The following is a 56,009-nucleotide window of genomic DNA, read 5'->3' as shown; positions in this document are numbered from 1 at the left end:
GCGAAATCGGCGTGGTCACCCCGGTCGACGGCCGGGTGCGGATCGCACCCGCATGGACCGCGGACACCCGTCCGACCCCGGGCGCTGTGCTCCTCAGGAAACTCCTCGACGAAAGGACTCCAGATGATCCCCGCGAGTGAAGACTGCCCGGGCTCGTGCGGTTGTCCTCGGCCCCGGTCGAATTCGCCGTTCCGCGGTTCGACTCCGCCCTCCAACGCCGACTCGGATAGCTTGTGCTGCGCTACGTTCGGGATACGTGGCTCGCGGTTCGCGGGATTGCGGTTGGCGCGGCGCGATGGCGGTTGCCAGCCGAGTATCGCCGATTCGATTGGCGCCGAGGATGATCCGGGCTCGAAGCAGTCCGGGAGCGACTGATGGGATCCGGCTTCGGCCCGCACGCGCTCGCCTCGGTCTGCCTCGCGCTGGCGCTGCTCGTGGTGCCTCCGCCGATCGCTCGGCGGCGCATGTCTCGGCTGTTCAAGCTTCGCGAGTGCGGGCGAAAGGCCGGGCGCGGCTGGATGATTCGCATTGCGCCGTTGTCGGCGGTGCCCCTGATGCTCCTCATCGGCCCCGGGCCGGTGGTGGCCGCGGCACTGCTGGCGACCACCGTCCTGATTCGATGCCGCCGCACGAGGCGAGAACGGCAGCGGGGCATCGAGATCACGCAGTTGCTCGAGGGGCTGGAGGCGGTGATCGGGGAGCTGCGGATCGGCGCACATCCGAGCGCCGCGGCCCAGGTGGCGGCCCGTGAGACCGCGGGCGACGTGGCACGGGCCTTCGCGGTCAGCGCGGCGCGGAGCCGGTTGGGCGGGTCCGGCGCGGAGGGCCTGCGGCGTCCCGGCTCGGTGGTGGCGCGGGAATTGTGCCGAGTGGCCGGGGCCTGGCGGGTGGCCGAGCGGCACGGGCTCGCCCTGGCCGAGCTGCTGGCCGCCGCACGTTCGGATCTGCTGGGCCGCAAGCGCTTCCGCGACCGCACGTCCGCGGCGCTGGCCGGGGCCCGGGCGACCGCGGTGGTGCTGGCCCTGCTGCCCCTGCTCGGCCTCGGCCTGGGCGAGCTGATGGGTGCGTCCCCGTTGCGTGTGCTGTTGCTGTCCTCGGCGGGCACGTTGCTGCTGCCTCTGGGGTCCGCCCTGACCTGCGCCGGTCTGCTGTGGGCCGATGCCATCACCGGCAAGGTGCTGCGATGACTCCGTCCGTGGCCGCGGTGCTGGCGGCTATCGCGGTGCTCATGATGCCGGGCCGGACCGGTGCGGTCCGGCGGCTGCGCCGACTGCGGGACCCGGTGCGCGGTAATCCATTGCCGCAACCGGAGTTCCGGGCCGAGCCGGATCCGCTCGGGGTCGCCTCCGCCCTCGATCTGCTGGCGGCGTGCCTGCGCGCCGGGCTGCCCACCGCCGCCGCTGCCGCGGCCGTCGCGGCCGAGGCTCCCGATCCACTGGCCTCGGTGCTGCGCCGGGTTGCCGACCTACTGGCGCTGGGCGCGGATCCGGCCGCCGCGTGGGAGCAGGCCACGGCCGGCTCCGCCGAGGAGATGGTGACAGCACTGGCGCGGCTGGCCCGCCGCTCGGCGCGCTCGGGAACCGGATTGGCCACGGCCGTGGCCGAATTGGCGGAGCGCCGCCGGGGCGAGCTCGAGGATGTGGCCGCGGCCCGGGCCGAGCGGGCCGGGGTGCTGATGGGCGGCCCGCTCGGTCTCTGCTTCCTGCCCGCCTTCCTGTGCCTGGGAATCGTCCCGGTGGTGATCGGCCTGGCGGGCCGGGTGCTGGAAGGCGGTCTGCTGTGACCGTCGGCGGCCGCGAGGTTCACGACTGTGCCGGTGCGGATCGGCCGTGCCGGAGCGAGGGAAGGAGCGACCATGGGAACGACCGTCCGAAACCTGCTCTGGAAACTGCGGACCCGGCTGCTGCACGCCGTGACCGCGGACCACGGGATGAGCACCGCCGAATACGCGATCGGGACGATCGCGGCCGCCGCCTTCGGGGCGGTGCTGTACACCGTCGTGACCGGCGACAGCATTGTGAGCGCCCTGACCAACATCATCGACAAGGCGCTGAAGACTCCCGTCAAGTGACGTATGCCACACCACCTCATCATGCCGAGGCGGGCATGGCGACCGTGGAGGCGGCCATAGCGCTGGCCGCCCTCGTCGCGGTCCTGGTCCTGGGCGTCGGCGCCCTGCTGGCGGTGTCGGCGCAGGTGCGTTGTGTCGATGCCGCCCGCGAGGCGGCCCGTCTCGCCGCTCGCGGTGACACCGACGTCGGCGTCGCCACCGCCCGCCGGGTCGCACCGACCGGTGCCCGGGTCGTCGTCCGTACCGAGGGCGATCTGGTCGTGGCCGAGGTGCGTGTCCGCGCCACCCTTGTTCCGGTCACCCTGCACGCGGCGGCGGTGGCGGCGCGGGAACCCGAGGCATTCCGATGAAGCGCACGACCATGGATCGGGCCGGGAGCGAGGCGGGTGGCGCGACCGTCACCGCATGCCTGGCCCTGGTCGGCCTGCTGGCGGTCGCGGTCCTGATTGCCCAGGTCGGAGTGGCGGTGGCGGCCCGGCACCGGGTGCAGGCCGCAGCCGATCTGAGTGCGCTGGCCGCCGCCGGTGCCCTGGATGGCGGCGTCTCCGTCGCGTGCGGCCGGGCTGCGGCCATCGCGGGCCGGATGGGCGTGCGACCGGCCGGATGCGTGGTGCTGGGCTGGGACGTGACGGTGACGGTTGCCGGGCGGGTATCGCTGGGCCCACTGGGGGAGCGGGACGTGCGCGCGGTCGCGCGGGCGGGCCCGGCGGACGAGCCGAGGTAGCGAGGCAATATCTCGTACCGAGCGGTTGGTTAAAAATGTGATGGCGCGGGCCACATCAGTGGTCGATCAATGTCGAAATTCGATGAATGCGAGAGGCGAATAGATTGGGTATCGATTGCTTTCCAATTCGTTCCCGGAGACTCATTCGAATGAATGCACAGGTAAATCCGGGAGCGGCATTATCGAACAGAGCAATCCCTCAGTTAACAGGATAGCATCCCTTTTTAATCGACTTGGGTGTCCGGCGTGTCGCGGCCACCCCTCAGCATCCGGATTTCGCCCGATATCAGCCAGCTGACAAGGCCGACCGGTTGGTCGTGTGGCGCTCCGGTCTCGCGGCGGAGACGGCCGTGTCACGGTTCGGGAGAGCGGTCGTCATCTTCCCCGAGTTCGGCCAGCACGGCCCGCAGTAGCCGGGCCGCACCGGCCTTGTCCAGCGGGTTGTTGCCGTTGCCGCACTTGGGTGACTGCACGCAGGACGGGCACCCGTGCACGCACGCGCAGGACTCGATGGCGCCCAGCGTGGCCGTCAGCCAGTGCCGCAACCGGACGAAACCGCGCTCGGCGAAGCCCGCCCCGCCGGGATGCCCGTCGTAGACGAAGACCGTGGGCAGCCCGGTGCCGGCGTGTTCGGCGGTAGACACGCCGCCGATATCCCACCGATCGCAGGTCGCCACCAGCGGCAGCATGCCGATCGCGGCGTGTTCGGCCGCGTGCAGCGCGCCTGCGGCGTGCCGGGCGTCGATCCCGGCCCGGGCCAGCAGATCCGGCGTGACCGTGTAGTACACGGCCCGGGTGGGCAGCGTCTGCGCCGACAGGTCCAGCGGCACCAGGTCCAGCACCTCGCCGCTGGGCAGCCGGCGCAGGTACGCGACCACCTGGCGGGTCACCAGCACCTGCGCCAAAGCCGTTGTGACCGAGCCGTATCGGCGCTCCTCGGTCACCGCCTCGATCTCCAGCGAGGTGACCACCCGCGCACTGGTGCTCCACCCCGGCGTGTCGGCGTGCACCAGCGCGACGCCCTCCTCGAGGTCCAGCTCGTCGACCACATAGCTCTCGCCCTGATGCAGATGCACCGCGCCCGGATGCAGGGTGGCCGGAGCACGCCCGGCGTCGGTGGTGCCCAGCATGCGGCCCGACTCGCCGTCCACCACCGCCACCGCCGTGCCGATGCCGCCGCGCACGTCCACCGCGTCGTGCGGATGCGCGTCGGCGGTCACGAACCAGCGCGCCGACCCGTCCCGCGCCACCCCCGCACGCCGCCGGATCAAACCCTGTTCGGCCAGGTCGGACAGCAGTTCCCAGGCCTGGAAGGCATGCACTTCCGCGTCGCTGAGCGGCTGTTCCATGGCCGCGCACAGCAGATGCGGCCCGAGCACGTACGGGTTGTGCGGGTCGGTGATGGTGGCTTCCAGGGGCCGCCCGAGCAGCGCCTGCGGGTGGTGCACGAGGTAGGTGTCCAGCGGGTCGTCCCGCGCGATGAGCAGCACCAGCGACCCCTGGGTGCGCCGCCCGGCGCGCCCGGCCTGCTGCCAGAACGAGGCGACCGTCCCCGGATATCCCGCCACCACGACGGCATCCAGCCCGGCGATGTCCACGCCCAGTTCCAGGGCATTCGTGGTGGCCGCACCCAGCAGCGAGCCGTCCGAGAGCGCCGCCTCCAGCGCCCGCCGGTCCTCGGCCAGGTACCCGGCCCGATAGGCTGCGACACGCCCGGGGAGCTCGGCATCCACCTCCGCCAGCAGCCGTCGCGTGTCCATGGCGACCAGTTCGGCGCTGCGCCGCGACCGCACGAAGGTCAGCGTGCGCGCCCCCTCGACCACCAGATCCGCCATCACGGTGGCGGCCTCGGCCCCGGCCGAACGTCGCACAGCCGCACCGTTTTCCCCGGTCACGCCGCTGCCGAGCAGCGGCGGTTCCCACAGCGCCACGGTCCGCGCGCCCTGCGGCGACCCGTCGTCGGTGACCGCGACACACGGTGCGCCGATCAGCTTTTCGGCGGTGGCCGCCGGATCGGCCGTGGTCGCCGAGCACAGCACGAAAACCGGATCCGCTCCGTAGCGCTCGGCGAGCCGCCGTAACCGGCGCAGCACCAGCGCCACGTGCGAGCCGAAAACCCCGCGATAGATGTGACATTCGTCGACCACGATGTATGTGAGCTGACGCAACAATCGTGCCCACCGCTGATGAGACCGCAGCATTCCGACGTGCAGCATGTCCGGATTGGTGAACACCCATCGCGCGTGCGCCCGCACCCACTGCCGGATTTCCGCCGGCGTATCGCCGTCATACGGCGCGGGATGAATGGTCCGCAGCGGATCTTCGCTGGTCAGCTCGTTGACCATGCGCAGCTGATCGGCCCCCAGCGCTTTGGTCGGCGACAGATAGAGCGCCGTGGCCCGCGGATCCTGTTGCAGCGCGGTCAAAACCGGCAGCTGATACGCCAGCGATTTCCCGGACGCCGTCCCGGTCGACACCACCACGTGCCGCCCCGCCGCGGCCAGTTCCGCGGCCCGGCTCTGGTGGCTCCACGGCTCTGCGACTCCGGCCGCCTGAACTGCGGCGATGACATCCGGAGATGTCCATTCGGGCCATTTCGTGATCTGCGCCGTGCGCGGCGGTAGCTCGCTGACATGGGTGAGTCGGGGGTCACCCGAAAGCGGGCTGTCAAGGACACGATTCAGCAACGATCTCCCGTAGCTGATGTCGCTGTTGTCTCCGGATCGACGCATTGGATCCCCGCCATTCATCGAAGCGTCACCGCGACACGCCCAACGGGTGCGAAACGTGTGTGCGCCCGCCGCCTCACCTGCCATTTCACTGCAGAGTAGCGACCTGCCTCACACCCCGTTTGCCAGATGCTCGCTCTGTTATCCGGAAGCAAACCAACTTCAAGTACGGATTTGGGCATTATGCCCCTCACCTGCGCATTCGCAAGATCAACTTTTTTGCAAATTGTGGGTAACTCCGCTGTTGAATTCCGGGAAGACATGGTTCACTGGTTCCTGGTCGCAAGCTTCTGTGTTCGAGGGAACGGATCGAAAGTCCAAACCATCAGCAGGATCGATGTTGCGAACGGTGTACTAGGTGCTTTCCTGCAGGGGGAACAGAGTACAGCGGTCTCAACGGACCCGGTGGATGAACCCAGTTGTCCGCCGTTCCGGTATGGAAAGAGAAGGAACAGAATGGCACAGGGAACTGTGAAGTGGTTCAACGCGGAGAAGGGGTTCGGCTTCATCGCGCCCGAGGACGGCTCAGCTGACGTCTTCGTCCACTACTCCGAGATCCAGGGGTCGGGCTTCCGCACCCTCGAGGAGAACCAGAAGGTCGAGTTCGAGGTTGGTCAAGGCACCAAGGGCCCGCAGGCCACCGGTGTTCGCGCGCTCTCCTGAGCGAGCCAACCCCTCAGGTTCCGTCCCCCATCGCCCCCGGCGGTGGGGGACGACCCATATCTGGACCCATTACACTCGATCACGATCAGGGGCTACATCGTCGCCGTGCACCAGCCACGGCCTTCGAACACGGTATAAACGTTGCTGGCAGCGATATCGGACATCGCAGCCGTTTGCCCCAGCCGCGTAGAGCGCGTACACCAGCGCCGACGCGGATCGAGATGAAAGGTGTGTTCGCCGGTGGCAACACGAGACCGCGGTGCAGCGCCGAACCCCCAGGCAGCGCCCGACCAGGGCCGTTCCCTGCGTCGTCTCGTGATTGTCGAGTCGCCGACGAAGGCCAAGAAGATCGCCCCCTACCTGGGCCGCGGCTATGTCGTGGAGGCCTCGGTCGGTCATATTCGGGACCTGCCGCGGGGTGCGGCGGATGTGCCCGCCAAATACAAAGGACAGCAGTGGGCTCGGCTCGGCGTGGATGTCGATCACGATTTCGAGCCCATTTATGTGGTCAGCCCCGATAAGAAGGGGAAGGTCAGCGAGCTGAAGAGCCTGCTGGCCGACGCCGACGAGCTCTACCTCGCCACCGACCCCGACCGCGAGGGCGAGGCGATCGCCTGGCACCTGCTGGAGACGCTCAAGCCCAAGGTGCCGGTGCGTCGCATGGTGTTCCACGAGATCACCGAGCCCGCCATCCAGGCCGCCGCGGCCGATACCCGTGAGCTGGACCAGGATCTGGTCGACGCGCAGGAGACGCGGCGCATCCTGGACCGGCTCTACGGCTACGAGGTCTCGCCGGTGCTGTGGAAGAAGGTCATGCCGCGGCTGTCGGCGGGCCGGGTGCAGTCGGTGGCGACGCGCGTCATCGTGCAGCGCGAGCGGGAGCGCATGGCGTTCCGGTCCGCGGAGTACTGGGATATCGCGGCCAAGCTCGACGCCGGCGGGCGCGGGCAGGAGGACGGCGGGAATCCGCGGGTCTTCGGTGCGCGGCTGGTCAGTGTCGAGGGCGCTCGCGTGGCGACCGGTCGCGATTTCGGATCCGACGGGCAGCTGAAATCGCAGGGTGTCGTCGTACTCGATGCCGGCTATGCGCAGCGGCTTGCGGAATCGCTGCACGGCGTGGATTTCACGGTTTCCTCGGTGGAATCCAAGCCGTACACGCGAAAGCCGTACGCGCCGTTCATGACCTCGACGCTGCAGCAGGAGGCCGCGCGCAAGCTGCGTTTCACCTCCGAGCGCACCATGCGGGTGGCGCAGCGGCTGTACGAGAACGGTTACATCACTTATATGCGTACCGACTCGACGACTTTGTCGGAGTCGGCGATTCAGGCGGCCCGGGCGCAGGCCACGCAGTTGTACGGTGCGGAATACGTGAGTCCCACGCCGCGGCAGTACACCCGCAAGGTCAAGAATGCGCAGGAGGCGCACGAGGCCATTCGGCCCGCGGGCGACACCTTTGCCACGCCGGGACAGTTGCATGCCAAGCTCGACGGCGACGAATTCCGTTTGTACGAGCTGATCTGGCAGCGCACGGTGGCCTCACAGATGCAGGACGCGCGCGGCACCACGCTGACGGTGCGCATTACCGGCATCGCGAACAGCGGTGAGGAGTGCGTGTTTTCGGCGTCCGGCCGGACGATCACCTTCCCGGGATTCCTCAAGGCGTATGTGGAGAGTGTCGACGAGGAGGCGGGCGGCCAGTCCGACGACGCCGAATCGCGGCTGCCGGCGCTGACCGAGGGCCAGCGCGTGACGGCCATCGAGCTCGAGCCGGACGGGCACACCACCAATCCGCCCGCACGCTTCACCGAAGCTTCGCTGATCAAGGCGCTGGAAGATCTCGGCATCGGCCGTCCTTCCACCTACTCCTCGATCATCAAGACGATTCTCGACCGCGGCTACGTGTACAAGCGCGGCAGCGCGCTGGTGCCGTCGTGGGTGGCGTTCGCGGTGATCGGACTGCTGGAGGACCACTTCGGGCGGCTGGTGGATTTCGACTTCACCGCGGCCATGGAGGACGATCTCGACGCCATCGCCGGCGGCCGCGAGCAGCGCGGAAACTGGTTGTCCTCCTTCTATTTCGGTGGCGATCACGGTGCCGAGGGTTCGGTGGCGCGGTCGGGCGGCCTGAAAAGGATGGTGGGCGAACGACTCGACGGCATCGACGCGCGAGAAGTCAACTCCATCAAGCTCTTCAGCGATGACGAGGGCCGCGATGTGGTGGTCCGGGTCGGCAAGTTCGGGCCGTACCTGGAGCGCATGGTCGTCAATCCCGATGACCCGGACGGGAATCCGGTGTCGCAGCGGGCCAATCTGCCCGACGATCTGCCGCCGGACGAGCTGTCGCCCGAGGTCGCGGAGAAGCTGTTCGCGACTCCGCAGGAAGGTCGCTCGCTGGGTACCGATCCGGCGACCGGGCACGAAATCGTCGCCAAGGAAGGACGTTTCGGCCCCTACGTCACCGAGATCCTGCCGGAGTCCGCGGAGGATCTGGACACCACGGCGAAGAAGCCCGCCAAGAAGGCGGCCGACAAGCCGAAGCCGCGTACCGGGTCGCTGTTCAAGTCCATGAGCGTGGAGTCGGTGACCCTGGACGACGCGCTCAAGCTGCTGTCGCTGCCGCGCGTGGTGGGTGTGGACCCGGACTCCGGGGACGAGATCACCGCGCAGAACGGGCGGTACGGGCCGTACCTGAAGAAGGGCACGGATTCGCGCTCGCTCACCGGTGAGGATCAGATCTTCACGGTGACGCTGGAGGACGCGCTCAAGATCTACGCCGAGCCCAAGCGGCGCGGCGGGCAGTCGGCCAGTGCGCCGCCGCTGCGTGAGCTGGGTGTGGACCCGGTGTCGGAGAAGCCGATGGTGATCAAGGACGGGCGGTTCGGCCCGTATGTCACCGACGGTGAGACCAATGCCAGCCTGCGCAAGGGCGACGAGGTCGAATCCATCACCGACGCACGGGCTTCGGAGCTGCTGGCGGACCGGCGGGCGCGCGGGCCGGTGAAGAAGGCCGCGAAGAAGACCGCCAAGAAGGCGGCCGCGAAGAAGACCTCGGTGGCCAAGACCGTGGTCAAGAAGGCGGCGGCGAAGAAGGCGGCGGCCAAGACGGCCGACGGCGTCACCACCAAGAAGGCAGCGGCGGCCAAGAAGACCCCGGCCAAGAAGGCGGCGGCGAAGAAGACCGCGGCCTCGCAGTCCTGACCTGATCGAAGCGCCCCCGTCACGACGGGGGCGCTTCGCTTTTCGGCCGCTGTGCCTGTCGGTGGCCTGCCGTAGCGTGTTATCCGGAACACGCACCAGCGGAAGGACATTCGATGACCGTCGACCACGAGCGTGAAGAACTGATCAAGATCCTGGACAGCCAGCGCGAGCTCTTCCGGATCACCGTCCGCGGAATCGACGACGAGCAGGCGCGCCAGCGCACCACGGTCAGTGAACTCACCCTCGGCGGTCTGCTCAGCCACGCGGTGAATATCGAGCGGCACTGGACCACCATCCTCGTCGAGCGCGACCCGAACTCCGAATTCGATGTCTCCCGAATGGATTCCGAGTATCGGCTGGACCCGGAACAGACGGTCGCCGGCCTGCTGGCCGAGTGGGAGGTGGTGGCCGAGCACACCGGTAAGCTGATCCGCGAGCTACCCAACCTCGAGGATTCGGTGCCGACGCCGACCGCGCCCTGGGCGCCGGAGCGGCAGTGGCTCACCGTGCGCTACATCCTGCTGCACATCTTCCGGGAGATCGCGCACCACTCCGGGCACGCGGACATCATCCGCGAGGCCCTGGACGGCGCGAACACGACATATCAGCGCGCGAACTGACTCCCGGCCGGGCTGTCGGGGATGGCGGCTAAGGTGGTCGGCGTGGCGGGTGTCTTCGATCGGCTGGTCGGCCAGGGTGCGGTCGAGTCCGAGTTGACGGCCGCGGCGGTGGCGGCGCGGGACGGGGCCGGATCGTCGTCGGCCATGACGCATTCGTGGTTGTTCACCGGGCCGCCCGGATCGGGGCGGTCGGTCGCGGCACTGTGCTTCGCGGCGGCGCTGCAGTGCACGGACGAGGGGACGCCCGGATGCGGGCGGTGCCACGCGTGCACGACCACCATGGCCGGGACCCACGGCGATGTGCGGCGGGTGGTGCCGGAGGGCTTGAGCATCGGCACCAAGGAGATGCGCGAGATCGTGCAGGTGGCGTCGCGGCGGCCGAGCACCGGGCGCTGGCAGGTGGTCGTGGTCGAGGACGCCGACCGGTTGACCGAGGCGGCGGGCAATGTGCTGTTGAAGGTGGTGGAGGAGCCGCCGGAACGCACGGTGTTCCTGCTGTGCGCGCCGTCGGTGGATCCCGAGGACATTTCGGTGACGCTGCGATCCCGGTGCAGGCACGTGCATTTGGCGACCCCGTCGGTGGATTCGATCGCGCGGGTGCTGCACGAGCGGGACGGTCTGGACCAGAAGACCGCGGGCTGGGCGGCCTCGATCAGCGGTGGACATGTCGGGCGCGCCCGGCGGCTGGCCACCGACGACCAGGCCCGGGCCCGGCGCAAACGAGCCCTGGCGCTGGTGACGGCGACCGCCCGGCCCGCAGCGGCGTATGCGGCCGCCGACGAACTGGTGAAGTCGGCCGATGACGAGGCCAAACAGGTCAGTGCCGAGCGCGACGGGAAGGAACGCGAGGAACTGGCCACCGCGCTGGGCGCGGGCGGCACCGGTAAGGGCACCGCCTCGGCCACCCGCGGTTCCGCCGGCGCGCTGAAAGACCTGGAGAAACGCCAGAAGTCGCGGGCCACCCGCACCGGGCGCGATGCCCTGGACCGGGCCCTGATCGATGTCGCGGGCCTGTACCGGGACGCGCTCGCGGTCCGATTCGGCGCGGCCACCGCGGACTCCTCCTCCGGAGTCACCCTCACCCACCCGGACATGGCCGACCAGATCCGGGAACTCGCGACCGATGTCCGCCCCGAGGGCCTGCTGCTCTCCATCCAGGCGGTGCTCGATTGCCGCGAGGCCCTCGAAACCAATGTGAAGCCGCGCTTCGCCCTCGCCGCCATGGCCGCGGCCCTGATCGCGGCCCGTTCCACCTGACCCGGGTGTGTCCCCGATCTCGCGAGCTCCCGTTTTCGCGATTCGGGCGCGAGACGATAGACTCGCACCGCCGGAAGGCACGCCGCCTTAGCTCAGTCGGTAGAGCGCTTCACTCGTAATGAAAAGGTCGGGGGTTCGATTCCCCCAGGCGGCTCCAAACAAGCAGGTGGAGAGCGAATCCCGCTCTCCACCTGTTGTCGTTTCGGGGTCCGGATCCGGTGCCGGTGGCACCGGGGAACCGCGCGGATCGAAATCGTCTGCCTGGCATGCGAACTCATTGCATGCGTGTGGAGGCTTGCCCTGTGTGATCATGACGCGCGCCGACCGTGGAACCCGGCGGCCGGTTGCGAAATACCGATCCGAATCCGGTCTGGCCGATGCGTCAGCTCCACGAAAGATCCAGGTCAACCCCGCCGTCTGCGCGTATCGTTGCGCGGCGGAGGTCGCCTGGTGGTCAACATCCACGGATATTGACAGTATCTCCCGCTCAATGTCAGTCTGGGGAAAACGTGATCATGATTCGTTGCGGACACATCACCCCGTGAACCCGGTGTGAGAAATATTCCCAGAATCGACCCGGAACTCTACGGTCAGTCTGTTCAGCAGCGCCTGACGGCGTGTCGACGGAGGGCTCGTATGGATCTGAACACCGTCGTCGACGTTCTCCGCCCGCCTTCCGGCCGGCCGGGTGCGGATTGGCACACCGGAGACGCGTGGCTGGCCGGCGGCACGTGGTTGTTCTCCGAGCCACAGCCGAATGTCCACCGACTGGTCGACCTCACCGAACTCGGCTGGCCTCACCTGGTGGCCGACAGCGAGGGCCTCGAGATCGGCGCGACGTGCACGATCAGGGAGCTGCACGAGTTCGCACCGCCGGATGGCTGGCCGGCGGGCAGTCTGCTGCGCAGCAGCTGTGAGGCCCTCCTGGCGTCGTTCAAGATCTGGAATGCCGCGACGGTGGGCGGCAATATCTGCATGTCCCTGCCGGCCGGGCCGATGATCACCCTGACCGTGGCGCTCGAGGCGACCTATCGCGTGTGGGCCGCGGACGGAACCGAGAGAACGATCGCGGCGAAGGATTTCGTCCTCGGCAACCATCGAAATGCGCTGTGGCCCGGGGAAATCCTGCGTAGTGTGCACATTCCCGGTGACGCTCTGCGCAAGCGCCACACGCACCGGCGATTCACACTGACCAAGCTCGGCCGTTCCACAATATTCATGGTCGCGACCCAGACGCCGGGCACCCGTGATCTGCTGCTCACCATCACGGCGGGTACCACGCACCCGGTTGTGCTGCGGTTCGACACCGTGCCCGACGCCGACACCCTGCAGGGCCACATCGACGCGATACATGCCGATGTCTGGTTCGCCGACCCCAACGGCACCCCGGGTCACCGTAAGCACCTGGCGAAGCACTATGCCGAGGAGATCCGGGTCGAACTTGGCGGCCTGCGGTGACATCCGGAGGCTTGCGATGAGCTATATCGTCAACGGGAAGACGTTCTCCCAGGAGCCGCGACCCGGTCAGTGCCTGCGGACCTTTCTGCGGCACCTGGGCTGGTTCGGGGTGAAGAAGGGGTGCGACGCCGGTGACTGCGGCGCATGCACGGTCTGGCTCGACGGTCGTCCGGTGCACAGTTGTCTCACGCCGGCGTTCCGTGCCGACGGGCATGAGATCACGACGATCGAGGGGCTCGGTTCACCCGAGGACATGCACCCGATGCAGCGGCAGTTCCTCGAGGCCCCGGGATTCCAGTGCGGCTTCTGCACAGCCGGGATGATCATGACGGCATCCGCCCTCACCGACGCGCAGAAGCAGGACCTGCCGCACGCGTTGAAGGGAAACCTGTGCCGCTGCACCGGCTATCGGGCAATCGAGGACGCGATCAACGGCGTGGCCGGTATCGAAGTCGCCGCACCGGGCCGGGCGATCGGCACCAGTGTCGGCACGCCGGCCGGGGCCGACGTGGTGACCGGGCGCGCCGAGTACACGATGGACACCGAACTGCCCGGGATGCTCCATCTGAAGGTGCTGCACTCACCCCATGCCCATGCGCGCATCGTCTCCATCGACAAGTCCGCGGCGCTGGCCGTGCCCGGAGTGCACCGCGTGTACACGTGGGAAGACGTGCCCCGGAGGCTGTTCTCCACCGCGATCCACACCGATCATCTCGTCGACCCCGACGACACCTACATCCTGGACAATGTGGTGCGCTTCGTCGGCCAACGGGTGGTCGCGGTGCTGGCCGAATCGATCGGCGCCGCGGAGGAGGGCTGTCGCAAGGTCGCCGTCGAGTACGAGGTGCTGCCGGCGGTATTCGATCCCGAGCAGGCGATGCAATCCGGTGCGCCGCAGCTGCACGGATCCCACGATCCGTTCGTGCAGGACCCCGTGCACAACATCCTCGTCGAGTTACACGGCGAAATCGGTGATGTCGCACAGGGATTCGCCGAAGCCGATGTCATTCACGAAGGCACGTACTTCTCACCGCGGGTGCAGCATGCCCATCTGGAGACGCACGGTTCGATCGCCTGGATGGAAGCGGGCCGGCTGCATGTGCGGACCAGTTCGCAATCGCCGTGGATCGCGAAAGGGAAGCTGGCCCATCTGTTCGGCCTGCGACCCGATCGGATTCGGGTGTTCTGCAAGCGCGTCGGCGGCGCCTTCGGCGGCAAGCAGGAAGTGATCAGTGAAGATCTGGTGGCGCTGGCGACGCTGGACACCGGCCGGCCGACGTGTCTGGAATACACGCGCGAGGAGGAGTTCACCACTGCCTCACCGCGACATCCGATGAAGATCACGGTGAAGCTGGGGGCGCGGTCCGACGGAACACTGACCGCTGTCGAGTTCCGCAATGTCTCCAATACCGGCGCCTACGGCAACCACGCCGGGGAGACGTTGTTCGCCGGAGGCGGCGCGATCGCGCTGTACCGCTGTCCCAACAAGAAATTCGACGGCTACTCGGTCTACACCAACACCGTGCCCAGCGGCGCACTGCGCGGCTACGGCATGACCCAGCCGGTCTTCGCGGTGGAGTCGGCGATGCACGAGCTGGCCGTCGCCCTCGGCATGGATCCGCTGGAGCTGCGCCGCCGCAATATCGTGCGGCCCGGTGACGCGTTGCTGTCGATCGAGGACGAGGCCAATGACGTAGCGTTCACGGAGGATGGACTGGCCGCGTGCATCGACCGGGTCGACGCCGCGCTGCGTGCCCACCCCGACGGGCAGGCGCCGGGGGAGGACTGGCAGATCGGCACCGGCACAGCCACATCGATGCACGAAACCGCACCACCGACCGAACATGTCTCGGTCGGGCTGGCCACCCTCGGCGACGACGGCATCTATGAGATCGCCGTGGGCACTGTGGAATTCGGTGAGGGGACACCGACGGCGCACGTTCAGATCGCCGCGGCCGAGCTGGGCACCACGCCGGCCCGGATCAGGCTCGTCCAGGCCGACACCGACCGCACGGGTTTCGACACCGGCGCATTCGCGAGCGCGGGTCTGTCCGTGGCCGGCAATGCGGTGCAGCGGACGGCCGCGGCATTGCGCGACCGGATTCTGCGCTTCGCCGCCACGCATACCGGGGTCGACTTGGCCTCGTGCGCCATGGATGACGATGCCGTGCGCTGTGGCGACACCCGCATCGGATTGACCGAATTGGCGGCGGCCGCCCGCCGCCGGGGTACGCGGTTGACCGAATCGCGCAAGGCATACGGGTCGCCGCGCAGCCTCGCCTGCAACACGCAGGCCTTCCGAGTCGCGGTGCATCGCGTGACCGGTGAGATCCGGGTCCTCTACAGCGTGCAGGCCACCGACGCCGGGGTGATCATCAATCCCGCACAGGTGCGCGGTCAGATCGAAGGCGGTGTGGCCCAGGGCCTCGGCTTCGTGTTGACCGAGAACTATCTCGTCGACGAAAACGGCGTCATGACCAATCCGACGCTGCGCAACTACCGCATACCGACCTACGCCGACACTCCCCGCACCGAGGTGATCCTGGTCGGCTCGACCGACTCGGTGGGTCCGGCGCGGTCCAAAGGGATTGCCGAGTGCTGCATCAACCCGGTCGCACCGGCACTCGCGAACGCGGTATATGACGCGACCGGAGTCCGATATCGCGAGCTGCCGCTCACTCCCGACCGCATCTTCGGGTCCCTGCGACCGGTCCGGTTGACCTCGACCGGCTGAGTGCCGGAGACATCGATGACCCACGAGCAGTCGGCCATCAACGCCGCCACCGTCATCATCGGAGAAACGGTGCGGCCCGGCTGCGAAAAAGCTTTCCTGTCCTGGCAGCACGGGCTGAACAGCATGGCGTCGCGCTATCCGGGATTCATCGCCGCCGAGGTCAACCCGCCGACAGCCGTGCAGCCGCACTGGTCGGTGATCTACCGCTTCGACTCGATCCCGAATCTGCGCGCGTGGATCAACAGCACCACGCGTCAGGACCGGCTCGCCGAAGGACGGCGCTACCTCGAGGGCGCGCCCACGCAGCAGATCGTGACGGGCGGGGCCGCACCCCCGGACACCCTCGTCACGGCCGTGGTGACCCATCGGGTCCCGCCCGAGCACATCGACGAGTTCCTGGCCTGGCAGGAGCGACTTCGGTTGGCGGAAAACAAGTTTCCGGGCTTCCGCGGTGCCGAGATCTTCCGGCCGATCGAGGGCGTGCAGGACGAGTGGACCATGCTCTACCGCTACGACACCGCCGCTGACCTGGACGGGTGGCTGACCTCGGCCGAGCGCCGGCAGTTGCTCGACGAAGGAAAGCGGTTCGGCGACTTTCGATTACGCACGATCGACAACTCGTTCGGCAGCTGGTTCGCGTTCGATGAACCCGGGGGCCGGGCGCGGACGCCGTCGCGGACGAAGACGTCGATCGCGGTGTGGGTCGGCCTGTATCCGACGGTCGTGCTGCTCACCTTGGCGCTGGCGTGGGCGCGGCTCCCGCTGTGGCTGGGCATGGCGATCGGCAACCTGTTGTCCAGCTTCGTCATGACCTTCGTGACGATGCCTCGCTATGTGAATCCATTGCTCGAACGGTGGCTGCACCCGGACCCTGAAGCGCCGACCACGGCAACCAACGTGCGGGGCGCCCTGTTGATCGCCGCGGTGATGGTCTTCTGGGCGGTCGTGTTCTGGCTGGTGACCGTCGTGTTCTGGAAATTGCCGTGAGAAGGAGGAGTGATCGTCATGGCCGAATCCAATGGCCACACAGTCCCGGAATTCATGCGCCCGGTCGTCGCCGACGAGCCGCCCGCGAGTGCGCGCACCGTCGCCGAGCACGCGGTCCTCGCGCTGAACGAGTCGATGTTGCAGCTCTACGAAACATCCCTGGTGAAATTCAAACAGAACATGCGCGACCAGGTGCCCATCATCCTGGCGCTGTTCACCGGCGAAGGCGGGCAGATGATCCTCTACCGGCCCGGGCGGGAGCCCGAATACGCACCGCCGGTGCCGATCGTGTACCAGCTGGCCAAGTCGGTGGGGCACAGCACCATGGCCGTCTACGAGATCGTCTCACCGTACCTGTTCGACGCGTACGCGAATCAGCTGTGGCGAGCCCCGCTCGAGATGTATCGGGCGCAGCATCGGCCGGCCCTCGAAGGCCTTGACGCCCTGGATATCTCCGAGGACGATCGCTCCCTCCTCCGCACCATTCTGCAGCGCAATCTGACGTTCATGGACGAGTGTCTCGCGCAGGGTGGTTACAGCTACGACGAGGTCGAGAAGTACATCCGCGGCGTCGTACCGTATTCGGCCAAGTCGATCGGCATCGGCTCGAGCGCCCAGGTGGGCCATTGGATGAACGTCATCGAAGGGTGGAAGGAGCAACTCGGCACGGCCTGGGAGCGCACCTACGCGGTCAGCAATTCGCTGTACATCGCACGGCAGAACAACATCCTGTACAGCATTCTCGTCCAATTCATGGGCACCGAGACGATGGGTGACCGGTTGCTGCTCGTCGAGACACCGGAATTCGAGACCACACCCGAGAAGATGCTCGACGTGCTCGGCCGCATCGTCGCCGACCGTTCACTCGGCATGGTCTTCTTCCGCGACTACTTCCTGATGGACGTCGAATTGCTCGGCGGTGGCGGCCGGGCGGCCATCGAGCGGGAGATGGCCAAACGGGGCAGGAAGGCATTGCTGCCGACTCTGGCGCCGTTCCATTCCAACGATTGGCCGTGGAAGACGGACCCGGCCAAGGGAACCGGCCCGGCGCGGATGGAAGACGTTGCCGCGGGCGCGGTGATCCGCCCGGAATCGGTCGGCTGATGACGGATTCGACCAGGGATTTCGTGCAGCGCGCCATCGAGATCGCGCGTGCCAGCGTCGCCGAGGGCGGACTGCCGTTCGGGACCGTCGTCGTCAAGGACGGTGAAATCCTCGCCGAAGGCCGGAATTGCGTCCCGGCGACTCACGACCCGACCGACCACGCGGAGATTCGCGCCATCCGCGAGGCGTGCCGGAAGCTGGGTACGGAGTACCTGACCGGATGCACGGTGTACGCCATCGCCCATCCGTGCCCGATGTGTCTGGCGGCGCTGTATCACTGCGCGCCCGATCAGGTCGTTTTTCTGGCCACCCGCGAGGATTGCGCGCCATATATGGCAGGCGGAAACGACAAGTACTTCGAACCTGGCACCTTCTATGACGAGATTGCCAAGCCCTGGGACCAGCGGCGTCTGCCCATGCGCTACCAGCCGCGCGATGACGCCATCGCGGTGTACAAGCTCTATCTGGAACGACAACGGTGAGGACCGTTGTCGATCCTCACCCTTGTCGTCGGGGGATCAGGAGACCAGGCCGCGGCCGGTGGTCAGGGGGAGATCCATGGCGGTCAGCAGGCCGGGGCGGGCTTGGACCACCGCGGGGATGGCGCTGACCAGGCGGGCCGCGGTGCCGACGACGCCGGCTTCGGCGTGGTCGCCGTTGCTGTAGAGCTGGAGGTCGAGGAGGTAGTCGGGTTCGCCCTTGACTTCGACTCGGTAGCAACCCTTTCCGGCCGGTTGGGGCCAGTCGGGGGCGAGGTCGGGGTGCAGGCGGGTGGTGTGTTCCAGGGTGAGGACCTCGCGGCCCTTGCTGATGCCGTGCACCTGGAAGCGGAGGGCGGCGGCGGTGCCGGCGGCGATGGTGCGACTGCCCACCTTCAGCTCTTCGCTCGCGGGCAGGCGCTCGAAATGCTGTGTGACGGAGTCGAGTTCGATGTCGAGGGCGGCGGCCAGCTGGCGGATGACACTGCCCCAGGCGAGGGTGAGGACGCCGGGCTGGAGCAGCAGCGGCAAGTCGTCGAGGGCGCTGCCGAAGCCCATGATGTCGAACAGGACCTTCGGATTGTCGTAGGTGGAGTAGTCCATCACCTCCGAGCAGATGATCTTGTCGATGCGCTCGGAGCCGCTCGACAGCAGCAGCGGCAGCCAGTCATTGGCCCAGCCGGGGTCGATGCCGTTCACCCACAGGGAGGCGCCGCCCTCGTTGGCCGCCTCCACGATCGGGGCGATGGCCTCGTCGGGGAGGGTGCCGTAGGGGAACTGCAGGAAGACGGGGCTGCTGGAGACGACATTGATGCCGGCGCGGAGGAAGGTCTTCAGATCCTCCACCGCCTCCATCAGGCGGTCGTCGGCCATGGCGGTGTGGACGATGCAGTCGGGCTTCAGGGCCAGGAGCGCCTCGGCGTCCTGGGTTGCGGTGACGCCGATCTCGCGGTCGAGACCGGCCAGCTCGCCCGCGTCCTTGCCGGCCTTGGCGGCGCTGGAGACCCAGACGCCGACCAGGTCGAGCTCGGGGCGGGCGATGATGGAGCGCAGGGTGCGGCGGCCGACATTGCCGGTGCTCCACTGGACTACGCGGTACTTCATGGGAAAACTCCTGCGGCGCGGCGGATTACAGGTCGGGAATGGGAAGGTCCAGGTTGGGTGCGGCGATGCCGCCGTCCACCTCGAGCACCTTGCCGGTGATGTAGCCGCCCGCGCGTGAGCTCAGGTAGACGATCGCGGCGGCGATCTCCCAGGGCTCGCCGAGCCGGTGCAGCGGGGTGGCGTCCTCCATTTGCTGCTTGATCTCCGGTTGCTGCGCAACGACTTCCAGCGCGGAGGTGAGCACCGAGCCGACCGCGATGGCGTTCACCCGGATGCGGGGGGACAGGTCGGCGGCGGCCAGCCGGGTCCAGTGCGCGAGGGCGGCCTTGGCGGTGCCGTAGGCGAGGAAGCCGCGGCCGGGGGAGCGGCCCATCATCGAGGAGATATTGACGACCGAGCCGCCGTCGTTCTTCAGCATGTGCGGCACCGCGGCCTGGGTGAGGGCGTGCGCGGTGGAGACATTGAAACGGAATGCTTCCTCGAGGAATTCGGGGGTGGTGGTGAGGAAGGTGTTGGGCATGGTGCCGCCGACATTGTTGACCACGATGTCGATGCGGCCGAGTTCGGCGGCGGTGGTTTCGGCCAGCGCGGTGACGGCGGAAAGATCCGACAGGTCCGCGGGGACCGTGATGGCGCGGCGGCCGAGCGCGTGGATCTTGCCCGCCACCTCGTCGAGCTGAGCGGCGGTGCGGGCCGAGATGGCCACGTCGGCACCGGCTTCGGCGAGGGCGAGCGCGGTGGCGGCGCCGATGCCGCGGCCCGCGCCGGTCACGACGGCGACGCGGCCGTCCAGTCGGAAGGTGTCCAGGATCATCGCGAATTCAGTCCTTCTGGGAGTGACGACAGTCACAAGCAGCTTTAAGCATTTATTCTTAATCGTCAAGGAGAAGTTCTTTATCCGCTGGTGAGCACTACAGTGCAGACTGTGGCAAGGATCGACAGGTAGCAGTGACGGTGTCCGAATGGCAGTGACAGAAGCGCGCGAGCGCATCATTCTCGCGGCGGAGCAGCTGATCGCCGAGCGGGGGCAGGCGGTGCCGCTGCGCGATATCGCGGCAGCCGCGGGACAGCGGAACAACTCGGCGATCCAGTACCACTTCGGTTCCCGCGACGGGCTCATCGAGGCCGTGGTCGAACACCGGCTCGCCACCCTCGAGGTGCGGCGGCTGGAACTGCTGGCCGAACAGGCCGGAACGGGTGCGACCGGCGTGCACGACCTGCTGGAGGCGCTGGTCATTCCCATGCTCGAGCTGAGCGACCGGCACGGGATCAATCACTACGCGCGGTTCCTCGAACAGATCCACACCCATCGGGCCGTCACCGACGCGGCCAATCTGGAATCCGCGCGGCGCACCTCGGTACGGGTGATCATGCAGCAGCTGGAGCGGGAACTCACCGACCTGCCGAAACGGTTGCGGCTGCGGCGGTTACGCGCCCTGCCGACCGTGCTGTTCGCCTTGCTGGCCGACCACGAGCGGGCCGTGGAGGCCGGGCGGGTGGCCGCGGGGGACGTGACGGCGTGGGGGGAGATCGTGGACATGCTCGCGGGGGTGCTGACCGCGCCGGTGGTGGAGCGCGCGCCGATTCGCTGACGCCGGAACGCGAACGGGCCCGCCCCGGATCGAATCCGGTTCGGGCCGTTCGGAAACCGAGCGCGGTGGACTACCCGCCGGTGTGTGCACGGGTGCGGCGGTCCGCTCGTTCTCCCGCCTCTTCTCGAGCGCGAACCAGAGGCCGCCGCTGACGAGATGTCGGCCGGCAGGCCGATGAGGCCGAAAGCCCGGTCGACGACTTGTGGTGGTACGGCTACCGTTGATGGTCGTGGACACCACGGCAGCAGCAGTCATGGAAACGCCCGCCCGGCCGCGGCGGCTCGGCGTCGGGCTACCGCTGCTGACCGGTGGGGCGGTGGCCGGCGGGCTGGCGTTGCTGCACTTCCGGGATCCGCATGTGCAGGGGGCGTACGGAGTGTGCCCGTTCTACGAACTGACCGGATACTGGTGCCCCGGCTGCGGCGGGTTGCGCGGGCTGCACAACCTCACCGATGGCCGGATCCTCGACGCCATCCACAGCAATGTGCTGCTGCTCCCGCTGGCTCTGGGCTTCATCGCCTGGTGGGGCGCCTGGGTGGTGCGCGGATGGCGGGGCAATCCGGTGCCGCCGCGACTACCGCAGGTGCTGCCCAGGTACGCGGTGTGGGTGGCCCTGGCATTTCTCCTGGTCTTCACGGTTGTGCGGAACACACCGTGGGGTAGTTGGATCGCGCCGGTTTAGGCGGGGCATGCTCTGTTTATGAGCGATTCGCTGAAGGAACGCGTGCGGCAGAAGCTGATCCGGCAGCTCGAAGAGGATGGGCCGCCGGACCCCGATCAGGAGGACACCCGGCAGCTCGCCGTCCAGGTCGACCTCGATGCGCTCGACGCGGTGACCGACGACGATCCACTCGTCGAGGTGCTCGCGGCCCGCTACATGGTGCCCTGACCGGTTCCCGGCCGGTTCAGAAACCGCAGGCAGCCCCACCCTCGGCCGAACTGCCGAAGGGACGGGTCTCGGGGACCGGGTTCCAATGTCCTTCGGTGCGGGCGTAATTCCACGCCGGGCCGCGCGCCACCAGGGTCGCGATGGCCTCGACGAGGCGGTCGACATCGGCGGCGGTGGTGCCCAGGCCGATGCTGGCGCGCAGGGCGGCATCGACACCGAGACGGGACAACAGCGGGTGGGCGCAGAAGCGGCCGTCGCGCACCCCGATGCCGTGCTCGGCGGAGAGGTAGGCGGCCACCTGGCCGGGCTCGAAGCCGTCGACGGTGAACGCGACAATGCCGACCGCGTCGGTGCTGTCGCGCCAGATCCGCAGGAAGTTCACGCCCGGAACGGTTTTCAGGCCGTAGCGGAGGCGGTGGGTGAGGTACTGCTCGTGCTCGATCACGGTGGTCTCGTCCAGCTCGGCGAGGGCATCGCAGGCCGCGGCCAGGGCGGCGACGCCCAGCACGTTCGGGGAACCGGCCTCGTGGCGCTGCGGGGCGGGAGCCCATTCGACGCTCTCGGTGCTCACCGCGCGCACCGCGCCGCCGCCGGCCAGGTAGGGCTGGGCCGCGTCCAGCCAGTCCCGGCGGCCGACCAGCACGCCCGCGCCGAACGGGGCGTAGGTCTTGTGGCCGGAGAAGGCCAGGTAGTCGATGCCGGTGGTGCGCAGGTCGATTCGGCGATGCGGGGCCAGCTGGGCGGCGTCCACCAGGATGCGGGTGCCGCACTGGTGGGCGATCCAGGCCAGCCGCTCCAGCGGCAGCAGTTCGCCGGTCACATTGGAGGCGCCCGTAACCGCCAGCAGCGCAGCGGGTTTCGAGCACAGCTCGGCGACCAGGCGCTGGATGGTCTCCTCGATGGTGTCCGCGACCGGAACCACCCGGCGGCCGCGCCGGGTCCAGGGCAGCAGGTTGGCGTGGTGCTCGACGTCCAGCACCACGGTGTCACCGGGCACGCAGGCGGCGAGCAGGTTCAGTGAGTCGGTGGTGTTGCGGGTGAAGACCACCACCTGGTCCTCGGCCGCGTTCAGGAAGCGGGCGACCGAACCGCGGGCCGACTCGTAGCAGTCGGTGGAGACCCGGGAGGCGTACCCCGCGCCGCGGTGCACGCTGGCGTAGTAGGGCAGCAGGTCCGCGACCCGGTCGGTGACCTGCCGCAATGCGGGTGCGCTGGCGGCGTAGTCGAAGTTGGCGTAGCCGGCCGTCCCGCCCTGGACCAGTGGGACCCGCAGGTCACAGCCGGAGACATCGGCGAGGGCGGCACAGGTCTGGTCGGCGATAGCAGTCATCACGAAATCCCGTCGGGTTCATGGACACGCGATCGGGAAAATAGAAATCGATCGAGAGTCCGCGCTTGCCGCGCCCGGTCGGGCGTCGGCCCGGTCGTCACCCGGAGCACCCCACCGCGGAGGAGGGTTGCCGACCAGCAAGCCGGGGCTTCGCGCTGGTACTCATGACCTGATTGCAGAGATTGGCAGACGGCTCGCGGGCTTGTCAACCCCGCCGGGTCGTGGCGCCGCCGTCACGATTTGCGAGCCGCCACGCAGCGTTCGAGGTCGGGCACCCGGACGTCGCGCCCGATCGGGTCGAGATAGCTGGCGGTGTACTCCGGTCCGCCCGCTTGCTCGACCTCGTACCAACCGTAGTCGGCCAGCAGTGCCGGGACCTGGTCCGGATGCAAACCGAAGGTCCAGAGTCGTTGCCGTGCTACGAATCTGCGGTAGGTGGCGGCGCAGCCCTGAAGGTTGGTGCCGTCCAGAAAGTCCTGCCGGATGTAGCTGAAGATGAGCTCGCTGCCGGTCGGAGCCTCGGCGAGAGCTGAAAATGTCGCGCGCACAGCGGGTTCGGTCAGGTACTGCGTGACGCCCTCCCAGGGGAAGAGGGTCCTCGCGTCCGCGCGGTAGCCGTGCTCGGCCAGCGCGGTGGCGAGTGTGCCGGATGTCGCGGATCGCCGGAAGGTGGTGGTCGAGCCGATCCCGGATTCGGAGGGGCGGATCGAGGCGGTGGTGGCCCCGCCGCGGGATCGGATCGCGGCGGTACTCGCCGAGTACCGCCCGGAGGAGCTCGAGGTGCTCTTCGATTACTTCACGCGGGCCACGGTCGCGCTGCGGGAGGCTGCGCACGACATGCTGGAGCGCCGCGGGTCGGTGTGACGAACGGCACGACCGTATCGGAAAAATCGTCCGAAAGTTGGATCGGGTGGGCCGCAAAGTTCGAATCGCGCGAACGTTGCTGGGGCGTAGGGTCGGAGTCGAAGTTAGGGTAGCCAAAGTGGTGCCCCCCGAGCTGACCACGAGGAGCCCGATCATGCTGGAGACCAGCACCCCGTTCTCGACGCTCATTCGCACCGCGACCGAGCAGCAGCACAACGAGGCCGAACACTCCACGTTCATGCGCGACATGCTCGGCGGACAGCTCGGGGTGGAGGCCTTCTATCGGTACACCGCGCAGCTCTGGTTCGTCTACGCCGCTCTCGAAAAGCACTCCGCCGCACTGGCTTCCGACCCCGTCGCCGGTCCGTTCGTCAAGCCGGAACTGGCGCGGCTGGCCGCACTGGAGGCCGACCTGGCCCACCTCGGCGGCGCGAACTGGCGCGATGAACTGGCCGCGCTGCCCGCCACCGCCGCCTACGCCGCCCGCATCGAGGAGTGCGCGGGCGACTGGCCGGCCGGCTATGTCGTCCACCACTACACCCGCTACCTGGGCGATCTCTCCGGCGGCCAGGTCATTCGCGGTACCGCCGAGAAACTGTGGAACCTGCCCAAGAAGGGCGACGGCGTGCGGTTCTACGTCTTCGAGCACATCGCCAACCCGGCCGCGTTCAAGCGCGACTACCGTGAGGCCCTCGACCAGCTTCCCCTCGACGGCCCCGAGGTCGATCGCGTACTCGACGAGGCGCGACTGGCGTTCACGATGAACACTGATCTGTTCCGTGAGCTGGGTGCGGAATTCAGCGCGCGGAACTGAAACTCGCAACCCCGAAGGCCGCCGACCCCCGTTGATCGACAGGGGCGGCGGCCTTCGTCATTTCCGTGGGCGTCGTTGACCCTGTTCGTCGGGGGCAGGTTCAGCGATCTCACCCTTGCGCCGGGCCGTGGTGATGGGTTGCCATGGAGGGCATGAGTTTTCCGCTGCTACTGAGTTTCGTGGGGTTGTGTGTGCTGCTCGCGCTCACGCCGGGGCCGGATACCTTTCTGGTACTGCGATTCTCGATGGCCGGATCGCGACCCGGAATCGCGGCCGCGGTGGGCTCGGCGTTCGGCGGGATCGTGTGGGCCACCGTGGTCGCGGCCGGGGTCGCGGCGCTGCTGGAGCAGTCGGCGACCGCGTATCGCACGCTCAAGGTGATCGGCGGAATCTACCTGGTGTACCTGGGTGTCCGGGCGCTGCTGGCGCATCGGCGCGGGCCCGGCGCGGCGGGCGGCGGGGCGGATGTCGCGGTGGCGCAGGGTGAGCCGGCGTCGCTGCGCTCGGCATTCGCTGCTGGATTGCTGTCGTGTGTCTTCAATCCGAAGGTGGGATTGTTCTACCTCGCGGTGCTGCCGCAGTTCCTGACCCGGGTGACATTCCTCAACACGCTCACGCTCGGGGCCATCGAATCCACTGTCGCGGCAATCGAAATGATCCTGCTGGCGGTGGCGGCCGCGCGGGCGGTGGAGCTGTTGCGACGGCCGCGCGTCCGGGTGCGGCTGGAACAGGCGAGCGCGGCGATCCTGGCGGCGCTGGGCATCGGCACGGCGGCTTCGGCCGCGGCCTGAATCGGCGCCGGCGTCAGTCGGCGATCTCGGCACGGTGGTACGCGCCGTTGTAATACACCAGCGGGCCGACCGCCGGGGAGCTCTCGGTGTTGTCGTGCACCTGGGTGACCAGGCCGATGACCAGGGTGTGGTCGCCGATCGGGAGGAGCTGATGGACCGTGGCGCGGACCCAGATGGGAGTGCCGTGCAGGACGGGTTCGCCGCTGCCGAGCGTCGTCCACAGGGACCGGTCGGTAAACCGCTCCTCGGCGGTCCGGCTGAACCGCTGGGCCAGGTGCTTCTGATGCTCGCCCAGGAAATGCACCACCAGCGATTCGGCCCGCAGCATGGCTTCGATGCTGGAGGAGGTCTCGGCGATATTGAACGAGATGAGCGGCGGCTGTGCGGAGAGCGAGGCGAACGAGGTGGCGGTGAAGCCCACCGGACCCTGGTCGGACTCGAGCGTGACGATGGTGACCCCGGCCGGATAGTGCCGCATGGCGGCGCGGTACTGCTGGGCGGTAATGCCGCTCAGATCGTCGGGCACGTGTAGCTCGGTGCCGGGCGTCGGGGAATCGCTCACGTCACGAAACTACGTGGTCGAGCGCCCGGTTATTCCACCCTGTAAGAAATTGCCCGGTCCACGCCGGTGGGTGGTGCTCAGTCCACATCGATGGCCAGGCCCGCGGTGATCCGGACCAATTCCCCGAAGGTGGTGCGGAACAGCGTGTTCGGATGCCCGCCCGCGGCCCACAACTCCTGATACTGCGACAACGCCGTGTCGACGAAGGTCGGCAGATTGGTGGGGTGCCCGAGTGGGGCGACACCCCCGATGGGCTGTCCGGTCACCTCGCGGACCATGGCCGCCGGCGCCCGGGAGAGCGTGCCCTCTAGGCGCTCCCCGGTGCGGCTCAGATGCACCTGGTGCGCACCGGACACCAGCAGCAGCACCGGATCGTCGTCGAGCAGGAAGACCAGCGATTTGGTGATCGCCCCGACGGTCACGCCGAGCGCGTCGGCGGCTTCCTGCGCGGTGTGGGTGGGACTGGGCTGGGTGATGATCACCCCGTGATGGCCGCGCGCGATCAAGGTGTCGGAGACCTTCGACGCGACCGGTGGCAGGGACCTGCGCATGGCAACCAGGGTAGAGCGATTGCGGTGGATGTGCCGGGGATCAGTAGTCGGGATAGCCCTCCTCCGGGCCCAGCAGCTCGGTCAGGCGGTCGCGCACGATCGGGGCCAGCTCCTCGACGGTGCGCTGCGAAACCCGCTGGTGCGCACAGGAATCGAAGACCCGTTCCAGGTCGATCGCGGACAGGGCGTGCAGCTCCGCCGCGGCGGCCGTCTGGAGTGCGGCATGGCCCGGGTACGGGCGGCCGTCGGCGATCTTCTGGGCCCAGGTGACATTGCAGCAGCATTCGTACAGGGCATGGATCGCGCGGCGGCGGGGGAGCGTATTGAAGCGGTCGAGGCCGATTCCGTGATGCATCAACATCCAGACCTCACACACGGGATGGGCGAGTTGTGCGAACCCGCCAATCGTGCGCCGGAATGCGGTTCGAAAACACTGGGACGCAGCAGATTTAGCACAGGATTAACACCGGCCCGACCCGCCCCCGGCACCCCCGATACGCTGGACCGATGACCGAATGGAAGGCTTTCGAGGTCGAAAGCAAGGACCACATCGCCCAGGTGACGCTCACCGGTCCCGGCAAGGGCAATGCCATGGGCCCCGACTTCTGGCGCGAACTGCCGCTGATCTTCGGCGAACTCGACGCCGACCCGGACATCCGCGCCATCGTGCTCACCGGATCCGGCACGCACTTCTCCTACGGCCTGGACCTGCCGGCCATGAGCCCGCTCTTCGGGCCGCTGCTGGCCGACCGGGCGCTCGCCGGGCCGCGCACCGACTTCCTCAAGCACGTGCGCAGCATGCAGGACTCGGTCACCGCGGTCGCCGACTGCGTCAAGCCGGTCATCGCGGCGATCTCCGGCTGGTGCATCGGCGGCGGACTGGACCTCATCGCCGCCGCGGATGTCCGCCTGGCCAGCGCCGACGCCAAGTTCAGCCTGCGCGAGGCCAAGGTGGCCATCGTCGCCGACATCGGCTCGCTGCACCGGCTGCCGGGCATCATCGGCGAGGGGCACGTGCGTGAACTCGCCTACACCGGCAAGGACATCGACGCGGCCCGCGCCGAGAAGATCGGCCTGATCAACGACGTGTACGCCGACCAGCAGGCCGTGCTGGACGCCGCCCACGCCATGGCGCGCGAGATCGCCGCCAACCCGCCGCTGGTGGTGCAGGGCATCAAGGACGTCCTCGACCAGCCCAAGCGCGGCAGGATCGCCGACGGGCTGCGCTATGTGTCGGCCTGGAACTCGGCGTTCCTGCCGTCCGAGGACCTCACCGAGGCCATCCAGGCGGTCTTCGAGAAGCGCCCCCCGGAATTCAAGGGGAAGTGACCCCGGGGGCCCCGTAAAAGGACCCCATGCCTCCGGTTCCCGGCCTATCGTTCTTGGCGGGGGACCGGAGGTATGGCCATGGCTACATCCGAGGTGAGCGAGTCGACCGGTGCGGGCGGCTTCACTCATCGCGAAATACTGGTGATCATCAGCGGCCTGCTGCTGGGCATTCTGCTCGCGGCCCTCGATCAGACCATCGTGTCCACCGCGATCCGCACCATCGCCGACGATCTGAACGGGTATTCACTGCAGGCCTGGGCGACCACCGCGTATCTGATCACCGCCACCCTGGCCACGCCGCTGTACGGCAAGCTCTCGGACATGTACGGGCGCAAGCCCTTCTACCTCGCCTCGATCACCATCTTCGTGACCGGCTCGCTGCTGTGCACCTTCGCACAGTCCATGTACGAGCTGGCCGCCTTCCGGGCGCTGCAGGGGCTGGGCGCGGGCGGGCTCATGTCGCTGGCGTTGACCATCGTGGGCGACATCGTGAGCCCGCGCGAAAGGTCCAGGTACCAAGGGTATTTCCTGGCCGTGTTCGGTACGTCGAGTGTGATCGGGCCGGTGCTGGGCGGGCTGTTCGCGGGACAGCACAGCATTCTCGGGATCGCGGGCTGGCGCTGGGTGTTCCTGGTGAACGTGCCCATCGGCCTGTTCACCCTGGTCGTGGTGACCCGGGTGCTGCGCCTGCCGCCACGTGAGAAATCCCGTGACCGCGTGGACTACTGGGGTGCGCTGGCGCTCGTCATCGCCATGAGCCCGCTGCTCATCGTGGCCCAGCAGGGGCGCGAATGGGGCTGGGGCAGTGCGCGATCCATCGTGTGCTACCTGATCGGCGCGCTCGGGGTGATCGCCTTCATACTGGTGGAAGCCGCGCTGGGGGAGGCCGCGCTCGTCCCGCTGCGCATATTCGCCAACCGCACCTTCGCGCTGGGCGTCGTCATCTCGTTCGTGGTGGGCGCGGGCATGTTCGGCGGAATCCTGCTGCTGCCACAGTATTTGCAGGCCGACCGGGGTGCCGGCCCGATGCTGGGCGGGCTGCAGATGCTCCCCATGGTGCTGGGCATGATGATCGGCTCGGTCATGTCGGGGCAATTGATCTCACGCACCGGGCACTACCGCGTCTACACGCTGCTGGGCTCGGCCATGATCACCATCGGGCTGTTCCTGCTGCACTACCTGAAGGCCGATTCGGCGTTCTGGATCGTGGTGCTGTTCATGCTGTGCGTGGGCTTCGGGCTGGGCAATCTCATGCAGCCGCTCATCGTGGCGCTGCAGAATGCGTTGCCGCCCAAGGACATGGGCGTCTCCACCGCCGCCGCCACCTTCTTCCGGCAGATCGGCGGCACGCTCGGCGCCGCGGTGTTCCTGTCGATCCTGTTCGATCGGCTCGGACCCGATATCCGCGCGCAGCTGCTGGAGTCGGGCAAGGACCGCAAGTTCCAGGACGCCGTCGCCGCCGGGGCGCACGACGGGAATCCCGCGGATATGGCGCTGTCGCAAGGATTTCTGAAGCACGACACCTCGGCGGCGCAGGGGGTGCTGAACGACAGCTCGGTGATCCAGAAGCTCGATCCCGTGCTCGCACACCCGTTCAAGGTGGGATTCGCGGAATCGCTGTCGACGGTCTTCCTGACCACATCCGCCGTCACCCTGCTGGCGTTCGTGCTGGTGGTGTTCTGGAAGGAAGTCCCGCTGCGCACGACCGCCGGGCTCGCGACCGCTGCCGAGTAGGACGGGGGATCCGGGAAAACGAAAGGGGCGGAGCGAAATCCGCGCCGCCCCTCGTCAGCGGGAGCTCAGTGGCCGCCCTGCTCCTTCAGGCGAGCGTAGGCCTCGTCGACCAGCTTCTCGGCCTTCGCGCGGCCCTCCCAGCCCTCGACCTTGACCCACTTGCCGGGCTCCAGGTCCTTGTAGTGCTCGAAGAAGTGCGCGATCTCCTTGCGCTGGAACTCCGGGATGTCCTCGACGTCCTGGATGTGCGCCCAGCGCTTGTCGCCGGCGGGCACCGCCACCAGCTTCTCGTCGATGCCGGCCTCGTCGCTCATGATCAGCACGCCGACGGGACGGGCCTCGACCAGCACACCCGGGAACACGGACTCGGGCAGCAGCACCATGCAATCCAGCGGATCGCCGTCGCCGCCGAGCGTGTTCTCGATGTAGCCGTAGTCGGCCGGGTACATCATCGGCGTGTACAGGAAGCGGTCCAGCCGAACGCGTCCGGTCTCGTGATCGACCTCGTACTTGTTGCGCTGACCCCGGGGGATCTCGATCGTGACGTCGAACTCCACGTCATCTCCTTTTCGGTGGGCGGTAAGGCTGCCGACTCGCCAGCTCGTTCAAGGGAACGACTGCGCAACGAGGATAGTGTGTGAATGCGGGGCAGTTCGCGGCCCGGCTCGGTTCTGGAGCGACTGAGCGTAGGAGTGAAGAACCGAGCTTTCGGCTCCATAGGCCTGCGCCTTGGCCGCGAACCCGCGACGCCGAAGGCGGCGCACTCAGATACAGGAGACAGCGGCAGGTGTTTGGTCGGAACAAGCAGAACATCGGTGGTCTGGAGGCCAAGCGGCGACGCAGAACCTGGATCGTGGTGTCGTTGGTGCTGGTCGTCGTGGTGGCGGCGGCCGGGGCGGTGGCGGTGATCCTGAAGCCGTGGACGGAGGAATTCCGGCACGGGGGGTTGACGATCGCCGATCCGCCCGCGCCCGTGAAGCCGATTCCGCAGGTCGCGCCCGCCCCGGTGACCGCGCCCGCCGCCTCCGCGAACGGGCTGGCCGCCGCGCTCGGACCGGTGGTCGGCAATCCGGACCTCGGGATCTTCGCCGCCTCGGTCTCCGACGGGGACACCGGCAAGGTGCTGTGGACCATGGACCCGGACAAGGGCATGATCCCGTCCTCCACCGCCAAGATCCTCACCACCGCGGCCGGACTGCTCGCCCTGCCCGACGATCACCGGATCACCACCAAGGTGGTGACCGGCTCGGTTCCCGGCGAGATCGTGCTGGTCGGCGGCGGTGACCCGACCATCACCGCGCAGCCCGACGGCAAGGGCTACTACCCGGACGCGCCCCGGCTGCAGGACCTGGTCGCGCAGATCAAGACCGCCGGGCAGCGGGTGGACTCCATCGTGGTCGACACCTCCGCCTACGCGGGCCCGAACTTCGCGCCCGGCTGGGACAACGCCGATATCGCGGGCGGCTCCATCGCACCGCTGGACCCGGTCATGATCGACGGCGGCCGCCTCGACCCGCTGGTCGAATATTCGCCCCGCACCCCCACTCCCGCCCTCGACGCGGGCCGGAAGCTGGCCACCGAACTGGGCGTCGATCCCGCCAAGGTGAAGCTGGGCACCGCCCCGGCGAGCGCGAACCAGCTGGCCGCCGTGCAGTCCGCGCCACTGCGGGAACGCATGCTGCAGGCCATGGTGCACTCCGACAATGTGCTCGCCGAGGCCATCGGCCGCGAGGTCGCGGTGGCGAGCGGGCAGGAAGCCTCCTTCACCGGCGCGGTGACCGCCATGACGACCGTGCTGCAGGCCGCCGGATTCGATCTGACCGGCCTGAAAATGGCCGACAACAGCGGGCTTTCGACCGACGACCACATTCCCCCGCGCCTGCTCAACCGGGTGCTGACCGTGGCCGCGCTGCCCAATGGTGCTGTACCGCAAGACAATTCGACCGCCGACCCGGCCGCGACCAGCACCGACGGCTCCCCGCTCGCGCCGCTGCTCGACTTCCTGCCGGTGGCGGGCGGCACCGGCTCGCTGGCGAGCCGCTATGTCGACCGGGATCGCGACGGGGCGGGGTGGATCCGGGCCAAAACCGGAACTCTGTCCGTCTCGAGTGCGTTGGTGGGTTATGTGCTGGACCGCGACGGACGGGTCCTGACGTTCGCCTTGATGTCGAACGATCGGCCGCCGGAGGTGAGCCGACCCGCGCTGGATGCCGTCGCCAACGCACTGCGCAACTGTGGCTGCTCCTGACGGGTGGATGAACATGACCGGATCCGAAAACCCTGTGGCCCCCGCTCGCACCCGGACCAACCTGACCGGTGTGGTGGACTGGAACGTGGCCGCCCGCACCGGCGCCGCGCTGGTCCCCGCCGGGCCGCGGACATCCCGGTACTCGGCCGAACACGCGGTCGCCGAACTCGCCGCCGCCTCGGTGCGCGCCGAGGGGCCAGTCCGTGAGGTCAGCGGTCTCGACGACGGGTCGGTGGTACCGGACGCGCTGATCGTGGACCGGCCCGGCTGGATCCACGCCGCCGCCGAATCCATGGCCCAGCTCACCGGCAGCGGCCTGGAACCCGGGGAGAAGGGCAAACTCGTCGGCAAACCGGCCGGAGTGCAGGCCGGGGCCATGCTGGCGTTTCTGTCGACGGCCATCCTCGGCCAGTACGACCCGTTCACCGGGCCCGACGGCACGCTGCTGCTGGTCGCGCCCAACATCATGGCGGTGGAACGCGCACTCGCCGTGCCGCCCAGCGACTTCCGGCTCTGGGTGTGCCTGCACGAGGTCACCCACCGGGTCCAATTCTCGTCCGCCCCTTGGATCGCCGGCTACATGCGCCGCAATGTCGAGGTGCTCGGTGAGGCGGGTGACGAACCCCTCGCCGACATGCTGGCCCGGCTCGTCGACGCCGTGAAGGAGCGCCGCCGCGGCGGCGACGACCCGGCCGGCGGTGTCATCGGGCTGCTGCGCGCCACCCAGGCCGCACCGCAGCGCGAAGCCCTCGACCGCCTGCTCATGCTCGGCACGCTGCTGGAGGGCCACGCGGACCACGTCATGGACGCCGTCGGACCCGCCGTGGTGCCCTCGGTCGCCCGCATCCGCGCCGCCTTCGATCAGCGCCGCAAGCGCCCCGCCAACCCCATCCAGCGGCTGCTGCGGGCACTGCTCGGCATGGACGCCAAGGTCGCCCAGTATGTGCGCGGCAAGGCCTTCGTCGACGAGGTCGTCGACACCGTCGGCATGGCGCGGTTCAACACCATCTGGACCGACCCCGAAACCCTGCCCCGCACAGACGAAATCGGCGAACCGCAGCGCTGGGTCGCCCGCGTCCTCGGCTGAGCCGTTGCCGCCGCGCCGTGCCCCGGGGCCCGCGTGCGACGATCAGGGCGTGAACGATCGGCCCCGGCTGCCCGAGACGCCTGCCGCACTGGAGATGCGGCGCGCCGTGCGGGAATGGCTGGGACGGTACGCGCCCGACGGGGTGGTCGCCGTGGCCCTCTCGGGTGGGGCGGATTCGGTCGCGCTGACAGCCGCCGCCTGTGCGGAGGCGGACGTGGTGGACGCGCTGACGGTGGATCACGGTTTGCAGACCGGGTCGGCGGAGGTGGCCGCGGCGGCGGCCGCGCTGGCGTCGCAGCTGGGCTGCCGGTCGGCGCGGGTATTGACGGTGACGGTCGAGCGTGCCGGGACGGGCCCCGACATCGCCGATCGCGACCCGGACATCGGCCGCCCCGCGGGCCTCGGCGACCGTGCGGGCAAGGCCCGGTACCCGGGTGGTCCGGAAGCGGCGGCCCGGCGCGCCCGGTACGCGGCGCTGGACCAGGCACGGCAGGGATTGCCGGTGTTGCTCGGGCACACGCTGGACGATCAGGCCGAGACGGTACTGCTCGGGCTGGGGCGTGGGTCGGGGGCGCGGTCCATCTGGGGGATGCCGGAATTCGATGCGCCGTGGGGGCGGCCGCTGCTCGGGGTGCGGCGGAGCGTGGCCCGCGAACTCTGCGCGGATCTGGGGATCACGCCCTGGCAGGACCCGCACAACAGCGCGCCGGAATTCACCCGGGTTCGCCTGCGGCACGAGGTGCTGCCGCTGCTCGAGGACGTGCTCGGCGGCGGCGTGGCCGCCGCGCTCGCGCGCACGGCAGCGCACCTGCGGGAGGACGGGGAGGTGCTGGACGCGCTCGCCGGAGAGTTGCTGGCAGCCGCCCGGGACGGTGACGGGCTGCGAATCGAGATGCTCGCCACTGCCGCGCCCGCGGTCCGCCGCCGCGTCATTCGCGAATGGTTGCTCGGGCGTGGCGCAAAATCCTTGACGGACAGCAATTTACGAGCGGTCGAGGCGCTGGTCACGCGGTGGCGGGGGCAGGGCGGGGTCGCGGTGGGCGGTTCGGCCAGTGGGACGAGGTTGGTTGCCGCGCGTGAACATGGCAGGCTCATACTCGGTTCGGAGTGAACCCGGATTCGGGTCGACATCACTGAAGGGAAACCAGCGGACGTGTACGGGGACGACATCGCGTCGGTGCTGATCAGCGAGGAACAGATCGCCGACAAGGTTGAGGAACTGGCCGAACTGGTCGCCAAGCGCTATCCCGCCGATGCCCCTGAGGGCGATCTGCTGCTGGTGGGCGTGCTCAAGGGCGCCATCTTCTTCATGACCGACCTGGCCAAGAAGCTCACCGTGCCGACGCAGATGGAGTTCATGGCCGTCTCGTCCTACGGGTCCTCCACCTCGTCCTCGGGCGTGGTGCGCATCATGAAGGACCTGGACAAGGACATCGCCGGGCGCAATGTGCTGATCGTCGAGGACATCATCGACTCCGGCCTGACGCTGTCGTGGCTGCTGCGCAACCTGTCCAGCCGCAACCCGGCCTCGCTCGAGGTGGTGACGCTGCTGCGCAAGCCCGACGCGCTGCGCACCCAGGTGGATGTGATGGCCGTGGGCTTCGACATCCCGAACGAGTTCGTGGTGGGCTACGGCCTCGACTACGCCGAGCGCTACCGAGATCTGCCGTACATCGGCACCCTGGACCCGAAGGTCTACGGCGGGGAGTAGCAACTCTCGAGGATCTGAACGAAGGCCGCTGCCGGTTACCGGGGGCGGCCTTCGGCGTTGATGTGACGAAACTCACCCGGTGGGCTGGTTTGGGGCGTGGGCCGGGGGAGTGGTCGTTGCTGGATGTCAGCGCTCGGGTCGGGTGGGAATCGGGCGTGGGGGCGGATTTATGTGTAACTGCTGGTCAAGTGTCCGCTAGGGCGTCGGCGGGTGGGCGTCGGTGAATGGCCAGGAATTCGCGGGTCCGGTTAACAGAATGTTTCGGGGGAGTCCTATGCTGTCTGTAACAAACCTGACGGCTGTTTTCTGATCCAGTTGCAAACTTTTGGGTCAGATACGGCTGGAAAATCAAGACCGATTCTGATAGCAAGGGGCTATGGACCCGCATTTGCGCGACCTGCGGTATTTCGTCGCCGTCGCTGAGGAACTGCATTTCACCAACGCCGCTCAACGGCTGCACATCGCACAACCCACCCTGTCACGACAGATCCGTCAGCTGGAGCGCCAGCTCGACGTCGTGCTGTTCGACCGCAATCAGCGCAGCGTGGCCCTGACCGTCGCCGGCAAGGAACTCCTCGAAGGCGCGCGGAAGATTCTGGAACTGTGGGAAGTCACCAATGTCGCCCTGCAGGAGGCCGGTGAGGTGCTGCGCGTCGGCATCCAGTCCTCCATCGGCCGCGGCCTGATCACCGACCTGGAGAGCGCCAGCGGCCACCGGCTCGCCCTGCACTCCGCGTCCTGGACCGACCCGTCCAGCGGGCTGGCCGGTCGTCAGGCCGACCTCGCGCTCATGTGGCTGCCGGTGCCCGACACCAGCCGCTACCGCTGGCAGGTGCTGCGCACCGAACCGCGCTGGGTGCTGCTGCCCGAGAACCACGCCCTGGCCGGCCAGGAGCAGATCGACTTCGCCGACCTGATCGACGAGCCCTTCATCGCCATGCCCGCCGAAGCCGGTGCGGCACGGGACTTCTGGCTCGGTGCGGACGCCCGCGGCGGCCGTCAGGCCAAGATCGGCGCGGAAGCGGCCACCGCCGAGGAGCGCCTCGAAGCGGTCAGCCTCGGCCTGGGCGTGTGCCTGCTGGCCGAGAACAACGTCCCCATGTACCGCTGGCCCGGCCTCACCGCCCGCCCGGTCACCGGCCTGGCCCCCTGCGAACTGGCGGTGGCCTGGCGCGCCGACGACGACCGCCCCACCATCCTCGAGTTCGCCGTCCGCGTCCTCGACGGCGGCTTCGCCGAGAAGGAACCGGTCGCGGCCCAGTAGGCCCCGGCCCGGACCGGTCGAAACGGGCGGCGGCAGAGGGTCGGAGGTTGCCGCGGTCCGTCCGGGAGTACGGTATCGGGACAGAAGCACAGCGCCGCGTCACCTAGTGACGCGGCGCTGTGCTGTATCCGGGTGTGCTGTATCCGGGTGTGCTCAGGGAGCGACGCGCTGCCAGGGGTGGGCGGCCTCGATCTGTGCGGCCAGCCGGAGGATGGTCGACTCGCTGCCGGGCGGGCCCGCGATCTGCGCCGCGACCGGGGTGCCGGTGCGCGGGTGCAGGCCCATGGGTAGTGACAGCGCGGGCCAGCCGACCAGGTTCCACAGCGGCGTGAACGGCGAGAACTTCGTGTTCGCAAGGACATTCGCCAGCCAGGGGCGGGAATGCCAGCGGCGGGCGCGCGGGGCAGGGGTCGCCAGGGTGGGCGTGATGACCACGTCGTAGCGCTCGAAGTAGTCGAGCAGCCGGGCCTCCACACGATCGACCTGCGACGGGCGCAGCAGTCCGGACTTCAGCACCGCCCTGCCGAGGGCGACGTGCACCCGGGTGCGGCGCTGCAGGCGATCCGGGTGCTGGACGGTCGCGGCCTCGCGGGCGGCATTGCCCAGCCAGCGCAGCAGCAGTGCGAAAGTCGAGCCCTGATACGGGAGTTCGGCGACGCCGATGATGTGGCCCGCCCGGGAGGCGGCCGCGGCGGCCTTGTCGGCGGCGGCGGTCCAGGCCAGGTCGATATGGCCCAGCGGTGTCGGAGCCCCGGTGGCCAGGCCGATGCGCAGCGTCGAGGGCGTCTCCAGATCGGCCAGGTCGGGGCGGTCCGCGAGCACCGAGAGCATGAGCGCGGTATCCGCGACCGTCGTTGCGAGGACCCCGTTCTCGGTCATCCCGCCCCACGAGTCCAGCCCCACCTCGGCGGGCACCAGACCGCGGCCGGGCTTGAGGCCGACCACACCGCAGCAGGCGGCCGGAATGCGGACCGAGCCGAGCCCGTCATTGCCGTGCGCGATCGGGACCATGCCGGAGCCGACCGCTGCGCCGGAACCACCCGACGAGCCGCCCGCGCAGTAGCGGGTGTTCCACGGGCTGCGGGTGATGCTGCCCGGGCTGTCGGTGACACCCCAGAGCCCGAATTCGGGCACCGTGGTCAGGCCCACGACGACCGCACCCGCGGCGCGCAGCCGCCGCACCACCGGGTGATCGCCGGTGGCTGGGGTATCGGGACCGGCCAGCGAGCCGCCCCGGGTGATCTCGCCGGCGACGTCGATATTGTTCTTGACCGCGATCGGCACGCCGGCCAGCGGCAGCATGTCCAGATCCGGTCGTTCGGCCACCGTGCGGGCCTCGGCGCGGGCCGCTTCCTCGCGAACGAGACTGAAAGCGTTCAATTTCCGATCGCGGGCGCGAATCCGGTCCAGCGCCGCGCCGACCGCGTCCTCGGGGGAGATCGAGCCGTTCTGGACGGCCGCGGCGATGCCGGTGGCCGTGGTCAGGTCCACGGGGGGACGGTCGGATGGGGTGTCGGAATCGGCCGTGGTGCGTGCCACCGCTACCTCCTCGGCGGTGCCGGCTGTGGCGATTTCAGCCGCTAGCGCCGTGCCCTCGTCGTGCATGCTGATGTTCCCCCGTCGCCTCGTGTCGAAATCGGGTGATCCGCTCGTGAGCCGCAAGTTATCATTCCGGCTAGCAGTCGGGGATGATGGTGTGGGGTGTGGCGGGTTCTTTGTCCCAATCTCAGAATCCACGACATCCTCGGATCGACAGTGCGGATCACGACATCCGTGCCGAGCCAGAGGGGTGCGGACATGGCTTCTGGTTCCGACCACCGTTCCGGCGGTTACTCGGCGAAAACGGAATCGAGTGCGATCGCCGCCTTCACGGCGGCGTGGGACTCCACTGCGGCTCCGCCCCGGATCGCCGACTATCTGCCCGACGCCACCACGCTGCGACGGGGTGCGCTGATCGAGCTCATCCGGGTGGACATGCGCCACCGCTGGCTGCACCGACCCGCCGGAACCGAGGTCTCCCCGCCCAAACGGCTGCGCGACTACTGCGTCGAATTCCCCGAACTCGCGGATCGGGATCTGCCCGCCGGGCTGGTGTACGAGGAGTTCGTCATCCGCCGGCACAGCGGCGAGCGCGTGGATCCGCGCGACTGCCTGCGCGAATATCCGTATCAGGCGACCGAGCTGCGGGAACTGCTGAATGCCGACGACGACGATCAGAGCACGCGGCGGGCCGGGCTGGACGAATCCACGCGCGGTGACTTCGGGCTCGAACGCTCCGAGCGGACGCAGCTCGAGCGGACGCAGCTCGAGCCCACCGCCCGGCCCGGGCCGGCCGTGGACGGCGACACCACCCGGGTACCCGAACCGGGTGAGGTGACGCTGTACGAGGAACCCTCGCAGCTGGTCGGCGCGCCGGCCGAGCCCACCCCGGCCACCGGCGGGATCACCACGCCCGAGACCGGGGAACTGCTCGATCGCATCGAAATCGGGCAGCGCATCGATGATTTCGACCTGCTGACAAGTCTTGGTTCCGGGGCGTTCGCCCGGGTGTTCCTGGCCCGGCAGCGCTCCCTGCAGCGGCTGGTGGCGGTGAAGATCTCCGCCGACCACGGCACCGAGCCGCAGACCCTGGCCCAGCTCGACCACGACTACATCGTGCGGGTCTTCGACCAGCGGCTGATGTCGGACCTGCGCACCGACTCCGGCCGGCGACTGCGACTGCTGTACATGCAGTTCCTGCCCGGCGGCACCCTGCTCGGCGTGCTGCGCTGGGTGCGGGCCACCCCGCCCGGGCAACGCAGCGGACGGCTACTGCTGGACGCGGTCGACGCGGCCATGGAGGAGAAGGGCGAGATCCGGCCCACCGACTCCAGCGTGCGCGCCGAGCTGGCCGGGCTGTCCTGGCCGGAAACCGTGGCGTGGCTGGGCCGCCGGCTGGCCGAGGCACTGGATTACGCGGACGGGCACGGGGTCCTGCACCGGGACGTGAAGCCCGCGAATGTGCTGCTCACCGCCGAGGCGGTACCGAAACTGGCCGACTTCAACATCAGCTTCAGCCGGAATATCGACAGTGCCGGTCCGGTCGCGTACTTCGGCGGTTCGCTGTCCTACATGTCCCCGGAACAGCTGGACGCGTGCCACCCCGGCACCGCCAGCAGCGCCGGCGACCTGGACACCCGCGCCGATATCTTCTCCCTCGGCGTGGTGTTGTGGGAGCTGCTCACGGGGGCGAAACCCTTCGACGACACCACCGCCGGGCCCGGCGATCACGGCGACCGCACCACCCTCGAGGCCATGCTCGCGCGGCGGCGCGGTGGCGTCGACACCGCCGCCCTCGGCCGGGTGCCGCCCGACTGCCCCGCCGCGCTGCGCCGGGTCCTGCTCACCTGCCTGGAGCCCACCCGCGAACAGCGCTGGAGCAGCGGCGGGATCCTGGCCAAACAGCTCGACATGTGCCTGGACGAACGCGCCCGCGACCTGGTCGACCCGCCGCCGCACAGCTGGCGGATGCGGTTGCGGCCGTGGATGATTCCGCTGGTCACGCTGGCCATCGTGGTGCCGAACCTGCTGGCGTCGCTGTACAACATCGCGCACAACCGGGCCTTCATCATCAACCACCTGTCCGAGTCGGCCATGCACACCTTCATGGTCACCACGACCACGGTGAACCTGGTGTTCTTCCCGCTCGGGACGGCCGTCATCGCCTATCTGTGCCGGTCCCTGATCTTTGTGCCGCGCGGGGTGCGGCTGGGCCGCGAATACGACGCGGAGACCCTGCGCAGAGCCCGCGGGGACGTGCTGCTGGCCGGGGAGCGCATCTCCCTGGTGGTGTTCTCGCTGTGGGTGCTCGCGGGCATCACCTTCCCGACGGTGCTGCGCATGACGGCTCCCGACCTACCGGCCCGTGGCATGGTGCACTTCCTGGTGTCGCTGGTGGTGTGCGGGGCCATCGCCGTGGCGTATCCGTTCTTCCTCGTGGCCTTCTATCTGGTGCGGTGCATCTATCCGATGTTCCTGCGGCAAGGGGACATCAGCGCCGAGGACGCGGTGTGGCTGCACCGGCTGGGCCACCGCTGCACCACCTATCTGGCGGTCGCGGCGTCGGTCCCGCTGCTGGCGGTGGCGGGCGTGACGTTCCTTCCGCCGGACGACATTCCGCAGGTGATCGTCGCGGTGCGGGTGCTCAGCGTCGGCGGGATCGCGGCCTTCGTCCTGATCTATGCCATGTTCCGGGCGCTGGAGGCCGACCTGGCGGCGCTGGAGCGGGTGGTGTCGTCGACCCCCTCGTCGCGGGCGCGCGGAAACGGGGCGGGTACCGAATCGTGAGTGAACTCGCAGCGCAAGCCCTCGCCCGCTTCGCTGCCGACTGGGAATCCACCCTGCGCGGCGACCGCGGCGAACCGCCGCCCCTGGCCGGCTATCTGCCCGACGGCGATGAGGTGCGGCTCGCGGTCCTCACCGATCTGGTGCGGGTGGACATGCGGCAGCGCCGGCGGCGCGCCGGAATGGAGAAGCGGCTCGCGGAGTACCGCCGGGAATTCCCGGAGGTGGGGACCAGCCCGGACTTCGCCGACCTGGTCTGCGAGGAGTACGTGGCCCGCAGCCGCTTCCGGCCGGTGGACGTGGACAGCTTCACCGCCGAGTACCCGGAGGCGGCCACCGAGATCCGCCGCCGCTTCACCGGCGACACCCCGCCGCCCCCGCCGCCCGCGCTGCCCGCGGGCATCGGAACCGGCCGCCGCCTCGACGATTTCGACCTGCTCACCGATCTCGGCGGCCGTGAACACAGCCGCATGTTCCTGGCCCGGCAGCGGTCCATGCAGCGGCTGGTCGCGGTGCGGGTGGAGGCGGGCGTGGACAGCGACACCGACACCGTCGCGCAGCTCGACCACCAGCACATCGTGCGGGTCTTCGACCAGCGCCTGATTGCCGACGGCAGCACCGGAAAACCGTTGCGGCTGTTGTACATGCAGTACCTGCCCGGCGGCACCGTCGACGGCGTGCTGGCCCGGCTGCGGCAGGAATCCGCGACGGCCGGGCGCGACAGCGCCGATGGCGGACTGCTGCTGCGGGCCATCGACGCGGCCATGGAGGCCAAGGGTGAGATCCGGCCGGCCGGGTCCCGGGTGCGGGCCGAGATCGCCGGACTGAGCTGGCCGGAAACGGTGGCGTGGGTGGGGCGGCGGCTGGCGGAGGCGCTCGACTACGGGTTGCGGCAGGGGGTGCTGCATCGCGACATCCGGCCCGGAAATGTGCTCCTCACGGCGGAAGGGGTGCCCAAGCTCGCGGATTTCGCGCTGGGGCCGGTGTACTGGAGTGGGGCGTTCCTCGGGGCGGGCGCGAATGATGCCGGGGCGCTGCGGTATCGGTCGCCCGAGGCGCTGGCCGCGCAGCTGGATCCGGCCGCGCCGCTGCCGGACACCCGCGGCGACATCTACTCGCTCGGACTCGTGCTGTGGGAAATGCTCACGGGCGCACTGCCATTCGACGATGCGGGCGCCGGGACCGATACCGGGGCGATGCGGGCCATGCTGGCCCGGCGGCTGGCGGGCGTGCCCGCGGCGGCCCTGGACACGCTGCCCGCCGACACCCCGGCCGCCCTGCGGCGGGTGCTGCTGGAATGTCTGCAACCCGATCCGGCGCGGCGCTGGCAGACCGGCGGCCAGCTGGCCGGGCAGCTCAACCTGTGCCTCGATCCGCGGGCCCGGGATCTGGTGGATCCGCCGCCGCACACACTGTGGGCCCGATTGCGCGGCTGGCCGGTGCCGATCGCGATGCTGTGCGTGGGCCTGCCGAATGCCGTGGCCAGCTGGTACAACGTCCGGATCAACCAGAGTCTCGTCGTGAATGAGCTGCCGCTGGTGGATCAGCAGCGGTTCGAGCAGGTGGCGCTGGTGAACAATCTGGTCGCCTTCCCGCTGGCGGCGCTGCTGCTGTTGTGGCTGGCGCGGCGGCCGCTGACCGTCTCCTACCGCTTGGCCCGCGGGCACCGGTACACCCCGGCCCAGCTGGCCCACGCCCGCGCCGACACGCTGCTGATGGGGGAGCGGGCGGTGTGGGTGCCGTTCGCCATGTGGCTGATCGCCGGGGTGGCGTGGCCGCTGGCCCTGTCCGATACGGGAGCGCGGTTGCCGCACAATGCCTTCGCGCACTTCTTCACCGCGCAGGTGGTGTGCGCGACCATCGCGCTGGCCTATCCGTTCTTCCTGATCATGGTGTACGCGGTGCGGTCGCTGTATCCGCAGCTGCTGGCGCGCGGTTCGGTGGGGCCCGCCGATCGGCGGCAGCTGTCGGCGCTGGCGCGGCGCAGCAATTTCTATCTCGCCGCGGCCGCGTCGGTGCCGCTGCTGGCGGTGGCCACCGTGACCTTCGTGTCGACCGCCGATCTGTCGCTGGTGATCGTGCCGCTGCGGCTGATCAGTGTCGGCGGCGTGCTGGCGTTCGTGATCACCTACCGGCTCTCGCGGCTGCTGGAGGAGGACCTGCACGCGCTGGTGCGTGCCATTCCCGAAGGCGGGCATTGATTCCCCGTAGGCTCGGAGGGGTGGCGATACGTGGCAGTGTCGAAACCTCGTTGGCGGAGTTGGCGGCTCGCGTTCGCCGCCGCGCCGACGGGCATTCCGGTCGGTTTCTGCTCGGTATCGCGGGCCCGCCCGGTGCCGGCAAATCCACTCTCGCCCGCGGCATTCGCGACGAACTGAATCTGGCCGCCGGCGCTTCGATCGCCGAAGTCGCGCCCATGGACGGATTCCACCTCACCAACGCCCAGCTGCGCGCCGCCGGATTCCTCGATCGCAAGGGCGAACCCGACACCTTCGACATCGACGGCTATGTGGCCCGGCTGCGCACCGTTCGCGAGACCGAGCCGGGCACGCCGGTGTCCTGGCCCACCTACGATCGCGAGATCCACGAACCGGTCCCCGGCGGCATCGTGTTCGATCGCCAATCCATCGTGGTGACCGAGGGCAACTACCTGCTGCTCGATGATCGTGCCCACCCGGCTTGGGCCGCCGTGCGCCCGCTGCTCGACGAGACCTGGTACCTGGACGTGCCGCGGCCGATCATCGAACAACGCCTGTTGCGCCGTCACATTCGCGGCGGCCGCACCCTCGAGGCCGCGCGGGCCAAGGTGGCGCACAGCGACCTCCGCAATGCCGCCCTCGTCGAATCCACCCGCACCCGCGCCGATCTGGTGCTGCGCAAGGCCGGACGCCGCTACCGCATCGACTGAACGCGTTATCCAATCGACCGAATATCGAAGTGCCGCATCCATTCCCGGGTGCCGAGGAAACCGCAGGAGGCCGTCGCCACCGCGGCCGCGCGCCGCAGTGCGACCGGGAAATCCGCGCCACGCTCGTGAAAATGGCAGAACGCGCCGTGCAGAATGTCGCCCGCCCCGAGGGTGTCCACCGCCGGCGCCGCGGGGACGGGGATCTCGCCGCGTTCGCCGGGCAGCGAGTATCGGATCGGGCCGCCACCACCGGTGATCGCGACCAGCCGCGGTCCCGCCGCGTGCAGGTGGTCGAACACCTCACCGGCCGAATCGCCCTGTACCCCAGGCGGAGTGAAGGCACTCGAGCAGATGGCGATATCGACGACCGGCAGCAGTGCGCCGTGCACCGGACGCCAGCGGCCGGCATCCAGCACCACGGGCACGCCCGCCGCCCGCGCCGCCGTCGCCAGCCGTAGCGCGGGTTCGGGATAGTGGCCGTCCACCAGCAGCACCGTGGCGCTGTCGAGCACCTCGGCCGCGGTCTCGTCGAGGGCCGGGTCGACCCGGGATCCGTCCAGCGACACGATGGTCCGGGTGGCCGTCGCAGTGGCGACGATGATCGAGGACACCGGCGGCTGCTGATCGCCGTCGGGCGTGAGGTCCACGGCGGTGACCCCGTGCCGCTGCAGATCACCGCGAATCAGTTCCGCCAGTGGATGTTTGCCCAGCGCGGTCACCAGGGCCGGGGTCGCGCCGGACAGGAAGGCGTAGGTCACCGCCGCATTGGCGGCCGGTCCGCCCGCGCCGAGGAACAGGTCGGCGGCCTGGGTCTTGGAGTCCTCGGCGGGATACCGGTCGACGGCATAGGCGAGATCCAGTGTCGACAATCCGGCGAAAACCGCACTCCTGCTACCCATGCCGCCGACCCTACGGTGAGCTACTCGCGCACCCGGTTCTCATAGGCCTTGCGCGCGTCGGAGTCCACATCGTCCAGGAACGCGCTCTGCGCACCCAGCGCGCGCCCGACGGCATCGCCCACCGACTGCGGCAGCAGACCCACCACCTGCGAGATGATGCCCGCCACCGCCGTGACGCGAACCTTGGAGCGCGGCTCCACGATCAGCTTGGTGATGGCGTCGGCGATCTCCTCCGGCTCGGCCGGACGCAGCAGCTTGGGCCCCGTAACCCCGGATCCCAGTTCGGTTCTGGTGAGCGTCGGCAGCACCGAGGAGAAGCGCAGCCCGGTGCCCCGGTACTCCTCGCGCAGGGTGTCGGTGAAGCCCAGCACCGCGTGCTTGCTGGCGTTGTAGGTGGCCAGGCCCGGAATGTGGGTCTCGCCGGCGAGCGAGGCGATATTGATGACGTGCCCGCGCCCGCGCGGCAGCATGCGCCCGATGGCCAGCTTGGAACCGAGGATCACGCCGTACACATTGATATCGAGGATGCGGCGGGTGATCTGATCCGGTTCGTCCACCACGCGGCCGGTGGGCATGATCCCGGCATTGTTGATGAGCACGTCGATCGGGCCGAGGCGGCGCTCCACCTCGTCGAGGAAGGCGTCGAAGGACTGGTGGTCGGTGACGTCCAGCCGGTCGTAGACGTCGAAACCCCGTGCGGCGCCGGACTCTTTGACGGTGGTCTCGTCGATATCGCCGATGGCGATCCTGGCGCCGAGGGCCTGCAGGGCGGTCGCGGTGGCCAGGCCGATGCCGCGCGCACCGCCGGTGATCACCACGACCTTGCCGGCGATCGTTCCGAAGTCGGTCATCACATCCCCCGCACGGTCTTGATGATGGCGGGCAGGTTGATCCGCCGCAGTCCGCGGGTGCCCGCGGCCCGCATGGCGCCCATGGCGATGGTCAGCTTGGCCGGCGAATACGGGAACCACAGCGGCTCTTTGGTTTGCGTCGGCAGGATCGGCTTGGTGATGGCCTGCTGACGGCAGTACTTGCGCACGCCGTTGGCACCGCCCCAGCGCGCGCCGGCGCCGGACAGGCCCCAGCCGCCCATGGGCAGCGCGAAGCTGAACATATTGGCGAACACGTCGTTGATGTTCACCGCGCCCGCGTTGAGTTGGCGCGCAACGCGTTCGGCGCGATCCTTGTCGCCGGACCAGACCGAGGCGGACAGGCCGTAGATCGAATCATTGGCCAGGCGAATGGCTTCCGCCTCGTCGGCCACCTTCATGACCGGCAGCGTGGGCCCGAAGGTCTCCTCGGTCATGCAGGTCATGGTGTGATCCACGTCGGCGAGCACGGTCGGCTCGAAGAGCGTGCCGACGCCGGTGCGCTTGCCGCCGGTCGTGACGCGTGCACCCGCCTTGACGGCCTCCTCGACGTGCCGCTGCACGATCTGCGCCTGGTTCTCGTTGGCGAGTGCGCCCATGTCGTACCGGGGTTGGCGGCCGTCCACGCCCTGGCGGACCTCCTTGACGGCGGCGGTCAGCTTCGCCAGGAACTCGTCGTAGACAGGGGCTTCCACGTACACGCGCTCGACCGAGATGCACACCTGCCCGGCGTTGAACAGTCCGCCGAAGGCGATGCCGTGCGCGGCGCGATCCAGGTCGGCGTCGGCCAGCACGATGGCCGGGTCCTTGCCGCCGAGCTCCAGGCTGAACGGGATCATCCGCTCGGTGCAGGCCGCCGCGATCTTGCGGCCGGTGGCGGTGGAACCGGTGAACTGGATGTAGTCGGCGTTCCCGACCACGGCCGCGCCCGTCTCGCCCGCGCCGGTGACCACCTCGAACACCGGCGGTGCGCCGATCTCGCGCCAGCCGCGCGCGAGCTCGACCGCCGAAAGCGGTGTCACCTCGGAGGGTTTCAGGATGACGGCGGCGCCCGCGGCCAGCGCCGGAATCACGTCGATGACCGGCATGGCCAGCGGGAAGTTCCACGGCGTGATCACACCGACCACCGGATAGGGCCGGAACACGGTGGTCAGCTGCTTGACCCGGGCCAGCGGGCTGTGCGGCGAAGGGTGTTCGTCGGCAAGGAATTTCGCGGCGCGGCGGGCGTAGTAGCCGGTCAGATCGACCGAGAACGCCGGGTCGATGAGCGAGTCCACCCGGGCCTTACCGGTTTCGGACTGCAGCACGTCGGCCAGGCGATCGGTGTTGTCCACCAGCCAGTCCTGCAGCTTGAGCAGCCACTCCTTGCGCCCGTCGGGACCCAGGGCCTCCCAGGCGGGCTGCTGCGCGCGCAGGGCGGCGACCTTGGTGGCGACCGTCTCGGCCGAATCGATCGGTACCGTGCCCGCGAGTGCGCCGGTCGCCGGGTTGCGGACCTCGAGTTCGGTGGCGGGCGCCGGGGCCGCCTCCGGTTTCGGGGTGGCTCCCGGTTTCGGGGTGGCTCCCGGTTTCGGGGTGGCCTTGACGGCGGTCCCGGCCGGCTTGCGGGTCCCGGTCTTGCGAGCGGTGCCCGCGGCGGGTTCGGTATTGGTCACGATGTGCCTCTCCCCACGTGCGCTACGTTGCGACGGCGAGCTGTGCCCCAGCTCACTGGACTATGATCGTGACACAATTTCGTGAGCCCATGCTTGGCCAATCGGGTCAATTGTTCCGGTCGGTTTTGTGCTCTGAGTACAACCTCGGAGGAGTGCCCGTGGTGACGCCCGCGAACCCGGCGGAGATCCGGCTCTGGATCGCCGATTTCGTCGCGGAAACCCTCCCGGCCGAAACCCTGGAACAGGTCGTCACCCGCCTCGACGACGCCATCATCGCCCGCATCCCGGAGATGCGGGACCGCGATATGCGCCGCGACCTGGCCGCCAGCAGCCGCGCCCACGCGGTCGCCGTGCTCAGCGGCCTCACCCAGGACCTGTTCGAATACCCGGTCCCGCCGGAGGCGCACGCCTTCGCCCGCACCGTCGCCCGCCGCGGCTATGACGTGCGGCTGCTGCTGCGCGTCTACCACCTCGGCCAGGAGGCGGTCATCGATTACATGACCGAGGTGCTCGAACAGCGGCAGCTGCCGCAGGACATCGAAAGATCGGTGCTGCTGAGGCTTTTCGACCGCACCACGCGCTGGGTCAGCACCTCGGTCGAGGCTCTCACCGACACCTACATGGCCGAGCGGGAGCGGGGCCTGCGCGCCGCGTTCACCCAGCGCGCCGAGACCGTGCGCGCCCTGCTGGACGGCGCCGAGGTGGATATCGAAACCGCTTCGGGCCGGCTCGGATACCGGCTGGCGCAGCGGCATCTGGCGCTGGTGCTGTGGACGGACGAGGATGCCGCGCCACTGCCGTCGGACGGCACCGGCGAGGCCGTCGGCCGGCTCGACCGGATCGTAGCCCGCTACGCGGGCACGTTCGGCAACGGCAGCCTGCTCACCGTGCCCTCGGGTGCGACCGCGCTGTGGGCGTGGATCGGCGTGGACGACGCGCTGCCCGAGCCCGGCGATCCGGTGTGGTCGGTGGACGCGCCCGTGCGGGTGGCGATCGGCGTGCCCGCCGCGCACGCCGCCGGCTTCCGGGCCGGTCACCGGGAGGCGGTCGCCGCCCGGCAGGTCGCCGAGCGCGCCCGCCCGGGCCTGCCGCGGGCACTGCACTACACGGAGGTGGAGATCGCCTATCTGGCGGGATCCGACGAGACCGCCATGCGTTCGCTCATCGACAGGGAACTGGGCGCACTCGCCGCACCCGACGCACAGTCGGCGCGACTGCGGGAAACCTTGCATGCCTACCTGCGAGCCCGCCGCAGCCCGGACGCGGCCGCGAAACTGCTCGGCGTGCACAAGAACACGGTGCGATACCGGATTCAGCGCATAGAAGAACTACTCGGTCACTCTCTCGACCAGCGTGGTACGCGACTGGAGGTCGCGCTCGACTGCGTGGCGGTCTACGGCGTGTGAGTCGGCGAGCGTCAGCTCGCTTCCTCCGCGACGGTGTCCCGGGCGGCGCGTCGCCGGGCGGGCGGCTCGCCTTCGGAGGCCCGGCGCTCCGGTAATTCCGCCAGTAATTGCGTGGTGGCCGCGGCAATGGCGGCCACCGCCTTGTCCACCGCGGCCTTGGTGGCCGTCGTCAATCCCGACACCCCGCCGACTTTGCGCACGTATTCCTGCGCCGCTGCGTAGATTTCCTGCTCCGTGGCGGCCGGACTCAGCCCGCGGAGGAGGGTGATGTTCCCACTCATGCCCCCAGAGGTTAGCGCCCGATTACCCGCTGTGACAGGGCAAGATTCAGACAATTGCGTGAGTGTGTCGCGCCGCGCCCGTGAGAATGTCGCACAGTGGCATCCGGAATTCCGAACCGAATGGTTTGCCGATTATTCGCACCCGACGCGGCCGGTGTGGCACACGCGATCGGCGAATAGCGGGCCACTCCAAGATCGATGGGGAACAATCGGGGTATGGCTGCCCGCGACGTGCCCACGCTGACGACTTTTCCGTACCCGGAGCTGGACCAGCGCGAGGACGATCACTGGTCCGGTGCGCAGGTCTCCGACGACGAACTGCGCGCCCTCTCGCTCGGCGGCTTCTACTCCTCCCGCTGGGACGCCTTCCACGACGCCCTGCTGCTCGGCCCCGAACGCGACCATCCCCTCGGTGATCGCCGCGAACTTGCCATCGACACCCTCACCGGCGCCTGGGGCATCACCGACGGCACCGAGGCCATGGCCTCGATGGAACAGCTGCTGGACGGTATGCACGGTCCGCTCTACGCGCTCGTGCATCCACTCGTCATGGCGGCCATCAACTCCCCTGAACGGGATCGCTTCGGCGAGCGCGCCGATCGGCACCGCGCGTTCCTGCGGCAGGTCGGCTCGTTCCGGGGCATGGAGAATCCGGAAGCGCTGGTCCGCGATTACGACATCTGGTCGCAGGCCATCAAACTCGGCCTCACCGACCATCTGGTGCGCCCGCTGCCCACCGATATCCAGGCCTGGGATCTGGCCCGCGTGGTCGCCGTCGCCCGCATGGCCTATACAGCGGGCTACCTCGACGCCGATGTCGCCTGGGATTACCTCATGCGCGCACTGCCCCCGGCCCAGCGGAAATACCGGAACTGGCGGCAATTCGGCGATGCCTATCTCGCCGGGTGGACCTACTGGCAGGCGTGCGAGGACCTCGCGGAACTGAAATCCGGTGGCGTGGACCGGCGGATGGAATTGCTGCGCCTGTGGATGCGCCCCACCAGTCCGTGGCGGCGTATCGCTCTGCAGCCGGACGAATAAGCCGGTCGGGTTCGGGGGGCTTGACCCCCAAACCTTTTCACTCGATCCGCTCGGTGCTCAATCGGGCAGGGACCGGAGAATTCCGCGTCCGTACCGCTGGAACTGCGCGTCGTCGACCATGCCGAGCGAATGCCGCTCGACCAGCAATTCCCATTCGGAGTACAGCTTCGCCACGCCCGGATCCGCCGGCCCGGCGGCGCCGTCGGCCACCTCGCGCTGGATGGCGAAATTCAAAGCGCCCGTTACCCGATCGGTGTCGGCCCGGTCGGTGCCGGTGAAATGCCAGGTCAGATTGCCGTCGCTGACCTCGACGCCGTATTCGGCGAGCACGGCGCCCGGCGCCTCGGCGTCGTCGGTGGTGCGTGCCCACAGCAGGGTCGCCACCGGTAGCTCGTGGGCGAAACGCTTGCCCGAGCTCAGCGAGACGAAGATCATCCGGGTGGTGGTGATCGCGAGCAGTCCGGTGGCCCGGGGAGCGGGCGCCTGCGCGGTGACGAGGGCGGTCTCCAGCACGTATTCGCCGGGGGTGACATAGCGCTGCAGCGCGGCGACGGCCGCCTTGGCGTCCCGCTTGGGCGCCATCCGGCGTACCGCGCGATCCACATCCGCGCGGGCGGGTCCGCTGCGTCCCCAGGAGGGCGCGGGCGGGGTGAGGTCGGGGGCGGCCACGTCCAGTCGCTGGGTGGCCAGGATCTGATTGTTGATGCGCTCGACGATGACGGTGGCGGCGGGCACATCGTGCTCGGCGATGAGCACCGGCAGCGGGGTCCGGTCGGCGGGGACGCCGGTCAGGACGGGGGTCGGGTAGCGCAAATATATTTCGATGACGACGGCGTCATCGGCGCGCCGGTTCAAACGCACCTTGAGCAGGTCGCTTACCGGCACGTCGAGCACGCGCTCGCCGTCGGTTCCAGGCCGCAGCACCGTCAAACGCCCGTTGCCATGACGCACAATCGCTGTGGGTGTCCGTAGCTCGACTATGTCCATACCCCCTGCGCTCTGTTGTGTCGTCACTCACGATGAGACGACCATGCCATGATTGTGACCACTCGGTCCGACACCAGGGGGTGATCGACCCAGTGTGTTGCCGCAGATGGTCGGGGAACCACCCGCGTTCTCCAGCCGTTTACCTGTTGAACTGCACTAGCTGCCGAACTGCGCGATGTAACGACTAGACCGTACGCGGTAACGTGGCATGTCCGCATCCGTTCGCCGGAACGGGCGTGCCACGCAAGCATCGCAGGCAAACCGGATACACCCCCCGGAAAGGACTGGCCGCCGGCCGACGCTCTATGAACCGCAAGACTGTGTTCCGCAACCTGGCCATAGTCGCGGGCTTCCTGCTCGTGATCTGGTTGGTCAGCTATTTCAGCAACGACACGCGCGGCTGGCATAGCGTCGATACCTCGGTGGCGCTTTCCCAGCTCCAGGACAAGTCGAATGTCGATTCGGTCCAGATCGACGACAAAGAACAGCAACTGCGCATCACGCTGAAGAACGGCAATGATGCCACCAAGGGCGAGACCAAGCTCATCGCCAAGTATCCGGGCGGCGGCGAGGTGTCCGCGCAGGTCTTCAAGGCCGCGCAGGATTCCGGCGCCAAGGTCAACACCACTGTCAAGCAGGATTCCTGGCTGAGCCAGATTCTGCTGTTCATGCTGCCCATGGTGATTCTGCTGGGCCTGTTCATCTTCGTGATGGCGCGCATGCAGGGCGGCGGCCGTGGCGGCATGATGGGCTTCGGCAAGTCGAAGGCCAAACTGCTGTCGAAGGACATGCCCAAGACCACCTTCCAGGATGTGGCGGGCGCCGACGAGGCCATCGAAGAGCTCTACGAGATCAAGGACTTCCTGCAGAACCCGGCCCGGTATCAGGCGCTGGGCGCGAAGATCCCCAAGGGCGTGCTGCTCTACGGTCCGCCCGGTACCGGTAAGACGTTGCTGGCCAAGGCTGTTGCCGGTGAGGCCGGGGTGCCGTTCTTCACCATCTCGGGTTCGGACTTCGTCGAGATGTTCGTCGGTGTCGGCGCCTCCCGCGTGCGCGATCTGTTCGATCAGGCCAAGCAGAACAGCCCCTGCATCATCTTCGTGGACGAGATCGACGCGGTCGGCCGCCAGCGTGGCGCCGGTCTGGGCGGCGGTCACGACGAGCGCGAGCAGACCCTGAACCAGCTGCTGGTGGAGATGGACGGCTTCGGTGAGCGCACCGGCGTCATCATCATGGCGGCCACCAACCGGCCCGACATCCTGGACCCGGCGCTGCTGCGCCCGGGCCGTTTCGACCGGCAGATCCCGGTCGGCAACCCGGACCTGAACGGCCGCCGCGCGATTCTGCAGGTGCACTCCAAGGGCAAGCCGATCGCGACCGACGCCGACCTGGAGGGTCTGGCCAAGCGCACCGTCGGCATGTCGGGTGCGGACCTGGCCAATGTGATCAACGAGGCCGCGCTGCTCACCGCGCGTGAACACGGCAATGTGATCACCGGTGCGGCCCTGGAGGAGTCGGTCGACCGTGTCATCGGCGGCCCTCGCCGCAAGTCGCGGGTGATCAGCGAGCACGAGAAGAAGATCACCGCCTATCACGAGGCCGGTCACACCCTGGCGGCCTGGGCGATGCCCGATATCGAGCCCGTCTACAAGGTCACCATCCTGGCCCGCGGCCGCACCGGCGGTCACGCCATGACGGTGCCCGAGGACGACAAGGGTCTGATGACCCGTTCGGAGATGATCGCCCGCCTGGTCATGGCCATGGGTGGTCGCGCGGCCGAGGAGCTGGTGTTCCACGAGCCGACCACGGGCGCCTCGTCCGATATCGACCAGGCCACCAAGATCGCGCGTGCCATGGTCACCGAGTACGGCATGAGCGCCCGCCTGGGCGCGGTCCGCTACGGCGAGGAGCAGGGCGACCCGTTCCTCGGCCGGTCCATGGGCATGGCGTCGAGCTACTCGCACGAGGTGGCCCGCGAGATCGACGAGGAGGTGCGCAACCTCATCGAGGCCGCGCACACCGAGGCGTGGGCGGTGCTCAACGAGTACCGCGACGAGCTGGACTCCCTGGCCACCGCGCTGCTGGAACGCGAGACCCTGCACCGCAAGGATCTCGAGGAAGTGCTGACGACGGTCGAAAAGCGGCCGCGCATCACGGCTTTCAACGATTTCGGTGACCGCACCCCGTCCGATCGCCCGCCGGTGAAGACCCCGCGCGAGCTGGCCGCCGAGCGCGGTGAGCCGTGGCCGGAGGACAATTCGCGGCCGTCGCATCCGGTGGTGCAGCCCGCCAACGGCTATCCGGAACCGGTCTACGGCTCCGCGCAGCCGCAGTACGGCGGCTATCCGGCGCCCGCGCCGCAGGGCTATCCGCTGCCGCAGGCTCCGGCCTATCCGCGGCACGGTGCGCCGACGCACGGTTCGCGTCCGGACTACGGCGCCCCGGCCGGTTGGTCGGCGCCGGGCTGGCCGCCGCAGGAGGACGAGGCCCAGGCCCCGCAGCCGCGCGGCACCTACGGCGGCTGGGCGCCCGCGGGCAACCAGCGCTATCAGCCGGGCGCCCAGTATCAGCCGGGCTACTCACAGCCCGAGCACCCGGCCGCGCAGCCGGCATCCGGGAATGACGAGGACGAGAAGAACGGTTGGGACGGACCGAACGGTCGTCGCTGACCGCGGTCCCGATAGGCTCAATGGGTTCGCGGCCCGCCTCGGGCGGGGTTCGGACGCTGGGTGAACGCCCTCGTCCGGATCCGCCCGAGTGGTTCGGCGACCGCGTCCACGCCGCGTGTGCATGTGCGGCAAGTCAACACAGGAGGTGTCGATTGTCGGCCACCAACAATCGTGTCGTGTCCGGCCTGATCGCGCTCGACACCGGTCGACCGTTCGATCAGGACCGTGCGGAGGCTGCCGTGCGGGAGCTGCTGATCGCGGTCGGCGAGAATCCGGATCGTCCCGGGCTCGCCGACACCCCGTCCCGGGTGGCTCGGGCCTACCGGGAGATGTTCGCCGGACTGTTCACCGATCCGTCCGAGGTGCTCAACACCACCTTCGAGGAGGGGCACCAGGAGCTGGTGCTGGTTCGCGACATTCCCATGTACTCGACCTGTGAGCACCACCTGGTGGCGTTCCACGGTGTCGCGCACGTCGGCTACATTCCGGGCCCGCACGGCCGGGTGACCGGACTGTCCAAGCTGGCCCGCCTGGTCGATCTGTACGCCAAGCGGCCGCAGGTGCAGGAGCGGCTGACCAGCCAGATCGCCGATGCCGTGATGGAGAAGCTGGATCCGCGCGGCGCCATCGTGGTGATCGAGGCCGAGCATCTGTGCATGGCGATGCGCGGTATCCGCAAGCCGGGCGCCTCCACCACCACCTCGGCGGTGCGCGGCATGCTGCAGACCAACGCCTCTTCGCGCGCGGAGGCCCTGGATCTCATTCTGCGAAAGTGAGCGGACCGACCATGGCCGAGAGCGGTACACGGGGGGCCAACCTGGTTGTTCCTCGTGGGGGCCGCTCGTGTGTGGTGATGGGTGTCGTGAACGTCACCAGCGACTCGTTCTCCGACGGTGGCCGCTACCTGGATCCGGGTCTGGCGGTGGCGCACGGTCTCGAGCTGTACGAGATGGGCGCGGACATCATCGATGTGGGCGGCGAGTCCACCCGGCCCGGCGCGATTCGCATCGACCCGGAAACCGAAGCGGCGCGGGTGGTTCCGGTGATCCGGCAGCTGGCCGCGGCCGGGGTCCCGACCAGCGTGGACACCATGCGGGCGAGCGTGGCCGAGGCCGCCATCGCGGGGGGCGTGTCCATGGTCAATGACGTGTCGGGCGGCCGTGCCGACCCGAACATGGTGAAAGTCGTTGCGGCGACCAGGATCCCATGGATCCTCATGCACTGGCGGGCCGAGGCGGACTACCGTCACGCCGGTCCGGCCGAGCAGTACGACGATGTGGTGTCCAAGGTCTGGGAGGAGCTGAACGCGCAGGTCGAGTTCGCCCTCGCGGGCGGTGTCGATTTCGGGCAGCTGGTGCTGGACCCGGGTCTGGGCTTCGCCAAGAACGCCGACCACAACTGGGAGTTGCTGGGCGGCCTGTTCTATCGCATGACCGAGATGATGGACGCGGGCCTGCCGATCCTGATCGGCGCCTCTCGCAAGCGTTTCCTCGGCGGCCTGCTGGCCGATGCGGAGGGCCCGCGCCCGCCGGACGGCCGCGAGGTCGCCACGGCCACGATTTCCGCCCTGGCCGCCGAGCACGGCGCCTGGGGTGTGCGGGTGCACGATGTCCGATCGTCGCTGGACGCCATCGCGGTGGTCGACGCGACCACCAATGCGGCCCGGCGCCTGCGGGAGCGGTATGTCCGGGAGACGGGGGAGCGGCCGTGAGCATCCATCGCGCCGGATCACCGGGTGACCGCATCGAATTGCCGGGTGACCGTATCGAATTGCGCGGGCTGCGCGTCTTCGGCCATCACGGTGTCTTCGACTTCGAGAAGCGCGACGGCCAGGAGTTCGTCGTGGATCTGACGCTGTGGACGGATTTCACGGCCGCCGCGAAGTCGGACGACATCGCCGACACCGTCCACTACGGCGAGCTGGCCGAGCAGGTGGTGCGGATCGTGGCCGGGGAGCCGAAGGATCTGATCGAGACGGTGGTCTCGGCCATCGCCGACGAGGTGATGGCCGATCCGCGCATCCAGGCCGTGGAAGTGGTGCTGCACAAGCCTTTCGCGCCGATTCCCCATACCTTCGAAGACGTCCGTGTAGTCACGTCCCGTCGTCGCGAACCGGAGGAGTAGAGCGGTGACCCGCGTTGTCCTGTCGATCGGATCCAATCTCGGTGACCGGCTGGCGCATCTGCGCAGTGTCGTGGAGGCGCTGGGCCCGCGCGTGTTGGCGGTCTCGTCGGTGTACTCGACCCCGCCGTGGGGCGGGGTGCCGCAGCAGGACTACCTGAATGCGGTGCTGGTGGCCGAGGATCCGGCCATGGAGCCCTCGGACTGGCTACGCCTGGGGCAGGAGCTGGAGCACGCCGCGGGCCGGATCCGCGAAGTCCGCTGGGGCGCACGCACTCTCGATGTGGACGTGGTGCAGGCCGAGTCGCGCCGCCGCGACGGCCGGGTGGTGGTGCGCAGCCTGGATCCGGTGCTGACGCTGCCGCATCCGCAGGCCCACCGTCGCGCGTTCGTGCTGGTGCCGTGGCTGGAGGTCGATCCCGAGGCGGAGCTGGAGGCGACCGGCGCACTGCGCACGCTGCGAGAGTGGCTGTCCGCCTTGGATTCCGCCGAGGTGAGCGGGGTGCGCCGCACCGAGCTGACGCTGGGCTGGACGCCGTGACGCCGGAGCTGCTGCGGTGAAGCCGACCCGCATTCTCGATCTGTGTGCGAATGTGCTGCTGGCGGCGATCGTGGCCTGGGTCGCCACCAATATGGCGTATTCGAGTTTCCCGCCGATCTCGGTGTTCTCGGGCGCCTCGCTGTTGCCGGTGGCGCTGCTCGAGGCGGTGCTGGCCTTCGTGATTCGGCAGCGTAAGGAGAATCACGGGATCGGTCCCGGTTCGGGGCAGCTGCATGCGATCACGGCGGCCCGGGCGGTGGCGCTGGCGAAGGCGTCGGCGCAGGTGGGGTCGCTGGTGGGCGGGATCTGGCTGGGTTTCCTGGTGTGGCTGCTCATGCAGCGCTCGGATCTGCGCGCGGCGGCTTCGGATACGCCGGGCGCGGTGGTGGGTCTGCTGGGCGGGGTGGCCCTGGTG

General features: G+C 68.8%; 54 protein-coding genes, 1 tRNA gene, 1 pseudogene and 1 riboswitch (2 of these 57 running past the window's edge). Of the genes and pseudogenes, 40 read left to right on the top strand and 16 right to left on the bottom strand.

What is annotated here, in order from left to right; all coding sequences use genetic code 11:
* From ABZV44_RS03905 to ABZV44_RS03880, 6 genes are all read left to right on the top strand, one after another.
* Nucleotides 1-140, top strand: partial view of a TadA family conjugal transfer-associated ATPase gene (locus ABZV44_RS03905; protein WP_354831551.1) — the 3' end only. It extends 1,057 nt beyond the left edge of the window; 140 of the gene's 1,197 nt are visible here — the last part of the coding sequence; its start codon lies beyond the left edge, outside the window; it ends in the stop codon at nt 138-140.
* A gap of 234 nt (nt 141-374) precedes the next feature.
* Complete coding sequence (locus ABZV44_RS03900; protein ID WP_354831549.1) at nt 375-1,187, top strand: type II secretion system F family protein; 813 nt, start codon at nt 375-377, stop codon at nt 1,185-1,187.
* On the top strand, nt 1,184-1,783 hold the full coding sequence (locus ABZV44_RS03895; RefSeq protein WP_354831546.1) for a type II secretion system F family protein: 600 nt from the start codon (nt 1,184-1,186) through the stop codon (nt 1,781-1,783). Before ABZV44_RS03900 ends, ABZV44_RS03895 begins: the two co-directional genes overlap by 4 nt.
* A gap of 93 nt (nt 1,784-1,876) precedes the next feature.
* Nucleotides 1,877-2,071 (top strand): DUF4244 domain-containing protein, encoded by a 195-nt coding sequence (locus ABZV44_RS03890; RefSeq protein WP_354831689.1) that lies wholly within the window; start codon nt 1,877-1,879, stop codon nt 2,069-2,071.
* A gap of 35 nt (nt 2,072-2,106) precedes the next feature.
* The gene (locus ABZV44_RS03885; protein WP_354831687.1) at nt 2,107-2,421 is read left to right on the top strand and encodes a TadE family type IV pilus minor pilin; all 315 of its coding nucleotides are present in this window, start codon (nt 2,107-2,109) and stop codon (nt 2,419-2,421) included.
* Entirely contained in the window at nt 2,418-2,795 is a 378-nt protein-coding gene (locus tag ABZV44_RS03880) for an Rv3654c family TadE-like protein (protein ID WP_354831544.1), read from the top strand. The genes ABZV44_RS03885 and ABZV44_RS03880 overlap by 4 nt, the downstream gene beginning before the upstream one ends.
* A 353-nt stretch (nt 2,796-3,148) precedes the next feature.
* On the opposite strand, the gene ABZV44_RS03875 is transcribed toward ABZV44_RS03880, so the two are convergent.
* Nucleotides 3,149-5,527, bottom strand: a complete 2,379-nt coding sequence (locus ABZV44_RS03875) for a DEAD/DEAH box helicase (protein WP_354831542.1) — start codon at nt 5,525-5,527, stop codon at nt 3,149-3,151.
* Nucleotides 5,528-5,980: 453 nt separating this feature from the next.
* Between ABZV44_RS03875 and ABZV44_RS03870 the strand changes: the two genes are divergently transcribed.
* The 10 genes from ABZV44_RS03870 to ABZV44_RS03825 all read left to right on the top strand — a co-directional run bounded on the left by ABZV44_RS03870 (nt 5,981) and on the right by ABZV44_RS03825 (nt 18,027).
* On the top strand, nt 5,981-6,187 hold the full coding sequence (locus ABZV44_RS03870) for a cold-shock protein (protein WP_011206895.1): 207 nt from the start codon (nt 5,981-5,983) through the stop codon (nt 6,185-6,187).
* A gap of 315 nt (nt 6,188-6,502) precedes the next feature.
* Nucleotides 6,503-9,385, top strand: coding sequence for a type I DNA topoisomerase (gene topA / locus ABZV44_RS03865; RefSeq protein ID WP_354831685.1), 2,883 nt, complete (start codon nt 6,503-6,505; stop codon nt 9,383-9,385).
* A gap of 113 nt (nt 9,386-9,498) precedes the next feature.
* Nucleotides 9,499-10,005: a DinB family protein gene (locus ABZV44_RS03860; RefSeq protein WP_354831537.1), complete on the top strand. Its 507-nt coding sequence runs from the start codon at nt 9,499-9,501 to the stop codon at nt 10,003-10,005.
* A gap of 42 nt (nt 10,006-10,047) precedes the next feature.
* Nucleotides 10,048-11,262: a DNA polymerase III subunit delta' gene (locus ABZV44_RS03855; protein WP_354831535.1), complete on the top strand. Its 1,215-nt coding sequence runs from the start codon at nt 10,048-10,050 to the stop codon at nt 11,260-11,262.
* A gap of 81 nt (nt 11,263-11,343) precedes the next feature.
* A tRNA-Thr gene (locus tag ABZV44_RS03850) sits at nt 11,344-11,419 on the top strand.
* Between the two features lie 479 nt (nt 11,420-11,898).
* Entirely contained in the window at nt 11,899-12,720 is an 822-nt protein-coding gene (locus tag ABZV44_RS03845; protein ID WP_354831532.1) for an FAD binding domain-containing protein, read from the top strand.
* Nucleotides 12,721-12,736: 16 nt separating this feature from the next.
* Nucleotides 12,737-15,454, top strand: a complete 2,718-nt coding sequence (locus ABZV44_RS03840; RefSeq protein WP_354831529.1) for a molybdopterin-dependent oxidoreductase — start codon at nt 12,737-12,739, stop codon at nt 15,452-15,454.
* A gap of 15 nt (nt 15,455-15,469) precedes the next feature.
* Entirely contained in the window at nt 15,470-16,441 is a 972-nt protein-coding gene (locus ABZV44_RS03835) for an antibiotic biosynthesis monooxygenase (RefSeq protein ID WP_354831527.1), read from the top strand.
* An 18-nt stretch (nt 16,442-16,459) separates the two neighbouring features.
* Complete coding sequence (locus ABZV44_RS03830) at nt 16,460-17,545, top strand: hypothetical protein (RefSeq protein ID WP_354831525.1); 1,086 nt, start codon at nt 16,460-16,462, stop codon at nt 17,543-17,545.
* Nucleotides 17,545-18,027 carry a nucleoside deaminase gene (locus tag ABZV44_RS03825; RefSeq protein ID WP_354831523.1) on the top strand — a complete coding sequence of 161 codons (483 nt, stop codon included), beginning with the start codon at nt 17,545-17,547 and terminating at the stop codon, nt 18,025-18,027. Before ABZV44_RS03830 ends, ABZV44_RS03825 begins: the two co-directional genes overlap by 1 nt.
* Nucleotides 18,028-18,063: 36 nt before the next feature.
* On the opposite strand, the gene ABZV44_RS03820 is transcribed toward ABZV44_RS03825, so the two are convergent.
* On the bottom strand, nt 18,064-19,128 hold the full coding sequence (locus tag ABZV44_RS03820; RefSeq protein ID WP_354831520.1) for a diacylglycerol kinase: 1,065 nt from the start codon (nt 19,126-19,128) through the stop codon (nt 18,064-18,066).
* Nucleotides 19,129-19,153: 25 nt separating this feature from the next.
* Nucleotides 19,154-19,942, bottom strand: a complete 789-nt coding sequence (locus ABZV44_RS03815; protein ID WP_354831517.1) for an SDR family oxidoreductase — start codon at nt 19,940-19,942, stop codon at nt 19,154-19,156.
* Between the two features lie 148 nt (nt 19,943-20,090).
* Here ABZV44_RS03815 and ABZV44_RS03810 point away from each other — a divergent pair, with 148 nt between their 5' ends.
* The 3 genes from ABZV44_RS03810 to ABZV44_RS03800 all read left to right on the top strand — a co-directional run bounded on the left by ABZV44_RS03810 (nt 20,091) and on the right by ABZV44_RS03800 (nt 21,609).
* Complete coding sequence (locus ABZV44_RS03810; protein ID WP_354831515.1) at nt 20,091-20,720, top strand: TetR family transcriptional regulator; 630 nt, start codon at nt 20,091-20,093, stop codon at nt 20,718-20,720.
* Nucleotides 20,721-20,949: 229 nt separating this feature from the next.
* Nucleotides 20,950-21,402, top strand: a complete 453-nt coding sequence (locus ABZV44_RS03805; RefSeq protein ID WP_354831513.1) for a DUF2752 domain-containing protein — start codon at nt 20,950-20,952, stop codon at nt 21,400-21,402.
* An 18-nt stretch (nt 21,403-21,420) separates the two neighbouring features.
* Complete coding sequence (locus tag ABZV44_RS03800; protein WP_354831511.1) at nt 21,421-21,609, top strand: hypothetical protein; 189 nt, start codon at nt 21,421-21,423, stop codon at nt 21,607-21,609.
* Between the two features lie 16 nt (nt 21,610-21,625).
* Here the strand turns inward: ABZV44_RS03800 and ABZV44_RS03795 are convergent, their stop codons facing one another.
* The 3 genes and pseudogenes from ABZV44_RS03795 to ABZV44_RS03785 all read right to left on the bottom strand — a co-directional run.
* The gene (locus ABZV44_RS03795) at nt 21,626-22,939 is read right to left on the bottom strand and encodes an aminotransferase class V-fold PLP-dependent enzyme (protein ID WP_354831508.1); all 1,314 of its coding nucleotides are present in this window, start codon (nt 22,937-22,939) and stop codon (nt 21,626-21,628) included.
* A 56-nt stretch (nt 22,940-22,995) separates the two neighbouring features.
* A riboswitch (SAM riboswitch) is annotated at nt 22,996-23,109 on the bottom strand.
* A 63-nt stretch (nt 23,110-23,172) separates the two neighbouring features.
* Entirely contained in the window at nt 23,173-23,487 is a 315-nt protein-coding gene (locus ABZV44_RS03790) for a hypothetical protein (protein ID WP_354831505.1), read from the bottom strand.
* 33 nt (nt 23,488-23,520) lie between these two features.
* Nucleotides 23,521-23,568 (bottom strand): annotated as a pseudogene (locus tag ABZV44_RS03785) (hypothetical protein); the annotation flags it as partial.
* Nucleotides 23,569-23,581: 13 nt separating this feature from the next.
* Here ABZV44_RS03785 and ABZV44_RS03780 point away from each other — a divergent pair.
* From ABZV44_RS03780 to ABZV44_RS03770, 3 genes are all read left to right on the top strand, one after another.
* Nucleotides 23,582-23,803, top strand: a complete 222-nt coding sequence (locus ABZV44_RS03780; RefSeq protein ID WP_354831504.1) for a hypothetical protein — start codon at nt 23,582-23,584, stop codon at nt 23,801-23,803.
* 154 nt (nt 23,804-23,957) lie between these two features.
* Nucleotides 23,958-24,617 carry a biliverdin-producing heme oxygenase gene (locus ABZV44_RS03775; protein ID WP_354831502.1) on the top strand — a complete coding sequence of 220 codons (660 nt, stop codon included), beginning with the start codon at nt 23,958-23,960 and terminating at the stop codon, nt 24,615-24,617.
* A 152-nt stretch (nt 24,618-24,769) separates the two neighbouring features.
* The gene (locus ABZV44_RS03770; RefSeq protein ID WP_354831500.1) at nt 24,770-25,408 is read left to right on the top strand and encodes a LysE family translocator; all 639 of its coding nucleotides are present in this window, start codon (nt 24,770-24,772) and stop codon (nt 25,406-25,408) included.
* 13 nt (nt 25,409-25,421) lie between these two features.
* Here ABZV44_RS03770 and ABZV44_RS03765 read toward each other — a convergent pair whose 3' ends face one another.
* From ABZV44_RS03765 to ABZV44_RS03755, 3 genes are all read right to left on the bottom strand, one after another.
* Nucleotides 25,422-25,970, bottom strand: a complete 549-nt coding sequence (locus tag ABZV44_RS03765) for a flavin reductase family protein (protein ID WP_354831497.1) — start codon at nt 25,968-25,970, stop codon at nt 25,422-25,424.
* Nucleotides 25,971-26,047: 77 nt separating this feature from the next.
* Complete coding sequence (locus tag ABZV44_RS03760; protein ID WP_354831494.1) at nt 26,048-26,521, bottom strand: YbaK/EbsC family protein; 474 nt, start codon at nt 26,519-26,521, stop codon at nt 26,048-26,050.
* A gap of 40 nt (nt 26,522-26,561) precedes the next feature.
* The gene (locus ABZV44_RS03755) at nt 26,562-26,876 is read right to left on the bottom strand and encodes a 2-oxo-4-hydroxy-4-carboxy-5-ureidoimidazoline decarboxylase (protein ID WP_354831493.1); all 315 of its coding nucleotides are present in this window, start codon (nt 26,874-26,876) and stop codon (nt 26,562-26,564) included.
* Nucleotides 26,877-27,028: 152 nt separating this feature from the next.
* Here ABZV44_RS03755 and ABZV44_RS03750 point away from each other — a divergent pair, with 152 nt between their 5' ends.
* On the top strand, nt 27,029-27,850 hold the full coding sequence (locus tag ABZV44_RS03750) for a crotonase/enoyl-CoA hydratase family protein (protein WP_354831490.1): 822 nt from the start codon (nt 27,029-27,031) through the stop codon (nt 27,848-27,850).
* Nucleotides 27,851-27,928: 78 nt separating this feature from the next.
* Nucleotides 27,929-29,584, top strand: a complete 1,656-nt coding sequence (locus ABZV44_RS03745) for an MDR family MFS transporter (RefSeq protein ID WP_354831487.1) — start codon at nt 27,929-27,931, stop codon at nt 29,582-29,584.
* 65 nt (nt 29,585-29,649) lie between these two features.
* Here the strand turns inward: ABZV44_RS03745 and ppa are convergent, their stop codons facing one another.
* Nucleotides 29,650-30,141, bottom strand: a complete 492-nt coding sequence (ppa, locus tag ABZV44_RS03740; protein ID WP_354831485.1) for an inorganic diphosphatase — start codon at nt 30,139-30,141, stop codon at nt 29,650-29,652.
* 230 nt (nt 30,142-30,371) lie between these two features.
* Between ppa and dacB the strand changes: the two genes are divergently transcribed.
* From dacB to ABZV44_RS03715, 5 genes are all read left to right on the top strand, one after another.
* Complete coding sequence (dacB, locus tag ABZV44_RS03735; protein ID WP_354831482.1) at nt 30,372-31,832, top strand: D-alanyl-D-alanine carboxypeptidase/D-alanyl-D-alanine-endopeptidase; 1,461 nt, start codon at nt 30,372-30,374, stop codon at nt 31,830-31,832.
* A gap of 13 nt (nt 31,833-31,845) precedes the next feature.
* Nucleotides 31,846-32,919, top strand: a complete 1,074-nt coding sequence (locus ABZV44_RS03730; protein WP_354831480.1) for a zinc-dependent metalloprotease — start codon at nt 31,846-31,848, stop codon at nt 32,917-32,919.
* Nucleotides 32,920-33,013: 94 nt separating this feature from the next.
* Nucleotides 33,014-34,030, top strand: a complete 1,017-nt coding sequence (locus ABZV44_RS03725; protein ID WP_354831682.1) for a tRNA lysidine(34) synthetase TilS — start codon at nt 33,014-33,016, stop codon at nt 34,028-34,030.
* Nucleotides 34,031-34,072: 42 nt separating this feature from the next.
* On the top strand, nt 34,073-34,630 hold the full coding sequence (hpt, locus tag ABZV44_RS03720) for a hypoxanthine phosphoribosyltransferase (protein WP_354831477.1): 558 nt from the start codon (nt 34,073-34,075) through the stop codon (nt 34,628-34,630).
* 376 nt (nt 34,631-35,006) lie between these two features.
* Nucleotides 35,007-35,894 carry a LysR family transcriptional regulator gene (locus tag ABZV44_RS03715; protein WP_354831474.1) on the top strand — a complete coding sequence of 296 codons (888 nt, stop codon included), beginning with the start codon at nt 35,007-35,009 and terminating at the stop codon, nt 35,892-35,894.
* Nucleotides 35,895-36,047: 153 nt separating this feature from the next.
* Here ABZV44_RS03715 and ABZV44_RS03710 read toward each other — a convergent pair whose 3' ends face one another.
* Entirely contained in the window at nt 36,048-37,433 is a 1,386-nt protein-coding gene (locus ABZV44_RS03710; protein WP_354831471.1) for an amidase family protein, read from the bottom strand.
* Nucleotides 37,434-37,691: 258 nt separating this feature from the next.
* Between ABZV44_RS03710 and ABZV44_RS03705 the strand changes: the two genes are divergently transcribed.
* From ABZV44_RS03705 to ABZV44_RS03695, 3 genes are read left to right on the top strand one after another with little or no spacing between them, the layout of a single operon-like run.
* Nucleotides 37,692-40,220 carry a serine/threonine-protein kinase gene (locus tag ABZV44_RS03705; RefSeq protein ID WP_354831468.1) on the top strand — a complete coding sequence of 843 codons (2,529 nt, stop codon included), beginning with the start codon at nt 37,692-37,694 and terminating at the stop codon, nt 40,218-40,220.
* On the top strand, nt 40,217-42,418 hold the full coding sequence (locus ABZV44_RS03700; protein WP_354831465.1) for a protein kinase: 2,202 nt from the start codon (nt 40,217-40,219) through the stop codon (nt 42,416-42,418). Before ABZV44_RS03705 ends, ABZV44_RS03700 begins: the two co-directional genes overlap by 4 nt.
* A gap of 20 nt (nt 42,419-42,438) precedes the next feature.
* Nucleotides 42,439-43,125 (top strand): nucleoside/nucleotide kinase family protein, encoded by a 687-nt coding sequence (locus ABZV44_RS03695; protein ID WP_354831463.1) that lies wholly within the window; start codon nt 42,439-42,441, stop codon nt 43,123-43,125.
* Between the two features lie 5 nt (nt 43,126-43,130).
* On the opposite strand, the gene ABZV44_RS03690 is transcribed toward ABZV44_RS03695, so the two are convergent.
* The 3 genes from ABZV44_RS03690 to ABZV44_RS03680 are packed head-to-tail and all read right to left on the bottom strand — an operon-like array spanning nt 43,131 to nt 46,548.
* Entirely contained in the window at nt 43,131-44,024 is an 894-nt protein-coding gene (locus tag ABZV44_RS03690; RefSeq protein WP_354831461.1) for a PfkB family carbohydrate kinase, read from the bottom strand.
* Between the two features lie 20 nt (nt 44,025-44,044).
* Nucleotides 44,045-44,875: an SDR family oxidoreductase gene (locus ABZV44_RS03685; protein WP_354831458.1), complete on the bottom strand. Its 831-nt coding sequence runs from the start codon at nt 44,873-44,875 to the stop codon at nt 44,045-44,047.
* On the bottom strand, nt 44,875-46,548 hold the full coding sequence (locus ABZV44_RS03680; protein WP_354831455.1) for an aldehyde dehydrogenase family protein: 1,674 nt from the start codon (nt 46,546-46,548) through the stop codon (nt 44,875-44,877). Before ABZV44_RS03680 ends, ABZV44_RS03685 begins: the two co-directional genes overlap by 1 nt.
* 158 nt (nt 46,549-46,706) lie before the next feature.
* Here ABZV44_RS03680 and ABZV44_RS03675 point away from each other — a divergent pair, with 158 nt between their 5' ends.
* Nucleotides 46,707-47,954 carry a helix-turn-helix domain-containing protein gene (locus ABZV44_RS03675; protein ID WP_354831453.1) on the top strand — a complete coding sequence of 416 codons (1,248 nt, stop codon included), beginning with the start codon at nt 46,707-46,709 and terminating at the stop codon, nt 47,952-47,954.
* Between the two features lie 11 nt (nt 47,955-47,965).
* Here the strand turns inward: ABZV44_RS03675 and ABZV44_RS03670 are convergent, their stop codons facing one another.
* Nucleotides 47,966-48,235: a DUF2277 family protein gene (locus tag ABZV44_RS03670; RefSeq protein WP_354831450.1), complete on the bottom strand. Its 270-nt coding sequence runs from the start codon at nt 48,233-48,235 to the stop codon at nt 47,966-47,968.
* A 216-nt stretch (nt 48,236-48,451) separates the two neighbouring features.
* On the opposite strand from ABZV44_RS03670, the gene ABZV44_RS03665 reads away from it, so the two are divergent.
* Entirely contained in the window at nt 48,452-49,276 is an 825-nt protein-coding gene (locus ABZV44_RS03665; RefSeq protein WP_354831449.1) for a DUF1266 domain-containing protein, read from the top strand.
* A 57-nt stretch (nt 49,277-49,333) separates the two neighbouring features.
* Here ABZV44_RS03665 and ABZV44_RS03660 read toward each other — a convergent pair whose 3' ends face one another.
* Complete coding sequence (locus ABZV44_RS03660; RefSeq protein ID WP_354831447.1) at nt 49,334-50,200, bottom strand: hypothetical protein; 867 nt, start codon at nt 50,198-50,200, stop codon at nt 49,334-49,336.
* 368 nt (nt 50,201-50,568) lie between these two features.
* Between ABZV44_RS03660 and ftsH the strand changes: the two genes are divergently transcribed.
* From ftsH to ABZV44_RS03630, 6 genes are all read left to right on the top strand, one after another.
* Entirely contained in the window at nt 50,569-52,932 is a 2,364-nt protein-coding gene (gene ftsH, locus ABZV44_RS03655; RefSeq protein ID WP_354831444.1) for an ATP-dependent zinc metalloprotease FtsH, read from the top strand.
* 176 nt (nt 52,933-53,108) lie between these two features.
* Nucleotides 53,109-53,708 carry a GTP cyclohydrolase I FolE gene (folE, locus tag ABZV44_RS03650; protein WP_354831442.1) on the top strand — a complete coding sequence of 200 codons (600 nt, stop codon included), beginning with the start codon at nt 53,109-53,111 and terminating at the stop codon, nt 53,706-53,708.
* A gap of 77 nt (nt 53,709-53,785) precedes the next feature.
* The gene (folP, locus tag ABZV44_RS03645; protein WP_354831441.1) at nt 53,786-54,643 is read left to right on the top strand and encodes a dihydropteroate synthase; all 858 of its coding nucleotides are present in this window, start codon (nt 53,786-53,788) and stop codon (nt 54,641-54,643) included.
* Complete coding sequence (gene folB, locus ABZV44_RS03640; protein ID WP_354831439.1) at nt 54,640-55,056, top strand: dihydroneopterin aldolase; 417 nt, start codon at nt 54,640-54,642, stop codon at nt 55,054-55,056. The genes folP and folB overlap by 4 nt, the downstream gene beginning before the upstream one ends.
* 4 nt (nt 55,057-55,060) lie before the next feature.
* The gene (folK, locus tag ABZV44_RS03635) at nt 55,061-55,594 is read left to right on the top strand and encodes a 2-amino-4-hydroxy-6-hydroxymethyldihydropteridine diphosphokinase (protein WP_354831437.1); all 534 of its coding nucleotides are present in this window, start codon (nt 55,061-55,063) and stop codon (nt 55,592-55,594) included.
* Nucleotides 55,595-55,610: 16 nt separating this feature from the next.
* On the top strand, nt 55,611-56,009 hold the 5' portion of the coding sequence (locus tag ABZV44_RS03630; RefSeq protein WP_354831436.1) for a DUF3180 domain-containing protein. The gene runs 72 nt beyond the window's last position; 399 of the gene's 471 nt are visible here — the first part of the coding sequence; the start codon lies at nt 55,611-55,613; its stop codon lies off the right edge, out of view.

This window comes from Nocardia sp. NPDC004860 (assembly GCF_040609015.1).
Classification (GTDB): domain Bacteria; phylum Actinomycetota; class Actinomycetes; order Mycobacteriales; family Mycobacteriaceae; genus Nocardia.
Note: the sequence above shows the minus strand (reverse complement) of the source record. Positions and strands in the feature narration are given on the sequence as shown.

What these genes read in the sequence shown, in the direction of transcription:
- ABZV44_RS03900 (WP_354831549.1), top strand. Translation starts at nt 375, where the DNA reads ATGGGATCCGGCTTCGGCCCGCACGCGCTCGCCTCGGTCTGCCTCGCG.
- ABZV44_RS03895 (WP_354831546.1), top strand. Translation starts at nt 1,184, where the DNA reads ATGACTCCGTCCGTGGCCGCGGTGCTGGCGGCTATCGCGGTGCTCATG.
- ABZV44_RS03885 (WP_354831687.1), top strand. Translation starts at nt 2,107, where the DNA reads ATGGCGACCGTGGAGGCGGCCATAGCGCTGGCCGCCCTCGTCGCGGTC.
- ABZV44_RS03880 (WP_354831544.1), top strand. Translation starts at nt 2,418, where the DNA reads ATGAAGCGCACGACCATGGATCGGGCCGGGAGCGAGGCGGGTGGCGCG.
- ABZV44_RS03875 (WP_354831542.1), bottom strand. Translation starts at nt 5,527, where the DNA reads ATGCGTCGATCCGGAGACAACAGCGACATCAGCTACGGGAGATCGTTG.
- ABZV44_RS03870 (WP_011206895.1), top strand. Translation starts at nt 5,981, where the DNA reads ATGGCACAGGGAACTGTGAAGTGGTTCAACGCGGAGAAGGGGTTCGGC.
- ABZV44_RS03860 (WP_354831537.1), top strand. Translation starts at nt 9,499, where the DNA reads ATGACCGTCGACCACGAGCGTGAAGAACTGATCAAGATCCTGGACAGC.
- ABZV44_RS03845 (WP_354831532.1), top strand. Translation starts at nt 11,899, where the DNA reads ATGGATCTGAACACCGTCGTCGACGTTCTCCGCCCGCCTTCCGGCCGG.
- ABZV44_RS03840 (WP_354831529.1), top strand. Translation starts at nt 12,737, where the DNA reads ATGAGCTATATCGTCAACGGGAAGACGTTCTCCCAGGAGCCGCGACCC.
- ABZV44_RS03835 (WP_354831527.1), top strand. Translation starts at nt 15,470, where the DNA reads ATGACCCACGAGCAGTCGGCCATCAACGCCGCCACCGTCATCATCGGA.
- ABZV44_RS03830 (WP_354831525.1), top strand. Translation starts at nt 16,460, where the DNA reads ATGGCCGAATCCAATGGCCACACAGTCCCGGAATTCATGCGCCCGGTC.
- ABZV44_RS03825 (WP_354831523.1), top strand. Translation starts at nt 17,545, where the DNA reads ATGACGGATTCGACCAGGGATTTCGTGCAGCGCGCCATCGAGATCGCG.
- ABZV44_RS03820 (WP_354831520.1), bottom strand. Translation starts at nt 19,128, where the DNA reads ATGAAGTACCGCGTAGTCCAGTGGAGCACCGGCAATGTCGGCCGCCGC.
- ABZV44_RS03815 (WP_354831517.1), bottom strand. Translation starts at nt 19,942, where the DNA reads ATGATCCTGGACACCTTCCGACTGGACGGCCGCGTCGCCGTCGTGACC.
- ABZV44_RS03810 (WP_354831515.1), top strand. Translation starts at nt 20,091, where the DNA reads ATGGCAGTGACAGAAGCGCGCGAGCGCATCATTCTCGCGGCGGAGCAG.
- ABZV44_RS03800 (WP_354831511.1), top strand. Translation starts at nt 21,421, where the DNA reads ATGAGCGATTCGCTGAAGGAACGCGTGCGGCAGAAGCTGATCCGGCAG.
- ABZV44_RS03795 (WP_354831508.1), bottom strand. Translation starts at nt 22,939, where the DNA reads ATGACTGCTATCGCCGACCAGACCTGTGCCGCCCTCGCCGATGTCTCC.
- ABZV44_RS03775 (WP_354831502.1), top strand. Translation starts at nt 23,958, where the DNA reads ATGCTGGAGACCAGCACCCCGTTCTCGACGCTCATTCGCACCGCGACC.
- ABZV44_RS03770 (WP_354831500.1), top strand. Translation starts at nt 24,770, where the DNA reads ATGAGTTTTCCGCTGCTACTGAGTTTCGTGGGGTTGTGTGTGCTGCTC.
- ABZV44_RS03760 (WP_354831494.1), bottom strand. Translation starts at nt 26,521, where the DNA reads ATGCGCAGGTCCCTGCCACCGGTCGCGTCGAAGGTCTCCGACACCTTG.
- ABZV44_RS03755 (WP_354831493.1), bottom strand. Translation starts at nt 26,876, where the DNA reads ATGCATCACGGAATCGGCCTCGACCGCTTCAATACGCTCCCCCGCCGC.
- ABZV44_RS03750 (WP_354831490.1), top strand. Translation starts at nt 27,029, where the DNA reads ATGACCGAATGGAAGGCTTTCGAGGTCGAAAGCAAGGACCACATCGCC.
- ABZV44_RS03745 (WP_354831487.1), top strand. Translation starts at nt 27,929, where the DNA reads ATGGCTACATCCGAGGTGAGCGAGTCGACCGGTGCGGGCGGCTTCACT.
- ABZV44_RS03730 (WP_354831480.1), top strand. Translation starts at nt 31,846, where the DNA reads ATGACCGGATCCGAAAACCCTGTGGCCCCCGCTCGCACCCGGACCAAC.
- ABZV44_RS03725 (WP_354831682.1), top strand. Translation starts at nt 33,014, where the DNA reads ATGCGGCGCGCCGTGCGGGAATGGCTGGGACGGTACGCGCCCGACGGG.
- ABZV44_RS03715 (WP_354831474.1), top strand. Translation starts at nt 35,007, where the DNA reads ATGGACCCGCATTTGCGCGACCTGCGGTATTTCGTCGCCGTCGCTGAG.
- ABZV44_RS03705 (WP_354831468.1), top strand. Translation starts at nt 37,692, where the DNA reads ATGGCTTCTGGTTCCGACCACCGTTCCGGCGGTTACTCGGCGAAAACG.
- ABZV44_RS03690 (WP_354831461.1), bottom strand. Translation starts at nt 44,024, where the DNA reads ATGGGTAGCAGGAGTGCGGTTTTCGCCGGATTGTCGACACTGGATCTC.
- ABZV44_RS03685 (WP_354831458.1), bottom strand. Translation starts at nt 44,875, where the DNA reads ATGACCGACTTCGGAACGATCGCCGGCAAGGTCGTGGTGATCACCGGC.
- ABZV44_RS03670 (WP_354831450.1), bottom strand. Translation starts at nt 48,235, where the DNA reads ATGAGTGGGAACATCACCCTCCTCCGCGGGCTGAGTCCGGCCGCCACG.
- ABZV44_RS03665 (WP_354831449.1), top strand. Translation starts at nt 48,452, where the DNA reads ATGGCTGCCCGCGACGTGCCCACGCTGACGACTTTTCCGTACCCGGAG.
- ftsH (WP_354831444.1), top strand. Translation starts at nt 50,569, where the DNA reads ATGAACCGCAAGACTGTGTTCCGCAACCTGGCCATAGTCGCGGGCTTC.
- folP (WP_354831441.1), top strand. Translation starts at nt 53,786, where the DNA reads ATGGGTGTCGTGAACGTCACCAGCGACTCGTTCTCCGACGGTGGCCGC.